56 protein-coding genes and 1 pseudogene (1 of these 57 cut by a window edge) are annotated in these 56,800 nt (G+C 61.8%); 31 read left to right on the top strand and 26 right to left on the bottom strand.

Features of this window, described 5'->3' with window-relative positions; genetic code table 11:
• The 5 genes from H147_RS0116740 to H147_RS0116720 all read left to right on the top strand — a co-directional run.
• Positions 1-727: the 3' portion of a LysR family transcriptional regulator gene (locus H147_RS0116740; RefSeq protein ID WP_019956548.1), read on the top strand. Its footprint begins 167 nt before the window's first position; only the last 727 of its 894 coding nucleotides appear in the window; its start codon lies beyond the left edge, outside the window; its stop codon occupies positions 725-727.
• A gap of 76 nt (positions 728-803) precedes the next feature.
• Entirely contained in the window at positions 804-2,879 is a 2,076-nt protein-coding gene (locus H147_RS0116735; RefSeq protein ID WP_019956547.1) for a hydantoinase/oxoprolinase family protein, read from the top strand.
• On the top strand, positions 2,876-4,558 hold the full coding sequence (locus H147_RS0116730; protein WP_019956546.1) for a hydantoinase B/oxoprolinase family protein: 1,683 nt from the start codon (positions 2,876-2,878) through the stop codon (positions 4,556-4,558). The genes H147_RS0116735 and H147_RS0116730 overlap by 4 nt, the downstream gene beginning before the upstream one ends.
• Positions 4,558-5,760 carry an NAD(P)/FAD-dependent oxidoreductase gene (locus H147_RS0116725; protein WP_019956545.1) on the top strand — a complete coding sequence of 401 codons (1,203 nt, stop codon included), beginning with the start codon at positions 4,558-4,560 and terminating at the stop codon, positions 5,758-5,760. Before H147_RS0116730 ends, H147_RS0116725 begins: the two co-directional genes overlap by 1 nt.
• Positions 5,761-5,781: 21 nt before the next feature.
• Positions 5,782-6,618 (top strand): NAD-dependent epimerase/dehydratase family protein, encoded by an 837-nt coding sequence (locus H147_RS0116720; protein WP_019956544.1) that lies wholly within the window; start codon positions 5,782-5,784, stop codon positions 6,616-6,618.
• A gap of 12 nt (positions 6,619-6,630) precedes the next feature.
• On the opposite strand, the gene H147_RS0116715 is transcribed toward H147_RS0116720, so the two are convergent.
• On the bottom strand, positions 6,631-7,056 hold the full coding sequence (locus tag H147_RS0116715; RefSeq protein WP_019956543.1) for a DMT family transporter: 426 nt from the start codon (positions 7,054-7,056) through the stop codon (positions 6,631-6,633).
• Entirely contained in the window at positions 7,053-7,520 is a 468-nt protein-coding gene (locus H147_RS0116710; protein WP_019956542.1) for a DMT family transporter, read from the bottom strand. Before H147_RS0116710 ends, H147_RS0116715 begins: the two co-directional genes overlap by 4 nt.
• 421 nt (positions 7,521-7,941) lie before the next feature.
• Between H147_RS0116710 and rpsD the strand changes: the two genes are divergently transcribed.
• From rpsD to ileS, 6 genes are all read left to right on the top strand, one after another.
• Positions 7,942-8,562 (top strand): 30S ribosomal protein S4, encoded by a 621-nt coding sequence (rpsD, locus tag H147_RS0116705; RefSeq protein ID WP_019956541.1) that lies wholly within the window; start codon positions 7,942-7,944, stop codon positions 8,560-8,562.
• Positions 8,563-8,686: 124 nt separating this feature from the next.
• Positions 8,687-10,108 carry a homospermidine synthase gene (locus H147_RS0116700; RefSeq protein ID WP_019956540.1) on the top strand — a complete coding sequence of 474 codons (1,422 nt, stop codon included), beginning with the start codon at positions 8,687-8,689 and terminating at the stop codon, positions 10,106-10,108.
• A gap of 134 nt (positions 10,109-10,242) precedes the next feature.
• Positions 10,243-11,328, top strand: a complete 1,086-nt coding sequence (hisC, locus tag H147_RS0116695) for a histidinol-phosphate transaminase (protein ID WP_026352632.1) — start codon at positions 10,243-10,245, stop codon at positions 11,326-11,328.
• Entirely contained in the window at positions 11,328-12,254 is a 927-nt protein-coding gene (locus H147_RS0116690; protein ID WP_019956538.1) for a prephenate/arogenate dehydrogenase family protein, read from the top strand. Before hisC ends, H147_RS0116690 begins: the two co-directional genes overlap by 1 nt.
• Positions 12,251-12,985 carry an extensin-like domain-containing protein gene (locus H147_RS0116685; RefSeq protein WP_019956537.1) on the top strand — a complete coding sequence of 245 codons (735 nt, stop codon included), beginning with the start codon at positions 12,251-12,253 and terminating at the stop codon, positions 12,983-12,985. Before H147_RS0116690 ends, H147_RS0116685 begins: the two co-directional genes overlap by 4 nt.
• A 231-nt stretch (positions 12,986-13,216) precedes the next feature.
• Positions 13,217-16,207, top strand: coding sequence for an isoleucine--tRNA ligase (ileS, locus tag H147_RS0116680; RefSeq protein WP_019956536.1), 2,991 nt, complete (start codon positions 13,217-13,219; stop codon positions 16,205-16,207).
• A gap of 79 nt (positions 16,208-16,286) precedes the next feature.
• Here ileS and H147_RS0116675 read toward each other — a convergent pair whose 3' ends face one another.
• The 4 genes from H147_RS0116675 to fsa all read right to left on the bottom strand — a co-directional run bounded on the left by H147_RS0116675 (position 16,287) and on the right by fsa (position 19,450).
• Positions 16,287-16,982: a CDP-alcohol phosphatidyltransferase family protein gene (locus tag H147_RS0116675; protein WP_019956535.1), complete on the bottom strand. Its 696-nt coding sequence runs from the start codon at positions 16,980-16,982 to the stop codon at positions 16,287-16,289.
• 54 nt (positions 16,983-17,036) lie between these two features.
• Entirely contained in the window at positions 17,037-17,957 is a 921-nt protein-coding gene (locus tag H147_RS0116670) for a tyrosine recombinase XerC (RefSeq protein ID WP_019956534.1), read from the bottom strand.
• The gene (locus tag H147_RS0116665; RefSeq protein ID WP_019956533.1) at positions 17,957-18,652 is read right to left on the bottom strand and encodes a DUF484 family protein; all 696 of its coding nucleotides are present in this window, start codon (positions 18,650-18,652) and stop codon (positions 17,957-17,959) included. Before H147_RS0116665 ends, H147_RS0116670 begins: the two co-directional genes overlap by 1 nt.
• A 144-nt stretch (positions 18,653-18,796) precedes the next feature.
• Positions 18,797-19,450, bottom strand: a complete 654-nt coding sequence (gene fsa / locus H147_RS0116660) for a fructose-6-phosphate aldolase (RefSeq protein WP_019956532.1) — start codon at positions 19,448-19,450, stop codon at positions 18,797-18,799.
• An 84-nt stretch (positions 19,451-19,534) separates the two neighbouring features.
• On the opposite strand from fsa, the gene H147_RS0116655 reads away from it, so the two are divergent.
• A complete protein-coding gene (locus H147_RS0116655; protein ID WP_019956531.1) occupies positions 19,535-21,727 on the top strand; it encodes a primosomal protein N' in 2,193 nt (730 codons plus the stop codon).
• Between the two features lie 36 nt (positions 21,728-21,763).
• Here H147_RS0116655 and H147_RS0116650 read toward each other — a convergent pair whose 3' ends face one another.
• A complete protein-coding gene (locus H147_RS0116650; protein ID WP_019956530.1) occupies positions 21,764-22,366 on the bottom strand; it encodes a thymidine kinase in 603 nt (200 codons plus the stop codon).
• 116 nt (positions 22,367-22,482) lie between these two features.
• On the opposite strand from H147_RS0116650, the gene H147_RS0116645 reads away from it, so the two are divergent.
• A complete protein-coding gene (locus H147_RS0116645) occupies positions 22,483-22,818 on the top strand; it encodes a VOC family protein (protein WP_026352630.1) in 336 nt (111 codons plus the stop codon).
• A 6-nt stretch (positions 22,819-22,824) separates the two neighbouring features.
• Here H147_RS0116645 and H147_RS0116640 read toward each other — a convergent pair whose 3' ends face one another.
• Both H147_RS0116640 and carB read right to left on the bottom strand, forming a co-directional pair.
• A complete protein-coding gene (locus H147_RS0116640) occupies positions 22,825-23,943 on the bottom strand; it encodes a beta-ketoacyl-ACP synthase III (RefSeq protein ID WP_019956528.1) in 1,119 nt (372 codons plus the stop codon).
• Between the two features lie 72 nt (positions 23,944-24,015).
• Positions 24,016-27,348, bottom strand: coding sequence for a carbamoyl-phosphate synthase large subunit (carB, locus tag H147_RS0116635; RefSeq protein ID WP_019956527.1), 3,333 nt, complete (start codon positions 27,346-27,348; stop codon positions 24,016-24,018).
• Between the two features lie 170 nt (positions 27,349-27,518).
• Between carB and H147_RS20410 the strand changes: the two genes are divergently transcribed.
• Positions 27,519-28,802, top strand: coding sequence for a DMP19 family protein (locus H147_RS20410; protein WP_019956526.1), 1,284 nt, complete (start codon positions 27,519-27,521; stop codon positions 28,800-28,802).
• A 132-nt stretch (positions 28,803-28,934) separates the two neighbouring features.
• Entirely contained in the window at positions 28,935-30,713 is a 1,779-nt protein-coding gene (gene aspS, locus H147_RS0116625; protein WP_019956525.1) for an aspartate--tRNA ligase, read from the top strand.
• Here aspS and H147_RS0116620 read toward each other — a convergent pair.
• Positions 30,710-31,426: a response regulator gene (locus H147_RS0116620; RefSeq protein ID WP_019956524.1), complete on the bottom strand. Its 717-nt coding sequence runs from the start codon at positions 31,424-31,426 to the stop codon at positions 30,710-30,712. The genes aspS and H147_RS0116620 overlap by 4 nt on opposite strands.
• Positions 31,427-31,554: 128 nt before the next feature.
• On the opposite strand from H147_RS0116620, the gene mce reads away from it, so the two are divergent.
• Complete coding sequence (gene mce / locus H147_RS0116615; RefSeq protein ID WP_019956523.1) at positions 31,555-31,959, top strand: methylmalonyl-CoA epimerase; 405 nt, start codon at positions 31,555-31,557, stop codon at positions 31,957-31,959.
• Positions 31,960-31,998: 39 nt separating this feature from the next.
• Positions 31,999-32,283 carry a DUF1467 family protein gene (locus H147_RS0116610; RefSeq protein ID WP_026352629.1) on the top strand — a complete coding sequence of 95 codons (285 nt, stop codon included), beginning with the start codon at positions 31,999-32,001 and terminating at the stop codon, positions 32,281-32,283.
• On the opposite strand, the gene H147_RS0116605 is transcribed toward H147_RS0116610, so the two are convergent.
• A complete protein-coding gene (locus H147_RS0116605) occupies positions 32,273-32,959 on the bottom strand; it encodes an EI24 domain-containing protein (protein WP_019956521.1) in 687 nt (228 codons plus the stop codon). The genes H147_RS0116610 and H147_RS0116605 overlap by 11 nt on opposite strands.
• Entirely contained in the window at positions 32,956-33,534 is a 579-nt protein-coding gene (locus tag H147_RS0116600) for a nitroreductase family protein (RefSeq protein WP_019956520.1), read from the bottom strand. Before H147_RS0116600 ends, H147_RS0116605 begins: the two co-directional genes overlap by 4 nt.
• A gap of 188 nt (positions 33,535-33,722) precedes the next feature.
• Between H147_RS0116600 and H147_RS0116595 the strand changes: the two genes are divergently transcribed.
• Both H147_RS0116595 and H147_RS0116590 read left to right on the top strand, forming a co-directional pair.
• Positions 33,723-34,190, top strand: coding sequence for an SRPBCC family protein (locus H147_RS0116595; RefSeq protein ID WP_019956519.1), 468 nt, complete (start codon positions 33,723-33,725; stop codon positions 34,188-34,190).
• Between the two features lie 123 nt (positions 34,191-34,313).
• Positions 34,314-34,583: a hypothetical protein gene (locus tag H147_RS0116590; protein WP_019956518.1), complete on the top strand. Its 270-nt coding sequence runs from the start codon at positions 34,314-34,316 to the stop codon at positions 34,581-34,583.
• Between the two features lie 59 nt (positions 34,584-34,642).
• Here H147_RS0116590 and H147_RS0116585 read toward each other — a convergent pair whose 3' ends face one another.
• A complete protein-coding gene (locus tag H147_RS0116585) occupies positions 34,643-35,746 on the bottom strand; it encodes a histone deacetylase-like amidohydrolase (protein ID WP_019956517.1) in 1,104 nt (367 codons plus the stop codon).
• On the bottom strand, positions 35,743-35,976 hold the full coding sequence (locus H147_RS0116580) for a DUF8831 family protein (protein WP_019956516.1): 234 nt from the start codon (positions 35,974-35,976) through the stop codon (positions 35,743-35,745). The genes H147_RS0116585 and H147_RS0116580 overlap by 4 nt, the downstream gene beginning before the upstream one ends.
• A gap of 102 nt (positions 35,977-36,078) precedes the next feature.
• On the opposite strand from H147_RS0116580, the gene H147_RS0116575 reads away from it, so the two are divergent.
• The gene (locus tag H147_RS0116575) at positions 36,079-36,798 is read left to right on the top strand and encodes a M48 family metallopeptidase (protein ID WP_019956515.1); all 720 of its coding nucleotides are present in this window, start codon (positions 36,079-36,081) and stop codon (positions 36,796-36,798) included.
• Here H147_RS0116575 and trhA read toward each other — a convergent pair.
• Positions 36,795-37,433 (bottom strand): PAQR family membrane homeostasis protein TrhA, encoded by a 639-nt coding sequence (gene trhA / locus H147_RS0116570; RefSeq protein ID WP_019956514.1) that lies wholly within the window; start codon positions 37,431-37,433, stop codon positions 36,795-36,797. The genes H147_RS0116575 and trhA overlap by 4 nt on opposite strands.
• Positions 37,434-37,568: 135 nt before the next feature.
• On the opposite strand from trhA, the gene H147_RS0116565 reads away from it, so the two are divergent.
• From H147_RS0116565 to H147_RS21080, 4 genes are all read left to right on the top strand, one after another.
• The gene (locus H147_RS0116565) at positions 37,569-37,928 is read left to right on the top strand and encodes a diacylglycerol kinase (RefSeq protein ID WP_019956513.1); all 360 of its coding nucleotides are present in this window, start codon (positions 37,569-37,571) and stop codon (positions 37,926-37,928) included.
• Positions 37,929-38,001: 73 nt separating this feature from the next.
• Positions 38,002-38,265, top strand: coding sequence for a DUF6455 family protein (locus H147_RS0116560; RefSeq protein ID WP_019956512.1), 264 nt, complete (start codon positions 38,002-38,004; stop codon positions 38,263-38,265).
• An 89-nt stretch (positions 38,266-38,354) separates the two neighbouring features.
• Positions 38,355-38,579 (top strand): hypothetical protein, encoded by a 225-nt coding sequence (locus H147_RS0116555; RefSeq protein WP_110571021.1) that lies wholly within the window; start codon positions 38,355-38,357, stop codon positions 38,577-38,579.
• Between the two features lie 292 nt (positions 38,580-38,871).
• Positions 38,872-39,405, top strand: coding sequence for a hypothetical protein (locus tag H147_RS21080; protein ID WP_162561701.1), 534 nt, complete (start codon positions 38,872-38,874; stop codon positions 39,403-39,405).
• Positions 39,406-39,412: 7 nt separating this feature from the next.
• On the opposite strand, the gene rimO is transcribed toward H147_RS21080, so the two are convergent.
• The 3 genes from rimO to H147_RS20405 form a co-directional block, all read right to left on the bottom strand.
• The gene (rimO, locus tag H147_RS0116550; protein ID WP_019956510.1) at positions 39,413-40,801 is read right to left on the bottom strand and encodes a 30S ribosomal protein S12 methylthiotransferase RimO; all 1,389 of its coding nucleotides are present in this window, start codon (positions 40,799-40,801) and stop codon (positions 39,413-39,415) included.
• Positions 40,802-40,864: 63 nt separating this feature from the next.
• Positions 40,865-41,473 (bottom strand): GcrA family cell cycle regulator, encoded by a 609-nt coding sequence (locus tag H147_RS0116545; RefSeq protein WP_019956509.1) that lies wholly within the window; start codon positions 41,471-41,473, stop codon positions 40,865-40,867.
• Positions 41,474-41,611: 138 nt separating this feature from the next.
• Positions 41,612-42,223: a hypothetical protein gene (locus H147_RS20405; RefSeq protein WP_019956508.1), complete on the bottom strand. Its 612-nt coding sequence runs from the start codon at positions 42,221-42,223 to the stop codon at positions 41,612-41,614.
• Between the two features lie 85 nt (positions 42,224-42,308).
• On the opposite strand from H147_RS20405, the gene H147_RS0116535 reads away from it, so the two are divergent.
• Positions 42,309-43,112: an ABC transporter permease gene (locus H147_RS0116535; RefSeq protein WP_019956507.1), complete on the top strand. Its 804-nt coding sequence runs from the start codon at positions 42,309-42,311 to the stop codon at positions 43,110-43,112.
• Between the two features lie 5 nt (positions 43,113-43,117).
• On the opposite strand, the gene H147_RS0116530 is transcribed toward H147_RS0116535, so the two are convergent.
• Both H147_RS0116530 and H147_RS19985 read right to left on the bottom strand, forming a co-directional pair.
• Positions 43,118-43,531 carry a hypothetical protein gene (locus H147_RS0116530; RefSeq protein WP_019956506.1) on the bottom strand — a complete coding sequence of 138 codons (414 nt, stop codon included), beginning with the start codon at positions 43,529-43,531 and terminating at the stop codon, positions 43,118-43,120.
• 53 nt (positions 43,532-43,584) lie between these two features.
• Positions 43,585-44,468 (bottom strand): annotated as a pseudogene (locus H147_RS19985) (DMT family transporter).
• 399 nt (positions 44,469-44,867) lie between these two features.
• On the opposite strand from H147_RS19985, the gene H147_RS0116515 reads away from it, so the two are divergent.
• The 3 genes from H147_RS0116515 to argF are packed head-to-tail and all read left to right on the top strand — an operon-like array spanning position 44,868 to position 47,469.
• Entirely contained in the window at positions 44,868-46,049 is a 1,182-nt protein-coding gene (locus H147_RS0116515) for an aspartate aminotransferase family protein (protein WP_019956504.1), read from the top strand.
• A complete protein-coding gene (locus H147_RS0116510; protein WP_019956503.1) occupies positions 46,042-46,524 on the top strand; it encodes a GNAT family N-acetyltransferase in 483 nt (160 codons plus the stop codon). Before H147_RS0116515 ends, H147_RS0116510 begins: the two co-directional genes overlap by 8 nt.
• A 39-nt stretch (positions 46,525-46,563) precedes the next feature.
• The gene (gene argF, locus H147_RS0116505) at positions 46,564-47,469 is read left to right on the top strand and encodes an ornithine carbamoyltransferase (RefSeq protein ID WP_019956502.1); all 906 of its coding nucleotides are present in this window, start codon (positions 46,564-46,566) and stop codon (positions 47,467-47,469) included.
• Between the two features lie 52 nt (positions 47,470-47,521).
• Here the strand turns inward: argF and hrpB are convergent, their stop codons facing one another.
• The 4 genes from hrpB to H147_RS0116485 form a co-directional block, all read right to left on the bottom strand.
• Positions 47,522-49,927: an ATP-dependent helicase HrpB gene (gene hrpB, locus H147_RS0116500; RefSeq protein ID WP_019956501.1), complete on the bottom strand. Its 2,406-nt coding sequence runs from the start codon at positions 49,925-49,927 to the stop codon at positions 47,522-47,524.
• 106 nt (positions 49,928-50,033) lie between these two features.
• Positions 50,034-50,318 carry a 50S ribosomal protein L28 gene (gene rpmB / locus H147_RS0116495; RefSeq protein ID WP_026352628.1) on the bottom strand — a complete coding sequence of 95 codons (285 nt, stop codon included), beginning with the start codon at positions 50,316-50,318 and terminating at the stop codon, positions 50,034-50,036.
• Between the two features lie 158 nt (positions 50,319-50,476).
• Positions 50,477-51,466 (bottom strand): methylmalonyl Co-A mutase-associated GTPase MeaB, encoded by a 990-nt coding sequence (gene meaB / locus H147_RS0116490; RefSeq protein ID WP_019956499.1) that lies wholly within the window; start codon positions 51,464-51,466, stop codon positions 50,477-50,479.
• Between the two features lie 45 nt (positions 51,467-51,511).
• Positions 51,512-51,829, bottom strand: a complete 318-nt coding sequence (locus H147_RS0116485; protein ID WP_019956498.1) for a hypothetical protein — start codon at positions 51,827-51,829, stop codon at positions 51,512-51,514.
• Positions 51,830-52,008: 179 nt separating this feature from the next.
• Here H147_RS0116485 and lepA point away from each other — a divergent pair, with 179 nt between their 5' ends.
• Positions 52,009-53,808 carry a translation elongation factor 4 gene (lepA, locus tag H147_RS0116480; protein ID WP_026352627.1) on the top strand — a complete coding sequence of 600 codons (1,800 nt, stop codon included), beginning with the start codon at positions 52,009-52,011 and terminating at the stop codon, positions 53,806-53,808.
• 41 nt (positions 53,809-53,849) lie between these two features.
• Here lepA and H147_RS19980 read toward each other — a convergent pair whose 3' ends face one another.
• Positions 53,850-54,890: a P-loop ATPase, Sll1717 family gene (locus H147_RS19980; protein WP_375342058.1), complete on the bottom strand. Its 1,041-nt coding sequence runs from the start codon at positions 54,888-54,890 to the stop codon at positions 53,850-53,852.
• Positions 54,891-55,018: 128 nt separating this feature from the next.
• Here H147_RS19980 and H147_RS0116470 point away from each other — a divergent pair, with 128 nt between their 5' ends.
• Positions 55,019-56,110, top strand: coding sequence for an IS630 family transposase (locus tag H147_RS0116470; RefSeq protein WP_019956495.1), 1,092 nt, complete (start codon positions 55,019-55,021; stop codon positions 56,108-56,110).
• 6 nt (positions 56,111-56,116) lie between these two features.
• Here H147_RS0116470 and H147_RS0116465 read toward each other — a convergent pair whose 3' ends face one another.
• On the bottom strand, positions 56,117-56,473 hold the full coding sequence (locus tag H147_RS0116465; protein ID WP_019956494.1) for an ORC-CDC6 family AAA ATPase: 357 nt from the start codon (positions 56,471-56,473) through the stop codon (positions 56,117-56,119).
• Positions 56,474-56,591: 118 nt separating this feature from the next.
• Between H147_RS0116465 and H147_RS0116460 the strand changes: the two genes are divergently transcribed.
• Positions 56,592-56,800, top strand: a 209-nt coding sequence (locus tag H147_RS0116460; protein WP_026352652.1) for a transposase, incomplete at its 3' end; no start/stop codon positions are given.

Raw genomic sequence — 56,800 nt, 5'->3', positions numbered from 1 at the left:
CGTGGTGCTGACGGCCAAGGGGCGCGACCTGCTGGCCCATGCCCGCCGTGTGCTCGATGCGACCGATGCGCTGATCGCGGCGGCGGATCAGAAAGCGCTGATCGACGGCACCCTCCGGCTGGGCGTGACCGAGATGATCGTCCACACTTGGCTGCGCGATTATCTGCGGCGGCTGAAGGACACCTATCCCAAGCTCAGCGTGGAACTGACCGTCGATCTGTCGGTCAATCTCGAACGGATGTTGGCCGACCGCCGCCTTGATCTGGCGATCCAGAACGGCCCGTTCACGCGGCTGACCAGCGGGCAAATCGATCTGGGCGCTTATGGCCTGATCTGGGTCGCGTCCCCTGCGCTGGGGCTGGCGGGGCAGGCGGACATGGCCGATCTGGTCGCGCATCCGATCCTGACCCATGCCCGCGACACCCATCTTTACGCGCAGGTCGCCGCGCATTTCGCGACCGCGAAACTGCCCGCGCGGCTGGTGCCGTCCAGCAATCTGGCCGCTTGCCTCCATATGACGATCGATGGCATGGGCGTCGCCACCATGCCCGCCGCGATGGTCGCGGACCCTTTGGTGCGGGGACAGCTGGTGCAGGTCGATTACGGTTGGACGCCCGCGCCTTTGCATTTCTTTGCCCGCTATGACGCCGAAAGATCGGCGCGGATCGTGGCGGATGCAGCCCAAGTCGCGGTCGGGGTTTCTGCGGTCTTCAATCAGAAATCCTGATCCTCGTGATCCGATAAAATAATTGGATGTGATGCTGTGACGCGCCTAGGCTGGCACCACAGCAAAAGGACAGATCATGCAGCACGCAATCCGGCTCGGCGTCGATATCGGCGGCACATTCACCGATGTGGTGCTGGAACTTGCGGGGGCCAGCCATTCGACCAAGGTGCTGACCACCTATGCCGCCCCCGAGGATGCGATCATCGACGGGATGCATCAGGTCTGCGCCAAAGCGGGGATCAGCCCCGCGCAGATCGGCCAGATCATCCACGGCACGACCTTGGCCACCAATGCCCTGATCGAACGGCGCGGCGCGCGCACGGCGTTGATCACGACGGAAGGTTTCCGCGATGCGATCGAGATGCGCACCGAAAGCCGGTTCGAGCAATATGACCTCAACCTGCAACTGCCCGAACCCCTGCTGCCGCGCCAGCATCGGTTCACGCTGACCGAACGTGTCGATGCGCAGGGGAACGTTCTGATCCCGCTGGACCGCGAAGACATCGTCGCACTGGCCGATCACATGGCCAGCTACAATTTCGACAGCATCGCCGTCGGGTTGATCCATGCCTATCTGAACCCTGCCCATGAACGCATGATCCGCGACGTGCTGGCCGAACGCCTGCCGGGTGTGATGGTGTCATTGTCGTCCGAGGTGTCGCCGCAGATGCGCGAATATGAGCGGTTCAACACGACCGTGGCCAATGCCTATATCAAGCCCCTGATGAAATCCTATCTGGGACGGCTGAAATCACGGCTGGCGGATGAGGGTGCGGATTGCCCCGTGTTCCTGATGCATTCGGGCGGCGGGATCATCAGCCTTGAAAACGCAGCCGAATTTCCGGTCCGTCTGGTGGAATCCGGGCCCGCTGGCGGGGCTGTTTTCGCGGCCCATATCGCCGCGCGTTACGGGTTGGACAAGATCCTGTCCTTTGACATGGGCGGCACCACGGCCAAGATCTGCCTGATCAAGAACCAGACCCCGAAAACCGCCCGTGTGTTCGAGGTGGCGCGCAGCTACCGGTTCAAGAAAGGCTCCGGCATGCCGATTTCGATCCCCGTGATCGACATGGTGGAAATCGGCGCAGGCGGCGGCAGTCTGGCCCATGTCGACAGCTTGCGGCAAATCCGCGTCGGCCCGGAAAGCGCGGGGTCCGAACCGGGGCCTGCCTGCTACGGGCGCGGCGGGTCAAGACCCGCCGTCACGGATGCCGATCTGGTGCTGGGCAAGCTCGACCCCGACAATTTCGCGGGCGGGTCGATCAAGCTGCACAAGGATGCGTCTGATGCGGCGCTGACCGCACTTGGTGCACCGCTGGACATGGACGCCCTTACCGCCGCCTACGGTCTGGCCGAGGTCGTGGATGAAAACATGGCCAATGCCGCGCGTGTCCATGCCGTGGAAAATGGCGAGGATCTGGCAGGCTACACGATGATCGCCTTTGGCGGTGCCGCCCCTCTGCATGCGGGACGCTTGTGCGAAAAACTGGGCGTCGCGCGCCTGCTGGTGCCAACAGGGGCGGGTGTCGGCTCTGCCATCGGCTTTCTGCGCGCGCCGTTCAGTTTCGAGGCGACACGCAGTGTGTATATGAAACTGTCGGCCTTTGACGCAGCAACGGTGCGCGACCTGCTCTCCGCCTTGGCCGAAGAGGCGACAGGTTTCGTGCGCAATTGCGACGCCACAGCCCCGATCGAAGCGCAATCCAAGGTCTATATGCGCTATTCCGGCCAAGGATGGGAAATCCCCGTCAGCTTGAGCGCGGCTCAGGCGGCCAACCCCGATGCTGCAACCTTTCAGGCGCTGTTCGAGGCGGATTATACCGCCCTCTTCGGCCGCACCGTCACCGGCATGGATATCGAAATCACCGTTTGGGCGGTCAATGCGACCACGGCCAGCGCCACAGCCACCCCGCTGCCCGCCACCCCTGCAGGGCGCAGGATCACGGGCCATGCTACCCGCGCCCTGTTCGACCCTGCGCTGGCAAGGACCGTGCAGGCGCAGGTCGTCCCGCGTTCGCAACTGGCCGCAGGTGACACCGTCAAAGGTCCCGCGCTGATCACCGAGGATGAAACCACCATCGTCGTCCCCTCCAGCCGCGTGGCCATCGCCCGTCCCGACGGCACCATCGACATCACGGAGGCTCATCCATGAGCAACGTCGCCAACCAAGTCATGTGGAACCGCCTCATTTCCATTGTCGAGGAACAGGCGCAGGCGCTGGTGCGCACAGCCTTTTCGACGTCCGTGCGTGAAGCAGGCGATCTGTCCGCAGGCGTCTATGACGCCGCGGGCCTGATGCTGGCGCAGGCGGTCACCGGCACGCCCGGCCATGTCAACGCCATGGCCGATGCCGTGCCGCATTTCATCCGCCGCGTCGGGCGGGACACGATGCGCGAAGGTGATGTCTATATCACCAACGACCCATGGGAAGGCACCGGCCATCTGCATGATTTCACCGTGGTCACGCCATCCTTCTACCAAGGCCGCCATGTCGGGTTTTTCGCCTGCACCGCCCATGTCGTCGATGTCGGCGGGCGCGGGTTCGGGGCGGATGCGGCGAGTGTCTACGAGGAAGGCATCCACATCCCGATCATGCGTTTCGCCCATGCAGGCCGAGTGGACGAGACCCTGATCGCGATCATTCGCGGCAATGTGCGTGAACCGGGTCAGGTGGTAGGCGATCTTTACGCGCTGGCGACCTGTAACGAGATTGGCCAGCGGCGGCTGGCGGAAATGCTGGCGGAATTCGGCCTTGCCGATCTGGACGGGATCAGTGATTTCATCCTGACCAATTCACGCCGCGCAACCTTGGAACGGATCGCCGCCTTGCCGCGCGACAGCGCCACGGGTGCCATGCGTATCGACGGGTTCGATGTGCCGATCGACCTTTGCGTCAGTCTGCAGATCGAAGCCGACCGGATCATCTGCGATTTCACCGGCACATCGGGCGTGGACAAGAAAGGCATCAACGTGCCCTTGGTCTATACCAAGGCTTACGCCTGCTATGCCCTGAAATGCGCGATTGCACCGGAAATTCCCAACAACGCCGCCTCGCTCGCCCCATTCGAGATCTCGGCTCCCGAAGGCAGCATCGTCAACGCGGTGCATCCTGCCCCCGTCGCCCTGCGCCATATCATCGGGCATATGATCCCCGATGTGGTGTTCGGCGCGCTGGACAAGATCTTGCCCGCCACTGTCCCTGCCGAAGGGGCGGGGTGCTTATGCAATTTTCAGGTCAGTCTGCGCCCTGCCACGGGCCAAGGGCGCAGGGCCGAGGTCCTGACCTTCAATTCCGGCGGTGCTGGCGCGCGGCCATCGGTGGACGGGCTGAACGCCACCGCCTTCCCGTCCGGCGTGATGACCATGCCGGTCGAGGCGACCGAACACACCGGCCCCGTCATCATCTGGCGCAAGGAATTGCGTCCCGACAGCGGTGGTGCCGGCCAATTCCGCGGCGGGCTTGGCCAATATATGGAGGTTGGCCCTGCCGCGGGGTTCGAGGCTGATTTTTCTGCCATGTTTGACCGCGTGCATCACCCTGCGCGCGGGCGGCAGGGGGGGGCTGATGGTGCGGCGACCACCATTGCGCTGGACGATGGCGGTGCGATGCAGGGCAAAGGCAAGCAATTCGTCCCCGCAGGGCGGCGCGTCATGTTAGGGCTGCCTGGGGGTGCGGGCTATGGCCCTGCGGCTGACCGCGACCCTGCGCTGATCAAGCGTGATCTTGCGCGCGGCTATATTTCTGCGAAAGCTGCAATGCGCGATTACGGCCTGACCGAGGCCGATGTCGCCGCCGTGCAAGCCCAAGTCATAAAGGGAGAAACCGCCTGATGCAGACCCCCGCCAAATCCAGCTACGACGTGGTCATCATCGGCGGCGCGATGTTGGGGTCGGCGGTGGCGTGGTTCCTGACCGACAACCCCGATTTCGATGGGTCTGTGCTGGTGGTGGAACGCGATCCCACTTATGCGCAGGCCGCAACGTCGCTGACCAATTCCTGCATCCGCCAGCAATTCAGCGCCGCGATCAATGTGCAGATCTCGCAATTCGGCGCGGATTTCGTCAAGAATTTCCCCCGCTACATGGGCAACGACTCGCGCGTGCCGCAGCCGCGTTTGCACAGTTTCGGCTATCTCTATCTGGCCGATACGCCCGCATTCGCCGCCGCCTTGCGCGATGCGCAGGCGGTGCAGGCGGCGTGCGGGGCTGGCACCCGCCACATGACGCGCGATGAAATCGCGGCCGCCTATCCGTTCTACCAGCTCGACGATATCATCGCGGGCAACCACAATCTGGTGGACGAAGGTTATTTCGACGGCAACACCCTGTTTGATTGGTGGCGGCGGTCCGCGCGCGAACGTGGCGTGGAGTACGTCACGAACGAAGTCATCGCGATCACCCGTGACCCCAGCGGCACCCGCGTGCAAAGCGTCACCTTGGCCACGGGCGACACCATCGCCTGCGGCCATGTCGTCAACGCCGCCGGCACGCGCGGCGCGCAGGTGGCGGCCATGGCGGGGATCAGCATTCCGGTGGAACCGCGCAAACGCTACACCTTCATCTTCGAAGCCGCCAAGCCGCTCGACCGGGATCTGCCGTTGACGATCGACCCGAGCGGCGTGCATGTCCGCACCGATGGCCAGTATTACATGGCAGGTTGTCCGCCAGAAAATGACGCCGCCGTCGATCACGGCGATTTCATCGAGGACCACGCGATCTGGGAAGACCACGTGTGGCCCACTATCGCCACCCGCATCCCGCAATTCGAGGCGGTCAAGCTGCGCAATTCGTGGGCGGGGCATTATGACTTCAACACGCTCGACCAAAACGCGATTGCGGGGCCGCATACGGAGGTCGGTAATTTCATCTTCGTGAACGGCTTTTCAGGGCATGGGTTCCAGCAATCGCCCGCGATGGGGCGAGGCATCGCGGAATGGATCACCTATGGTGCTTACCGCACGCTGGACTTGACCCCGTTCGGCTATACCCGCATCGCAAAGGGTGAAAAGTTCATCGAAAAAGCGGTGATCTGAACCGCGACGAAAGGAAGTGCCATGAAGAAACTTGTCTTGACAGGGGCCGCAGGCCGGCTTGGGTCTTACCTGCGCGAACCGCTGACGCGGATGTGCGATGAACTCGTCTCGACCGATATCGTGGCGGAGATCGGCAAGCTTTATGACGGAGAGTCCTATGTGCAGGCCGATCTGGCCGATCTGGCCGCGATGGAGGCAGTGCTGGAAGGCGCTGACATGGTCGTGCATTTCGGTGCCATCGGGGACGAGGCGCCGTGGGACGATATCCTGCAATCCAACATCATCGGGGCTTACAACGTCTGGGAAGCCGCCTATCGCCGCGGTGTGAAACGGGTGGTCTATGCCAGCTCTGTTCATGCCGTGGGGATGCATCTGAAAACCGACACCATCGGGCTGGACGCACCACATAAGCCTGACACCTATTACGGTCTGGCCAAGTGTTTCGCCGAGGATCTTGCAAGCCTCTACTGGGACAAGCGCGGCATTGAATCGGTCTGCATGCGCATCTTTTCCTGCGCGCAGGCCACCAACGCGCGCAGCATCGGCACATGGCTGTCCTATGGCGACCTGATCCATCTGGTGGAACGGTCCATCGACAGCCCTGTCGTGGGGTTCACCAAGGTCTGGGGCATTTCCAACAACGACCGGGCTGTTGTGGACAACAGCAAGGCGGGGCATCTGGGCTATCGGCCCAAGGACAATGCCGAACAATTCGCCAAGGATGTCTTCGCCAAGACACCGCCACTGGATAACAAGGACCTTGCCAATCTTTGCATCGGCGGCCCTTTCGCCACGGTGGAACTGGGCAATTCCGGCGTGGCCGCCCTCGGCGTGGTCAACGACAAGAAAACCACCTGAGGCCCAGCGCGGTCAGTCCTTGGCCGACCGCGCGACCCACATGCCCGCAAGGATCAGGGCGACGCCCACGACCCGCGCCAGCGCATTGCCCGCCGTGCCCATGACGATGTCGATCACGACACCCGAAATCATCTGCCCCGCGATGATCAAAAGCGCCGTCTGCGCCGCCCCGATCCGCGCGATCAGCCATGACCCTGCGGCGATGAACACAACGCCGACTGGCCCGCCGAGATAGGCCCACCACGGCGCATCCTGCGGTGCACCCGCGAACAAGCCGCCGAACACAACAGCCGCCAGCGTGATGAACCCCAGCCCCACGATGTGATTCCAGAACGACGATTCCCATGCCGATGTGGACAGTGCCAACCGTCCGTTGATCTGGCGTGACAGCGACACCAGCACGCCTGCGAGCAAGGCAAGAGCCGCAAAGCCGATCATGTCGCACCGCCGAGGAAGATCAGAACAAGGCTCCCCGCGATGATCAGCGCCAGCGCCAGATAGTCACGCGGTTTCGGCATCCTCTGCGGCAGGCCGAACAGACCGCGGATATCGGCGAAAAGGCTGAACAGCATCTGTCCCGCCAGCCCCAGCGCGATCGTGCCGGAAAGCGCGAGCGCGGTGTTGACCGTGGCCGAGGTCAGCATCACGGTGACGCCGCCGGACACGCCGCCCAGATAGGCCCAGAGCGGCGGGCGCACCATGCTCGCGCGGCGCGGGCGCAGTGCCAGCAGGATGATGATCGCGAGCAACGTGCCTGTCAGATGCGGCACCCATGACGCGAACAGCAGCGATCCGTAAACTGCCAGCGTGCCGTTGAAGAGCACCATCAGCGACAAAAGACCGCCCGCTCCGAAAGCGGCGGCGAAATGCAAAAGACGCGGGGCAGGGGCAAGATCGGCCATGCCGCGATCTATCGACCGATCCGCGGGGGAAGGCAATCGTCCTCTTGGGTGGGACAGCAATCGCAGACTGGCAAGCGGCGGGCTATCCAATGCGCAACGTGCGGGGCCGAAACCCCTTCACGACTGCAACACGGGCCACGCGGCTGCCAGACTGATCAAACAGAAAACTCACTAACAAAAGGCGCTTGGGTCATTGTTGCCGTCCCGTTGCCTATATGGCAGGCAGTTGTGGTGACAATTTGGCAAAACTTTTACATTCCTGCGTTCCCTGACCCGTCAGGGGCCGTTGACACCACGTGATTCCCGTCTATAAGCCGCGACTTCATTGGTGTTGGTGGACCGCGCAAGCGGAACCCTGTCGGCGTGGCAAAATCCGCGTAAAGGACAACGCCCTTCGTAACATACAGAAGGAGATCAGCGCGTGACCAAACGTACCGCTGCCAAGTACAAAATTGACCGCCGGATGGGTGAAAACATCTGGGGCCGCCCGAAATCCCCCGTCAACCGTCGTGAATACGGCCCCGGCCAGCACGGTCAGCGCCGCAAGGGCAAACTGTCCGACTTCGGCACCCAGCTGCGCGCCAAGCAGAAGCTGAAGGGTTACTACGGCGACCTGACCGAAAAGCAGTTCCGCCGCATCTATGCCGAAGCCGAACGCGTCAAGGGCGACACCGGCGAGAACTTGATCGGCCTGCTGGAGCGTCGTCTGGACGCTGTCGTCTACCGCGCCAAGTTCGTGCCGACCGTGTTCGCTGCCCGCCAGTTCGTGAACCACGGCCACGTGACCGTGAACGGCCAGCGCGTGAACATTCCGTCCTACCGCGTGAAAGAAGGCGACGTGATCGAAGTGCGCCAGAAATCCAAGCAGCTGGAAATCGTCCTTGTGGCCGCCCAACTGCCAGAGCGTGACGTGCCCGACTATATGGAAGTCGACCACAACAAGATGGTTGCGACCTTCGTGCGCACCCCGACGCTGGGCGATGTTCCTTATCCCGTGACGATGGAACCGAACCTCGTCGTCGAATTCTACGCCAAGAACTGATCCGGCACTTGTGCTGCGATCGCAAAGCCGCCCTTCGGGGCGGCTTTTTCGTTTTGGACGCGGGCCTGCCAAGGTTTCCTTTTGCGGGATGATCCGTTATCCACGGTCAACTTGAAACAGGGGGATGATGATGGCGCACCCAATCCATGGTCGTATCGACGGTCCGATCGTGATGATCGGCTATGGTTCAATCGGCAAAGGCACGCTTCCGCTGATCCAGCGCCATTTCGACCATGATCCGGCACTGTTGAGCGTGATTGAGCCCAATTCCGCCGCGGCCCCTCTGCTGGCCGAACAGGGGATCACGCATCACCAGCTTGCGCTGACGCAAGACAATTACCGCGAAGTGCTAGGCGAACTCTTTCCCGACGGGCGCGGCTTTTGCGTGAACCTGTCGGTGGATACCTCGTCGCTCGACCTGATGAAATTCTGCCGCGACCTAGGAGTGCTTTACATCGACACCGTGGTCGAACCTTGGGCAGGTTTCTATTTCGACACCACCGACAATGCGCAGCGCACGAATTATGCCTTGCGCCAGAAGGTGCGCGACGAAAAGGCCGCCAACCCCGGTGGCACGACGGCGGTGTCCTGCTGTGGTGCGAACCCCGGCATGGTCAGCTGGTTTGTAAAAGAAGGGCTGATGACCCTGTCGCGCGATCTGGGCCGCGATGATCCCGTGCCCGCAGACCGTTCGGGCTGGGCGCGCCTGATGCAGGACCTTGGCGTCAAGGGCGTGCATATCGCTGAACGCGACACGCAGGCCCGCGCAAAGCCGCGTCCGCGCGATGTGTTCGTCAACACATGGTCGGTCGAGGGTTTCATCGCCGAAGGCTTCCAGCCCGCCGAACTGGGCTGGGGCACGCACGAGACGTGGTTTCCCGACAACGGCCATCGTCACGCGACGGGCTGTCAGGCGGGGATCTGGATCGAACGGCCCGGTGCGATCACCCGCGTGCATACATGGTGCCCGACACCGGGGCCGCAATTCGGCTTTCTGGTCACCCATAACGAGGCGATCAGCATCTCGGATTACTATACCGTCGGCGATCCGGCTGCGCCCGCGTTTCGCCCGACCTGCCATTATGCCTATCACCCCTGCGACGATGCGGTGCTGTCGCTGCACGAGATGTTTGGCGCGGGGCGCCAGCAGGTGGTGCATGAAATCCTCGACGTGGACGAGATTGTCACCGGCATCGACGAATTGGGCGTGCTGATTTACGGGCATGCGAAAAACGCGCTCTGGTTCGGATCGCGCCTGTCGAACGAAGAGACCAAGACGCTTGCCCCCTACCAGAACGCGACGGGGATGCAGGTGACATCCGCCGTGCTGGCGGGGATGGTCTGGGCGCTGGAGAACCCGCAAGCCGGGATCGTCGAGACCGACGAGATGGACCATGTCCGGTGCCTTGACGTGCAGCGCCCCTACCTTGGCGCGGTCGAAGCGCATTATACCGACTGGACGCCTTTGCAGGACCGCTGGGAACATTTCCCCGAGGACATCGACGAAACCGACCCCTGGCAATTCCGCAACGTGCTGGCGACCTGATCCGGGTTTTGGCAAACCCGAAGGCGCTCCGCGCGGGGATATTTTTGCTCGGAAGATGATCGCGCTGTCTTGTCTCTGGTCACGGCGTGGTCGCGCGGGTAGAACGGGCGCGATTTAAAGTGGAAGACCCGATCATGGTAACTGGTATTGAACCGCAACCCGGCATTCTCGATATCGCGCTTTATGTTGGCGGGGCATCGCGGCTTGAAGGGCAGAGCAATGTGCTCAAACTCTCCTCGAATGAGAACCCGCTTGGGCCAAGCCCTGCGGCGATGCAGGCGTTTTCGCGTGCGGGCCATGATTTGCACCGCTATCCCTCGACCGATCATGCCGATCTGCGCGCGGCCATCGCCGATGTCTGGGGCGTCGATGCCGCGCGCGTGGTCTGCGGCGTGGGGTCAGGCGAGATCCTCAAACTGCTGGCCGAAGGCTATGCCGGACCGGGCACCGAGGTCGTGTTCACCGAACACGGCTTTTCGATGTATCCGATCTATGCCCATGCTTGCGGCGCCACGCCCGTCATCGTGCCCGAACGCGACCGCGTGGTCGATGTGGATGCGATCCTTGCCGCCTGCACCGACCGCACGCGGCTGATCTATCTGGCGAACCCTGCCAACCCCACCGGTACGATGATCCCCGAGGCCGAGGTCGCGCGCCTTGCCGCCGGTCTGCCGCCGCAGGCTTTGCTGGTGCTGGACGGCGCCTATGCCGAATATGTCGAGGGCTTCGATGCTGGCCGCGCGTTGGTCGAGGCGCGCGAGAATGTCATCATGACGCGCACCTTTTCCAAGATCTACGGTCTGGGCGGGATGCGCGTGGGCTGGGCTTACGGTCCGCAAACCGTGATCGACGTGCTGAACCGGCTGCGCGGGCCGTTCAACCTGTCCGCCGCCGCCCTTGCCGCCGCAGAAGCCGCGATGCGCGATACCGCCCACACCGAGCGCTGCCGCGTCGAGAACGCCCGCTGGCGCGACTGGCTGGCGGCGGGCCTTGCGGAATTGGGTGTGCCTTCAGATCCCTCCAGCGCCAATTTCATCCTTGCCCGTTTCGGCAGCCCCGCCGAGGCGCAGGCCTGCGATGCCTATCTGCGGTCGCAGGGGATCATCGTGCGGCAGGTGGCGGGCTATGGTTTGCCGCACTGCCTGCGGATCACCGTGGGCGACGAATCGGCCTGTCGCCGGGTCGTGCATGCCGTCGGGCAGTTCAAGGGCTCGCGCTGATGGCGGTGATCTATGACAAGGTCGCGCTGATCGGGCTGGGCCTGATCGCGTCGTCCATGTGCCATGCGATCAGGCGTGCTGGCCTTACGCGCGAGATTGCGGGTTACGCAAGATCCGCTGAAACCCGTGCCATCGCGCGCGAGATCGGGCTGTGCGATCAGGTGTCTGACACGGCGGCCGAGGCTGTGGCAGGGGCCGATCTGGTTGTCCTCTGCGTCCCCGTTGGCGCGATGGAGGATGTCGCGCGCGAGATTGCGCCGCATTTGAAGCCCGGTGCCACGCTCAGCGATGTGGGGTCGGTGAAATCCGCGGTGATTGATGCGGTCGCCCCTTTCGTGCCCGAAGGCGTGCATTTCATTCCCGCGCATCCGCTGGCGGGGACTGAACATTCCGGTCCGCGCTCGGGGTTTGCAGAGCTTTTCGACAACCGTTTCTGCATTCTGGTCCCTGCCGAAGGCACCGATCCCGCCGCTGTCGCGCGACTGGCCGATCTGTGGCGTGGCATGGGCAGCAATGTCGACGAGATGGACGCCGAGCACCATGATCTGGTGCTGGCCGTCACCAGTCACACGCCTCACTTGATCGCCTATACGATGGTCGGTGTCGCCGACGACCTGCGCCGTGTGACCGACAGCGAAGTCATCAAATATTCCGCCGCGGGCTTTCGTGATTTCACGCGGATCGCGGCGTCCGATCCGACGATGTGGCGCGATGTGTTCCTGAACAACAAGGATGCGACCTTGCAGATTCTGGGGCGGTTCACCGAGGAGCTCTTTGCCTTGCAGCGCGCGATCCGGCGTGGCGACGGCGATCATCTGCACGCCTATTTCACGCGCACACGGGCGATCCGCCGGTCGATTATAGACGCGGGGCAGGACACAGATGCCCCCAATTTCGGCCGCAAGCCCGCGGCAAAGCCGGAATGATGCGCGTGCTTGCCATTGGGCTTGCCCTTTGGGCCGGGCCTTTGGCGGCGCAGGAAGATGACGGCGGAACGGCAGCTTCGCCTGCCCTGCGCCCTGTTGCACGGCCCGAGGTTATCGTCCCGCCCGCCGTGGTCCAGCAATCCTTGCGCCCCAAGGCGCGTCCTGCCAGCATCGAAGCCGCCGCCGAGGAACAGCGCGTTGCGCGCCAGCGTGGCCAGATTTGCGGCGATGTCGCTATTCAAGGGTTGGTGCTGGGTACGGTCGACGGTCCGGGTGCCTGTGGTGTCACTGATGCCGTGCGCGTGCGCGCGGTCGCCGGTGTGACGCTGGTGCCGCAGGCAACGATGGATTGTCGCACGGCGACCGCCCTGAAAGATTGGGTGAAGGACGGTGCCACAGCGGCCGTCGGCGATTTTGGGGGTGGCATCTCCAGCCTGCGGATCGCGTCGCATTATGCCTGCCGGAACCGCAACAATGCATCGGGCGGGCGATTGTCCGAACATGCGCTGGGGCGTGCCGTGGACATTGCGGCGATTAATCTGCGCTACGGCTCTGACATCACCGTTCTGCGCGGATGGGACAGTGCGGCACACGGCCCCATCCTGCGCCGGATGTGGCGCGCGGCCTGCGGGCCGTTCGGGACAGTGCTTGGCCCTGACGCGAACCGTTTCCATCTGGATCATTTCCATTTCGACACGGCGCGGTATCGCAGCGGCACCTATTGCCGCTGACCTTTTCCGGCCGGTATGTGGTCTGGGCCATGCGCACCGCTCCGGATGGTGTTATCACGGCTTTACCCTGCGGGACTTGGGTTCTATAAGCTCGGCCATGACACGCATGATGATCCAACGCATTACTTGCCCGGCGGTTTAGGCGTCTGAACCGGCCGGGACCATGGTGCAAGCGATTGCGCACCGCGCCTCATCTTTCCAGAATTCATGATTGCCCAAAGGACGCGACACATGTGCGCCGAGACCACTGATTACAAAGACACGCTGAACCTGCCGCAGACCGATTTCCCGATGCGCGCTGGCCTGCCAAAACGCGAACCCGAATGGCTTGCACGCTGGGCGCAGATCGGTGTCTACGACAAACTCCGCGCCAAGGCGGAAGGGCGCAAGCCGTTTACCCTGCATGACGGCCCGCCTTATGCGAACGGCAACCTGCATATCGGCCACGCGCTGAACAAGATCCTGAAAGATATGGTCGTGCGCAGCCAGCAGATGATGGGCCGCGACGCGCGCTATGTGCCGGGCTGGGATTGCCACGGCCTGCCCATCGAATGGAAAATCGAGGAAAAATACCGCGCCAAGGGGCAGGACAAGGACGCCATCAATGTCGTCGATTTCCGGCAGGAATGCCGGAAGTTCGCCGAAGGCTGGGTCGATATCCAGCGCGAGGAATTCAAGCGCCTTGGCATCACCGGCAATTGGGACGACCCTTATCTGACGATGGCTTTTCACGCCGAACGCGTGATCGCTGAGGAATTCCAGAAATTCCTGATGAACGGAACGCTGTACCAAGGCTCCAAGCCCGTGATGTGGTCGCCCGTGGAAAAGACCGCGCTGGCCGAGGCCGAGGTCGAATACCACGACCGGCAGACCGATGCGATCTGGGTCAAGTTTCCCATCGTCTCCGCCGCTTCGGCTGAGCGCGACAACATGGCGGCGTTGGCCAATGAAGAGGAAACGCCCGAAGCCCGCCACGCGATCATGGCCGCAGGCATGACCCGCGAGGCGCAGCTGTTGGCCGCCAAGGTGGTGATCTGGACGACGACGCCCTGGACGATCCCGCAGAACCGCGCGATCTGTTTCGGGCCGAGCATCGCATATGGCCTTTACGAGGTCACAGGCGTACCTGACGAAAGCTGGGCAAAAGTCGGCGATACCTATCTATTGGCCGATGCGCTGGCCGCCGATGCGCTGGGCGCGGCACGTCTTGACGACACGATGTACCGCCGCATCCGCAGCGTGCAGGTCGACGAATTGGAAGCCTTGGTCTGCGCCCATCCGCTGCGCGGGGCCAAAGGTGGCGCGGGTGAATGGGACTTTAACGTGCCCTTGCTGCCCGGCGAACATGTGACCGACAGCGCCGGCACCGGCTTTGTCCATACCGCGCCCAGCCACGGCGATGACGATTATGCCATCGGGGTCAAACATGGCCTGCCGATGACCTATAACATCCTCGACGACAGTTCCTACCGCCCCGATCTGCCTTTCTTCGGCGGTGAGGCGATCCTGAAACCCAACGGCAAACCCGGTGGGGCCAACAAGGTCGTCATCGACAAGCTCAAAGAGGTCACAGCCCTCATCGCAACCAAGCGCATCACGATTTCCGACGCGCATAGCTGGCGCTCCAAGGCCCCCGTGATCCGCCTGAACCGCCCGCAATGGTTTGCCGCGATCGACAAGGCGGTGGGCGATGGTCTGGACCAATACGGCACCACGATCCGCGAACGCGCGCTGCGGTCCATCGACGAACTGGTCACTTGGACACCCAAGACTGGCCGCAACCGGCTTTATTCCATGATCGAGGCGCGGCCTGATTGGGTGCTGTCGCGCCAACGCGCCTGGGGCGTGCCGCTGACCTGTTTCACAAAGAAGGGTGCGCAACCCAGCGATCCTGATTTCCTGCTGCGCAACGTCGATGTGAACGCCCGCGTGCTGGCGGCGTTCGAGGCCGAAGGCGCTGACGCATGGTACAAGGACGGCGCGAAAGACCGGTTCTTGACGGGCATCGTCGACCCTGACGCCTATGATCAGGTGTTCGACATTCTGGACGTTTGGTTCGACAGCGGTTCGACCCACGCCTTCGTGCTGCGCGACCGCGCCGACGGGTCTACCGACGGCATGGCCGATCTGTATCTCGAAGGCACCGACCAGCATCGCGGCTGGTTCCATTCCTCGATGCTGCAGGCCTGCGGCACGATGGGTCACGCCCCTTATCGTGGGGTGCTGACGCATGGGTTCACGCTGGACCAGAAGGGCATGAAAATGTCCAAATCCATCGGCAACACCATCGCGCCCGAAAAGGTCGTGCAACAATATGGCGCCGATATCCTGCGGCTCTGGGTGGCGCAGTCGGATTATACCGCTGATTTGCGGATCGGGGATGAGATCCTGAAAGGTGTCGCCGACAGCTATCGCCGCCTGCGCAACACGATGCGCTATATGCTGGGGTCGCTGGCCGATTTTTCAGAGGCTGACCGTGTGGCCCCCGCCGACATGCCCGAACTGGAACGCTGGGTACTGCACCGTCTGGCCGAACTCGACGTGACCGTCCGCGACGGTTACGCAGCTTACGATTTCCAGGGTGTGTTCCAAGCGATCTTTACCTTCGCCACGGTGGACCTCTCGGCCTTCTATTTCGACGTGCGCAAGGACGCGCTTTACTGTGACGGCGACACCGCGCGCCGCCGGGCCGCGCGCACCGTGCTCGATATCCTGTTCCACCGGATCACCCGCTGGCTGGCCCCCATGCTGTGCTTCACGATGGAAGAAGTCTGGCTCGAACGCTTCCCCGGCGACGACAGCTCGGTCCATCTGGAAGACTTCGCCGAAACCCCCGCCGACTGGCGCGACGATGCGCTGGCCGCGAAATGGGCCACTGTCCGCCGCGCCCGCCGTGTCGTGACGGGCGCATTGGAGGTGGAACGCACCGCCAAGGTGATCGGCGCCTCGCTCGAGGCGGCACCGACCGTATATGTCAGCGCGGATGTGGCACGGGTGCTGGACACCACCAGCTTTGACGATCTCTGCATCACGTCGGGCATCACCATCAGCACCGATACCGCCCCCGAAGGCGCATTCCGGCTCGACGATGTGGCCGATATCGCCGTGGTCTTTGACCATGCGACAGGCGAGAAATGCGAACGTTGCTGGAAAATCCTGCCCGATGTCGGCACCCATGCCCATCCGGGGGTCTGCGGGCGCTGCAACGACGCCTTGGGCTGAAACGCAAAAGGGCGGCATCAAGTGCCGCCCTTTTCTCATCGTTCGAGTAAATATATCCCCGCCGGAGGCCAAAAAGTTTTCACCCGTCCTTGCCATACATGATCTGCTGCGCGATGCCTGCGAACAGCAGATAGACGGATGTGACGATCAACCCCCAATGGGCCAGCGTCTCGGGGTGGAAATCGACCCAAGCCGCCCAGCCCGCAAAGATCGTCCAGGCCAGCGCCATCGGCAGCGTCACCATCCGCCAGCGTTTCGTGCGCACGGGATGGACGAATTTCAGCGGCACGAACATCCCCACTGCCAGCGAGGATACCAGTACCAGCGAGACCCAGAAATTCGGCTCCAGAGCAAAGATCACCAAGACCAGCATGTTCCAGCAGCCGGGAAAGCCCGAAAAGGAATAATCCTTCGTCTTCATCCGCGTGTCCGCGAAATACAGCGCCGAGGTGAAGGTGATCACGATGATCGCAAGCCATCCCGTCCAACCCGGCAGCAGACCGGATTTGAACAGCGCATAGGCCGGTACGAACACATAGGTCAGATAGTCGATGATAAGGTCCAGCAGAACGCCGTCAAAGACCGGGGCGTTGCGCTTGACCTCGTATCGGCGCGCCAACGGCCCGTCGATCCCGTCGACGAAAAACGCCACGACCAGCCACAGGAACATCAGGTCCCATTTCTGATCCACCGCCGCCAGCATCGCCAGCATCGCGAAAACGGCACCCGAGGCTGTCAGCAGGTGAACAAAAAGGGCCTTGGCGCGTAAAGTCATTGAACCGTCATATCCAATTCTCATCACAGGGCAACGGCAATCTCTGGCTTTGGCTCAGGCTTTGGGATGGGCGCGGTCATAGACAGCCATCAGTTGTGCTGCATCGACCGCCGTATAGGCTTGCGTGGTGGACAGCGACGCATGTCCCAACAGTTCCTGAATACTGCGCAGATCACCGCCCGCCGCCATCAGATGCGTGGCAAAGGAATGGCGCAGGGCGTGGGGCGTTGCCGTCGCGGGCAGGCCCAGTTGCAGGCGCGTCTGTTCCACGACCTTCTGGATTGCGCGCGGGGCAAGCGGGCCACCCCGCACGGCGCGGAACAACGGTGCGTCAGATGCGGTTTCATAAGGGCACAGCCGCAGATAGCGCGCGACAGCCTCGCGTGCGATTTCCAGCACCGGGACGATCCGTTCCTTGCCGCCCTTGCCGGTGATCCGCAGCACCGGGGGCAGCGGTGCATCGCGGCCTTGCAGCGACAGCGCCTCCGATATCCGCAAGCCGCAGCCGTACAGCAGGGTGACGACAGCGGTATCGCGGGCCGCAACCCAAGGGTCGCGCGCCTGCAACCCGATATGGTCGATCATGTCGCTGGCAGCAGGGGCCGTCAGCGGACGAGGCAGCTTGGGCTGGAACTTGGGCGAGCGCGTGGACAAAACGGCTGTAGGCTCGAACCCTTCGCGCGCGGCGAGCCAGCGATAGAACGACTTGACCGCCGACAGCGACCGCGCGAGCGAGCGTGCCGCCACACCGCGCCCGCGTTCATGGGCCATCCAGGCGCGCATGTCCGCCAACGTGACGCGCGCAAGCGGCGCAAGCCCCTGCGCATCGCCGTTGTGCTGCGTCAGGAACGCCATGAAGCCCAGCACATCGGCCCTATACGCCTTGAGCGTGTTGGCGGCGACACCGGCCAGCGCGCGTTCGTGATCGAGCCAGCGATCCAGCATGGCCGTCAGCGCGGGCGAGATGAACGCCATCAGGCCAGCCAGCGGCGCAGCACACGTTCCAGAACGCCGGTAAAGAACGCCAGCAGGTCGGTGCCTTGCTGTTGGCTGAACTGCGCGGGGTTTTCGCTGCCCATGACCAGCATCGCGGGGCGGCGCCCTGCGCCAAGGTCGAGTTTCAGGCAGGCCTCGGATTGGATGAACGGTGCCCGGTCGCCGTAAAGGCTGGCACCGACGTTCTGGAACTTGCGCAAGGTGACCTGCCGGGCAGGCATGTTCCGACCAAGGGTGATGTAATCTTCGACGAAACCCGCAGCGACGACGACGATGGCAGGGTCCATTTCAGGATGGTCCGCGGGCGCATCCGCCTCAAGCGCGAGCCGGATCGCATCGACGCGCAATGTATCGGCGACATCGCCGGTCAGGTCCTGCAGAAAGCTTGCGAATGTATCGGCATCCATCATCCGCAGGATTGCGCGATGCACCTGATTGGTGCCCGCCAGATTGTCATAGGCGGCGGCGATGACATTGCGGTGCGTGTCTTCCAGCCGGTCGAAACGCGCCTCCAGCCGTTCCATCGCGATGGCGCGCAGATCGACGATATTGCCGCCGCGCGCATCGTCATTGGCGCCGACCAATGCGCGCATCACGTCATGGTCGTCCAAAAGGAAATCGGGATTCGCAATGATCTTCGCGCGAAGATCATCCGCCAGTGAGGTGTTGGTCATGGGACTGCTCTGCTTTTGTTTTGACACAAACTAGCAGGTCCGCCGACGGGATGCCGCAACTTTTTTTGGCACGGCGCCATGGCGTGGCGTTTTTGCCAAAGGCGGCAGGTAAGGTGGGGCCGGACCCACCTTACGCCTTTTGCATCAGAGGATCTTGATACCGGCCTTTTCCACATCAGCCATAAAGCCCGCCAGACCCTTGTCCGTCAGGATATGGTTCGCCATCGCCTTGATGACGGCAGGTGGTGCGGTGGCCACATCGGCCCCGATCTTGGCGCAATCGGACATGTGGTTGGCGGTGCGGATCGACGCGGCAAGGATCTGCGTCTTGAAGCCGTAATTGTCATAGATCGTGCGGATATCCTCGATCAGTTCCAGACCGTCGAGGTTGATGTCATCAAGCCGCCCGATGAAGGGGCTGATGAATGTCGCCCCCGCCTTGGCCGCCAGCAGCGCCTGATTGGCCGAAAAGCACAGGGTCACGTTGACCATGATGCCGTCGTCCGACAGCGTCTTGCAGGTCTTGAGACCCGCCCAAGTCAGCGGCACCTTGACGGCGATGTTGTCGGCGATTTTGGCCAGCTTGCGGCCTTCGGCCAGCATGGTTTCGGCATCGAGCGCCACGACTTCGGCGGACACCGGACCTTTGACGAGATCGCAGATTTCCTTGGTGACTTCGAGAATGTCGCGCCCCGATTTCGCGATCAGCGACGGGTTCGTGGTGACCCCGTCCACCATGCCGAGGTCGTGCAGTTCCCTGATCTGGTCAAGTTCGGCCGTGTCGACGAAAAACTTCATAACTTCCCTCCGGGGATGGGTTGGTGTTTGTTGGTCCAGCGTTTACCTGAGGACGCAGGCAGCGTGAACCCTCAAAAGGCGGTTATGATCCCAAGCTATTTCCCCCAAGGCGATCTGGTCGGCGTGCTGACGACCCAGCCGCTTGACCGGCTGCTTGACTACAGGGCCCCCGAAGGCGGCTGCCATCTGGGTGCCTTTGTCGAGGTGCCGCTTGGGCCGCGCAAGGTGCTGGGCGTCGTCTGGGGGCCGGGGCAGGGGGATTACGACCTTGCGAAAATCCGGTCGGTGATCCGCGTGCTCGACCTCGCACCCATGCGCGATGAAATGCGCGATTTTCTGACCCGTGCCGCCGATTACACGCTGACACCGATGCCCGCGATGCTGCGCCTTGGCACCCGCGCGCCGGGGTTGGGCGATGCGCCTTCCATGCGCAAGGTCTACCGCCTTGGCCCCCGCGACCCCGACCGCAGGACCGGCGCCCGCGACAAGGTGCTGGCCGTGCTGCGCGACTATGGCGGGCTGGCCTTTACCCTTGGCGAATTGGCCGAGGCCGCGGATGTCGGGTCCTCGGTGGTCAAGGGGCTGGTGGCCCAAGGTGCGGTTCTGGAAGAAGACGCGCCGCGCGACACGCCATACCCGCGGCTTGACCCAGACCACGGTGGCAAGACGCTGAACCCCGATCAGGCGGCAGGGGCCGCGGCGCTGCGCGCGGCTTTGCGCAAGGATTGCTATGGCACGACCCTGCTGAAAGGTGTCACGGGATCGGGCAAGACCGAGGTGTACCTCGAGGCCGTCGCCGAAGCCCTGCGTATGGGCAAACAGGCGTTGGTGCTGCTGCCCGAAATCGCACTTTCCGGCGAATTCATCGAACGGGTCGAGGCGCGTTTTGGGATGCGCCCCGCCGAATGGCATTCGGGCGTGACCATGACCGAACGCCGCCGCTGCTGGCGGATGGTCGGGCAGGGCGATGCGCAGCTGGTCGTGGGCGCACGGTCTGCGCTGTTCCTGCCGTTCCAGAGCCTTGGCCTGATCGTCGTCGATGAAGAACACGACACGTCCTACAAACAAGAGGACGGCGTGCTCTATAACGCCCGCGATATGGCGGTGCTGCGGGCCGCACTTTGCGGGGCGCATGTGGTGCTGGCTTCGGCCACGCCCAGTCTGGAAAGCTGGGCCAATGCGCAGGCGGGCAAATACGTGCGGCTGGACCTGACCGCGCGGTTTGGCGCGGCGGTCATGCCGGACATGGCCGCCATCGACATGCGGGTCGAGGATTTGCCGCATGGACGGTGGGTGTCACCTACCCTGCGCGACGCCATCGCCGACAGGTTGGAAAAAGGCGAACAATCGCTGATCTTTCTGAACCGGCGCGGCTATGCGCCGGTCACGCTGTGTCGGGCCTGCGGGCACCAGATCGGCTGCGACCATTGCGATGCGCGGATGGTGGAACATCGGTTTCAGAAACGGCTGATGTGCCACCAATGCGGTGAAACCAAACCGATCCCCGTGATCTGCCCGTCCTGCGGGGCTGCCGACAAACTCGCCGCTGTCGGCCCCGGCGTGGAACGCATGGGCGAGGAAGTCGCGGCGCTGTTCCCCGAGGCCCGTATCGCCGTGCTGTCATCGGACCTTTACGGCTCTGCCCGCGCGATGAAGGCCCATATCGCCGAAATCGCTGCGGGTGGCACCGATATCATCATCGGCACGCAGCTGGTTGCGAAAGGGCATAACTTTCCGCTGTTGACGCTGGTCGGCGTGATCGACGCCGATCTGGGCCTGCAAGGGTCCGACCTGCGTGCGGCTGAACGGACCTTCCAACTGATGCGGCAGGTCGCAGGCCGTGCGGGGCGGGCGGAAACGCCCGGTGTCGCCCTGTTGCAGACCTACCAGCCCGACCACCCCGTGATCCGCGCGATCCTGAACGGGGACGAGGAGAGCTTTTGGTCAGCCGAGGCGACTGAGCGCCGCGCGGCTGGCGTGCCACCCTACGGGCGGATGGCGGGTATTATCCTCAGCGGGCCGGACCTGAAAGCGGTGTTTGATCTCGGCAACGACATGGCCCGCCGCGACGCACCTCTGCGCCAGATTGGCGCGCAGGTGTTCGGCCCCGCCCCCGCCCCCATCGCCCGCGTGCGCGGGAAACACCGCGTGCGCCTGCTGGTCAAGGCCGACAAATCCGCGCCTTTGCAAACAGCACTCGCGCAATGGGTCGCGCAATTCAGGTTGCCCGCGAACCTGCGCCTTGCAATCGATATCGACCCGCAAAGCTTTTATTGACCTCATCTTCCGAGCCCAAATATCCCCGCCGGAGGCCTAAAAGTTTTCCTTCTCGGGCACGTCCTCGCCCATTTCCTGCCGCCAATGACGGCGACACAGCGACACATAGCGGTCATTGCCGCCGATCACGATCTGGTCGCCGGTGCTCAAGACACGACCATCGGCATCTTTGCGCACGACCATCGTCGCCTTCTTGCCGCAATGGCAGATCGTGCGGACCTCGCGCATCTCATCCGCCAGCGCCAGCAGCGCGGCAGACCCTGGAAACAACGCCCCCAGAAAATCGACGCGCAAGCCAAAGGTCATGATCGGCACGCCCAGATCATCGACCGCGCGCGCCAGTTGCCAGACCTGTGCGGGGTCCAGAAACTGCGCCTCGTCGATGAACACGCAGGCGCAGGGGCCAGCCTCCAGCCGCGCCTTTATCTTGGCGAAAAGGTCCTCGCCTGGGGCGAAAGTATCGGCATCCGCACCGATCCCGATCCGGCTGCCGATCCGGCCATGGCCTGCGCGGTTATCGAGCTGTGCGATCATCAGATAGGTCTGCATGCCGCGTTCGATATAATTGTGCGACGCCTGCAAAAGCACGGTCGATTTGCCCGCGTTCATGGTGGAATAGTTGAAATAGAGCTTTGCCATTCCGCTGATTTGCCCGCTGGCCGCCGCATTGGCAAGACCCTGTGTCCTGCCGTTTGATTGTTGACATGTCAGAACGTATCGCGAACATTGGGTGGGCAGAGAAGGTGGATGATACCATGACTCAGAGCTTGCAGATCGATTACGTTGAATTCTACAGCGACACGCTGGAGGCGACGCAGGCATTCTTTGCCACGGCCTTTGGCTGGGATTTTGTCGATTACGGTCCGGATTACCGCGACATTCAGGGGGCGGGCATCGGTGGCGGGCTTGAACGGGCCGCCGCGCAGCCCCCGCTTGTCGTGCTGCACGCTGACGATTTGCAGGCCGCCTATGACCGGATCAGCGCCGCAGGTGCAGAAATCACCAAAGAGATTTTCGATTTCCCCGGCGGGCGACGGTTCGAATTCCGCGAACCTGGTGGCACGGCGATGGCGGTCTGGACAAAGGCCTGACCCCGCTCAGGCCCGTTCAACGATCACCGACCCGACCGAATAGCCCGCGCCGAAGGAACAGATCAGCCCCTTGTCGCCAGGCACCAGATCGGCGGAATTTTTGGCAAAGGCGATGATCGACCCGGCGGATGACGTATTGGCATAATCCTGCAGGATGTTGGGCTGTTCGTCCGGCGCAGGCACGCGCCCCAGCACCTTGCGTCCAATGTAATCGTTCATTGTCTTGTTGGCCTGGTGCAGCCAGAGCCTGCGCAGGCTGTCGGCGCTGACGCCTTCCGCTTCCAGATGGTCGGCGATGTGCTGGCTGACCAAAGGCAGCACCTCTTTGAAGACCTTGCGCCCGTTCTGCATGAACTGCATGTCGCGGCGGTCCTCCATCGCGTCATGGGTGCGGCGCAGAAAGCCGTTGTTGTTGCGGATGTTGTTGCTGAACTGGGTGGCACAACGGGTGGACAGGACCTTGAAGCGTGGCTTGTCCAGCCCCTCGTCGCGTTCCAGCAGGGTCGCCGTCGCCACATCGCCGAAAATGAAATGGCAATCGCGGTCGCGCCATTCCAGATGGGCGCTGCAAATCTCGGGGTTCACGACCAGCGCGCGTCGGATCGACCCCGCACGGATCATGTCGGCGGCTGTCTGGATGCCGAAAGTGGCACTCGAACAGGCGACGTTCATGTCGAAAGCAAAGCCCCCCGCACCCAGAAGCTGCTGGATTTCCACGGCAATCGCCGGATAGGCGCGTTCCATGTTGGACGCGGCACAGATCACCAGATCGACATCCGCAGCATCCACGCCCGCTGCCGCCAGCGCCTTTTGCGCGGCATCAAGGCCGATTTCCGCCATGTAGCCGGGCGCGTCATCGGGGCGCTGCGGCAGGCGCGGGAACATGCGCGCAGGGTCCATCACGCCGGATTTATCCAACACATAGCGCTGTTCGATGCCAGAGGCGGCAAGGATGAACTCGGCCGAGGAATGCGGCTTGGCCTCGACCGCGCCCGCGCCGATGGCGTCGGCGTTCTGCGCGTTCCACAGGTCCGCATGGGCGTTGAAGGCCGCGACCAGTTCGTCATTGGTGATGACCTGGGACGGGGTGAACACGCCCGTCCCGGTGATGGCTGCCTTGTGCATGTCCGCTCCCGTAAATCGTGCGCTACCCTAGGGCAGCGGTGGCCGGATTGTCCATCGGGACGCGGCGTCCGGTCAGCCCTGCAACGCGCGCACGCCGATGTCGCCCTCTTCACGCGCCTGCATGGCAAGCACGGCGGCATGGCTGGCGGCGGCGGTGGTGAAATAGGGGATCTTGTCATAGAGCGCCACGGCGCGGATGTCGCGGCTGTCCTCGACGGCCTGCGCGCCTTCGGTGGTGTTGAACACCAGCGCGATATGGCCATCCTTGAGGCGGTCGACGATGGTCAGCCCGCCCTCATAGACCTTGTTGACGATTTCGCAATCAATCTGGTGTTCAGTCAGCCATGCGGCGGTGCCGCGCGTCGCCACGATCTGAAACCCGAGCGAGAGGAGGATTTTACCCGCTTCGACCATATCCGCCGTTTTGTCTTCATCGCGGATCGAAATGAATACGGTGCCTTCGGTGGGCAGGTTGGTGCCCGCGCCCATCTGCGCCTTGAGGAAGGCCCGGGGGAAGGACCTGTCCCAGCCCATCACCTCACCTGTCGACCGCATTTCGGGGCCAAGGATCGTATCCACACCGGGGAAACGGGCGAAGGGCAGCACGGCCTCTTTGACCGAGAACCAGGGCGTGTTGGGGTCCGCCAGCGTGAATGCATCGCCCAAAGGCAGCACGTCCATCGGGTTTTCCGTGACCGGATAGGGTGCGCGCAGTGGGAAGTTGGACAAAGGCTCACCCGCCATCAGCCTAGCTGCGATAGAGGCGATAGCTGAATCAGTCGCTTTGGCGACAAAAGGCACGGTGCGCGATGCGCGGGGGTTCACCTCGATCAGGTAAACCTCTTCGTTTTTCACCGCGAACTGGATGTTCATCAGGCCGACGACATTCAGCGCCTTGGCCAGTTTTTCGGTCTGCACGCGGATTTCCGCGATCATCGCGGGCGACAGCGAATAGGGCGGCAGCGAACAGGCGCTGTCACCGGAATGCACGCCCGCCTCTTCGATATGCTGCATGATGCCTGCGACATGTGTGGCAGTGCCGTCGGACAGGCAATCCACGTCCACCTCGACCGCGCCCGACAGATAGCTGTCAAGCAACACGGGGCTGTCGCCGGACACGACCACCGCGTCAGAGATATAGCGTTCCAGCTGCGCCTGATCGCGCACGATTTCCATCGCGCGCCCCCCCAGCACATAGGACGGGCGGATCACGAGGGGGAAACCGATGGTCTTGGCGATTTCGAAGGCTTCGGCGTCGGAATGGGCGATGCCGTTGACGGGCTGTTTCAGCCCCAGTTTCTGCACCAGTTGCTGGAACCGTTCACGGTCCTCGGCCAGATCGATGGCGTCGGGCGTGGTGCCAAGGATCGGGATACCCGCGTCATGCAGCGCATTGGCAAGTTTCAGCGGCGTCTGGCCGCCGAATTGCACGATGACACCGTGCAGCACCCCGTTTTCCTGTTCGACCCGCAGGATTTCCATCACATGCTCGAACGTCAGCGGTTCGAAATAGAGCCGGTCAGATGTATCGTAATCGGTCGACACGGTTTCGGGGTTGCAGTTGATCATGATGGTCTCATAGCCCTGATCGGTCAGGGCATAGCAGGCATGACAGCAGCAATAATCGAATTCGATCCCTTGGCCGATCCGGTTCGGACCACCACCAAGAATGACGACTTTCTTGCGGTTCGACGGGCGCGCCTCGCATTCGACATCGCCCATGACGGGGCTTTCGTAGGTCGAATACATATACGGCGTCTGCGCCTCGAATTCCGCGCCGCAGGTGTCGATCCGTTTGAACACGGCCGTCACGCCAAGGTTGTGGCGCGCGCGGCGGACGTTATCTTCGGTCCGGCCGGTCAGCTTGGCCAGACGGGCATCGGTGAAGCCCATCATCTTGATGCGGCGCAGGCCGGTTTCGGTTATGGGCAGGCCGTTTTTGCGGATCTCGGCCTCGGCGTCGATAATCTCGCGGATGCGGGCAAGGAACCACGGATCGAATTTGGTGACTGCGTTGATGTCGTCGTCCGACATGCCATAGCGCATGGCTTGGGCGATCACGCGGATACGGTCGGGGGTCTGTTGCGCCAGCGCCTTGGTGATGGCGGCAGCATCGGGCGCGCCGGCGATGGCGATTTCGTCAAAACCGGTCAGGCCGGTTTCCAAGGATGCCAGCGCCTTCTGCATCGATTCGTGGAAGGTGCGGCCGATCGCCATCGCCTCGCCCACGGATTTCATCGCAGTGGTCAGGTGCGGTTCGGAGCCTGCGAATTTCTCGAAGGCGAAGCGCGGGATTTTCGTGACGACATAGTCGATGGTCGGCTCGAAGGATGCGGGCGTGACGCCGGTGATGTCGTTGTCGAGCTCATCCAGCGTATAGCCCACCGCCAGTTTCGCCGCGATCTTGGCAATCGGGAAACCGGTGGCTTTGGAGGCGAGTGCGGACGAACGCGACACGCGCGGGTTCATTTCGATCACGACCATGCGTCCGTCGGCGGGGTTGATCGCCCATTGCACGTTCGACCCGCCGGTTTCGACCCCGATCTCGCGCAGCACGGCGATGCTGCCGTTGCGCATGATCTGGTATTCCTTGTCGGTCAGCGTCAGGGCAGGGGCGACGGTGATGCTGTCGCCGGTATGCACGCCCATCGGATCGACGTTTTCAATCGCGCAGACGATGATGGCGTTGTCGGCCTTGTCGCGCACGACCTCCATCTCGAATTCTTTCCAGCCCAGCAGGGATTCATCGACCAGAATCTGCCCGACGGGGGACGCTTCCATGCCCGTGCGGCAATAATATTCATATTGTTCGCGGTTGTAGGCGACACCGCCGCCCGTCCCGCCAAGGGTAAAGGCAGGGCGGATGATCGCGGGCAGGCCCACATATTCGATGGCGTCGATGGCCAGTTGCAGGCCCGCCTTGATATCACGCTTGCCATTCGCTCCCTTGGGCGCGGTGATGATCGTGGCCTTGGGGTTTTCGATCCCCAGACGGTCCATCGCCTCGCGGAAGAGTTTGCGGTCTTCGGCCATCTCGATGGCTTCGCGTTTCGCGCCGATCATCTCGACCCCGAATTTTTCCAGCACGCCCATGTCTGCCAGCGCCAGCGCGGTGTTCAGCCCCGTCTGCCCGCCCATCGTGGGCAGCAGCGCGTCGGGCCGTTCCTTTTCGATGATCTTGGCCACGATTTCGGGGGTGATGGGTTCGATATAGGTGGCGTCGGCCAGCCCCGGATCGGTCATGATCGTCGCGGGGTTCGAGTTGACGAGGATCACCCGATATCCTTCCTCGCGCAGCGCCTTGCAGGCTTGCGCGCCGGAATAGTCGAATTCGCAGGCTTGCCCGATGATGATGGGTCCCGCGCCGATGATCATGATCGACTTGATGTCGGTGCGTTTTGGCATCACGGGCCCCTTGTGAACATGCAAATTGTTCCGCGTTATAGGCATTGAATTGGGGGGTGCAAGGGGTTTGCCGGAACGGATTTTCCTGAATGGCCGGATTGCTGCGAAAGAAGCGGCATGCCAGAAAAAAACCGGCAAGGTAACGGCGTGAACGGAAAAGGGGATTGGCGATGTTTGGTTGGTTTCGGAAATCAAAGCCCGCGACGCAGCAAAAGATCACCAAGGCGGCAGTAGCGCCCGCCTCGGTCCTGCAAAAGGTTGTGGTGCGGCGGTCGGCCTTTGACAGGTCCGAACAGGAAAGCTGGTATCTCGTGTCCGCTGTCATCGACTTCGTGAATGCGATGAACAACATCGGTAAATATCGTGGGAACGAGGTGCCGGTTCAGGCGATCCGGTCCTATCACGCGGATTATTACCTCGCGCAGGTCAATAATGGCGGGCACAGCCAGTTCATCCATAATTGCGGCAAAAACTATGACAGCACCACGACCAATGCGCGCGCCGGGCTGGCCGGGATGGGGGCTGTGGCGCATCTGGGATTGCTGGACAAGATGATGGATTGGGTCGCCCAGAACCCGGATCAGGCGCTAGGTCAGACCGGTTTCGGAGGGGGACGTGCGGCTTTTCTGGATGAATTGGACACAGCGTTCTATGCCGCAGAAAAGACCGTGCCGATGGCGGATCTGAACGCTGCATGGATCCGCGGTTGGCCGGATTTGCATGTGGTCGCCGATGATACCTATGATGCAGAGATCGATGCACTGGCCCGGCTGAACCCCAAGCGGGCCGTGCGTGACGAGGCGCGGATCATCGCCGAGCTTGCAGCCCGGATGTCGGACCCGATGCGCGTTGCGATGGCGTTGGGTCTGGCGCGTTCCGCGAGCGGCACCCTGCTGACGCAATTGGGCGGAGGCAGCTATATGCAAGTCGATGGCGCGAGCAAAATGGTGTTCACGGTCGGTACGGTGGACGGTCCGCATTTCGTGGTGCCCGATGATGACGGCGTTGCGATATACAAGCGCATGATGACAGAGGGTGACCAGATGCCGGGCTGGGCTGAGCGCGACAAATTCACTGAAGCCCTGCGCAGTGGAACGGCTGGCAAGTTCGCGACACCCTATGTCGGCGCGAAACTGGCCGACGCGCGGTTTGCCGAGGCGCAGGAAATCGCAACGATCGCGGCGGATACACAGGCGGCGGTCGCTTTGTATCATTTGCTGTGGAATGCCTTTGGTATCGTCAACGTTGACGCCATGGCCCCACGTCCGACCGACATTTCACTGGCGGATCGCCAAATCTGCTGGGTTCTGGTCACAAATGGCGCGCTCTATCTTGCGATGTTCACGCCGGGCGGTGCCGCTTTGCTTGACGTGTCGGGCGAGAGCAAGGTCATCGAACGTGCAGGAATGGACGAAATCAAGGCCCGGATCGCGCGGCTGTCAGACGAATTGTGATCTGCGGACATGATTTTCCATGAAATATCCGGCCTCCGGCGGGGATATTTGGGCTCCAAAGAAGCAGATGGTTGACACTGGCAGGGCAAAGGGGTGTATCGGGCCGACATTATCCGACTGGGGACCTGATCCATGCATGCCTATCGCAGCCATACCTGTGCCGACCTGACCGCCGCCAACGTGGGTGAAACCGTGCGTCTGTCCGGCTGGGTCAATCGTGTGCGCGATCACGGCGGCATCCTGTTCATCGACCTGCGCGACCATTACGGGATCACGCAGGTGCTGTGCGACCCGGATTCCCCTGCCTTTGCCGATGTCGAAAAGGTGCGGTCCGAATATTGTATCCGTATCGATGGCGAGGTGAAGGCGCGCGATGCGGCACTTGTGAACCCCAAGCTGCCCACGGGCGAGATCGAGGTTTTCATCCGCGACATCGAAGTGCTGGGTGCCGCCAAGGAACTGCCGCTGATGGTGTTCGGCGATCAGGAATATCCCGAGGAAACGCGGCTGAAGTACCGCTATCTCGACCTGCGCCGCGAGGCGATGCAGACTAATATGAAATTGCGGTCCGATGTCGTCGCCTCCATGCGGCGGCGGATGTGGGACAAGGGGTTCCGCGAATACCAGACGCCGATCATCACCGCATCCAGCCCCGAAGGCGCGCGGGATTTTCTGGTGCCAAGCCGCCTGCATCCGGGCAAGTTCTATGCGCTGCCGCAGGCGCCGCAGCAGTTCAAGCAGCTGATCATGGTCAGCGGCTACGACAAATATTTCCAGATCGCGCCCTGTTTCCGCGACGAGGACCCTCGTGCGGACCGCTCGCCCACGGATTTCTACCAATTGGATTTGGAAATGTCCTTCGTCACCCAGCAGGATGTGTTCGACACGATCCAGCCGGTGATCGGCGGGATTTTCGAGGAATTCGGTGGCGGGCGCAAAGTCGACCAGACGTGGGAGCAGATTTCCTATAAAGATGCAGCCCTGTGGTACGGCACCGACAAGCCCGACCTGCGCAACCCGATCAAGATGCAGGTGGTTTCCGACCATTTCCGCGACAGTGGTTTCGCGATCTTCGCCAAGCTCTTGGAGCAGGACGGCACCGAAATCCGCGCCATTCCCGCACCCACCGGCGGGTCGCGCAAGTTCTGCGACCGCATGAACGCCTTTGCCCAGAAAGAAGGGCTACCCGGGATGGGGTATATCTTCTGGCGTGAAGGCGACGACGGGATGGAAGCCGCTGGTCCGCTTGCCAAGAACATCGGGCCAGAGCGGACCGAGGCGATCCGCCAGCAGCTGGGTTTGGGTCTGGGCGATGCGGCGTTTTTCCTTGGCGGCAAGCCCAAGACATTCGAGGCAGTGGCTGGCCGCGCGCGCACCGTCATCGGTGACGAACTGGGCCTGACCGACAAGGACCGGTTCGCCTTTGCCTGGATCGTGGATTTCCCGATCTACGAACAGGATGCGGAAACCGGCAAGATTGATTTCGAACACAACCCGTTTTCCATGCCGCAAGGCGGGATGGAGGCGTTGCAGGGCGACCCGCTTGCCGTGCGCGGCTTTCAGTATGATCTGGCCTGCAACGGCTATGAGCTGGTGTCGGGCGCGATCCGCAACCACAAGCCCGAGATCATGTTCAAGGCTTTCGAGATCGCGGGCTATGGCGAGGATGAGGTGCGCAAGCGGTTCGGCGGCATGGTCAACGCGTTCCAGTATGGTGCGCCGCCACACGGTGGCTGTGCGGCGGGCATCGACCGGATCGTCATGCTGCTGGCCGATGCGTCCAACATCCGCGAGGTCATCATGTTCCCGATGAACCAGCGCGCCGAAGACCTGATGATGGGCGCGCCGTCGGAACCGATGAACGAACAATTGCGCGAATTGCGCCTGCGCGTCGTCCCACCCGAAAGCTAAATCAGGCCGCCCGCCGCGATGCGCTGCTGCACCAGTTGCGACAGCGCCATGATATGGGCGCGGGGATTCTGTGACCTGTTCCGCGAGGTTTCGACCGCCCGGACGGCACGGGACAGGTCGGCGTCCTTTCCATTGCGTGCCACATCCCCAAGGAATTGCATCACATAGGGCAGCGTACGGGTTGGATCAGGCTGTCCAAGCAGTTGCGCGACCTGCGAAAGATCATCGCGCAACGCGATCCTGTCGGGTTCCACCCGTTCGTCCGGCAAGGTGCGCGGGCTTGGCGGCTGCCTGTCCGATGGCAGGTGTTGCAGGATCGCGGTCTGAAAGGCTGCCAGATTGTCGATCGGCTTGGCCAGAAATCCATCTGCCCCCGCCCTGATCACCGCATCACGGGCGGTTTCATCACCGCTTGTGCCGATGATCACCTGGATGCGCGGCGCCATGCGCGCAAGGGTGCCGATCAGATCCAGCCCTGACCCGTCTGGCAGCCCCAGATCGACCAGAGCGACCGACGGGCGATAGACCGCCAGATGCCGCTGCGCGGTATGCAGACTGTCGGCGCGCCGGATACGCGCGCCCGACCGCAGGCAGAGCAGGCGCACGGCTTCGCTGGCGAAACGGCTGTCTTCGACAAGTAGCACCGTCAGCCCCATCAGGGGCCGTTGGGCTGTCGGTGCGCGGGTGACCAAGAGGCTTTCGGTTCCGTCCATGGCGATTCGTCCTTTCATTGGCTACCAGACAGTTTGAGCAGGTCAGGGTGAACGCACCCTTAATGCGGACGTGCGTTGCACCGTCTGGCCTGCTCCGGCATAACGGGAACGCAACAAGGAGGATCGCAATGATCGGACGCCTGAACCATGTCGCCATCGCCGTGCCCGATCTGGCTGCGGCAAGTGCGCAATATCGCCAGATGCTCGGTGCCGATGTCGGAGCGCCGCAGGATGAACCGGACCACGGCGTGACCGTGGTTTTCATCGCGCTGCCCAACACCAAGATCGAATTGCTCTATCCTTTGGGCGATCAGTCGCCGATTCAGGGTTTTCTGGACAAGAACCCGTCCGGCGGCATCCACCATGTCTGCTACGAGGTCGACGACATCCTGACCGCGCGCGATCACCTGCTTGCGCAGGGCGCGCGTGTGCTGGGCGGGGGCGAGCCCAAGATCGGCGCGCATGGCAAACCCGTGCTGTTCCTGCACCCCAAGGATTTCAACGGTTGCCTGATCGAGCTTGAACAGGTCTGAAAACGGCGTATCTGACAGGCAACGACGAAAGGAAACATCGTGGGTATCACATCGGGAATCGTTCTGTTCATGGTTATCTGGTCGATGGTGTTCTTCATCGTCCTCCCGCTGCGCATGGTCAGTCAGGGCGACACGGGCGAGATCGTGCCGGGCACCCATGCCTCGGCCCCGGCGGATGCGCAGGTCGGCCGGAAGGCGAAAATCACAACCTATTGGGCCGTGCCGATCTGGTGCGTGATCGCGGCGATCATCCTGTCGGGGGTCATCTCGGTCCGTGACATCGACATGTTCGACCGGATGGGGCCTGCAACCCTCAGCGATTGAGCCTGTGAAACAGGTGGGTAAAGGTCGCTGCCCCCAACACGGGGATCAGCAGGTTGATGAACGGGAATGACAGCGGCACCGCCATCAGGCAACCGGCCAGCCAGATCGTGCCCTGGTGGCGTTTCCACAAATCTTTTGCATCCGCCCGGCCGATCCGGCGCATCGCGGCAAGCTGGAAATATTCGCGCCCCAGCAGGAACCCGTTGAGCGCATAAAAGATGAAAAACGCCGCATAGGGCAGAGCGGCGTAGAGTATGAAGGCCAGCAGGTTGGCCGCGATCAGCAGGCCGAGGAAACTGACCGTATCACGCAGCCCTTCGAAAAAACCCACGGAGGGCATCGCCGGCAAGTCTGGAAAATGTTTGTCCTCGACCGCCTGCGCCACCTCGTCCAGAAACAGCGACGTGATGGCCGAAGCCACCGGCACCATCAGGAACACCGAAAGCACGATCATCACGCCAAGCGATCCCCAGCTTAGCAGATCGCCCAGCCAAGTGATCTGACCGACGCCGGGCAGGATGATCGGTTCGGCGGTCAGTATCTGGATCAGCCAGAGCACGCCTGCATAGAGTCCGACGAGCAGCGCGATGGTCAGCCCGACACCCCGCCACAGCACACTGCGAAACCGGGGGTCGTTCATCTGTGAGATTGCCAGCAGGAAGGACGACAGGATCATGCAGTCATCCACGTCGTGATTGCTGCAAGGTCTGGCCTAGGCCGGTCCGGTGGCGCGCTGGTTTCCGTGCCAATGTGGATCAGCCCGGCGATGCTTTCATGATCGGACAGTCCCAGCCCGTCACGGATGAAATCGCGGTCGTGGCTTGGCCAGCCGGACAGCCAGTTCGCCCCCCAACCCGCCGCAAGGGCTGCGTTTACCAAGGCCAGACAGACAGCCCCCGCAGAATAGACCTGTTCGACCGGTGGAATCTTGTCGGACGCCTTGGGGCTGCTGACCACCGCAACGGCCAGATCGGCCATGGCATATTGGTCCTGCGCCTTGGCGATCCGGTCAGGCGCGATGCCCAAAGCCGCGCCGCGCGCAGGCACAAGGGCTGCAAGGCGGGTCAGCGCAGGCTTTGTCAGCACGACAAAGCGCCAGGGTTCCAGCTTGCCATGATCGGGCGTGCGCGCGGCGGCGGTCAGGAGCGTTTCCACCATGGCCTGATCCGGGACCGGCATGGCCAGCGTCTTTGCAGGGCGCGACCGGCGCGACAACAGAAAGGCAAGAGCTTCGGGGTTTGGCGTGGGCATGGCGGCTCCTGCGGTTGAGTGGAACAGAGATAAGGGGTCCAACCGTCAGAGGCAACGGCTGCACGCGCAAAGACGATGACGATTGGTCACGATCAATCCCAAGTGACGTGGGCCGCAATCCGTGTCACCCAAGGCCGTCGCCCCGCCGGTCGGGCGATCACATGATGGCTTTGAAAGGAACGCGACACATGATCCTCGATCCCGAAACCGATCTGAGCTTTACGCGCATACTTGCCGCGCCGCGGCGGCTGATCTGGGAATGCTGGACGACGCCTGATCACATCAAATACTTCTTCGTGCCAAAGCCGAATGCCGTGACCGCCTGCGAGATCGACCTGCGTGTCGGCGGCCGGTTCAACACGACCTTCGACGTCGATGGCACCATCATCCAGAATAAAGGCGTCTTTCTTGAAATCGTGGATGGCGAACGGCTGGTCTTTACCGACACCTATACCGAAGGGTGGAAACCTGCCGCCGACCCTTTCATGACCGCGATCCTGACGTTTTCGGATGATGGCGCAGGGGGCACGATCTATACCGCCACCGCGCGGCACAGGACGCCCGAGACATGCAAGTCTCACGCAGACATGGGCTTCTTCGACGGATGGGGCACCGCGACGACGCAGCTAGAAACCTATGCGACGTCGCTGCGGTGAGAAAAATCGTCGATCACTATTCCTTGTGATTTTCGTGATCATGAAACGTGGAAAGGATTGGTGCGACGTCCGTTGACTAGACAGCTGCGCATGACGCAGACCTAATTGAGACGGAGAAAAAACATGAATAAGATTTTCGCAACAACCGCCTTCGCCCTGACCTTTGTAGCAGGCGTTGTTTCTGCACAAACGATGACAGACATGAATGAAACAACCTGCGCCGAGTTTCTGGCCATGGAACAGTTGGATCAAGAGTCCATGCTGAGTGAGCTGGTTGCCGCATCAGAGGGTGGTTCGTTGCAAGAAACGACAATCTCCGATGTCGAGATCGTCTGCACCGGTAACGACATGACGCCAGTCGTCGAAGTGCTTGAAACATCTAGCGACGACTGATCGCGCAAGTTTGAGAGACTGACCTGATCGAAGGCGCGCCCGTACCGGGCGCGCCTTTTTCATGTCTGCAAGCGTCCGGTCATCTGGTCGAACACGGTGTCTAGATAAGCATCGAACCGGGCGTCTGGCTGTCTCAGTGGAAACACCCCGGAAAACGGGTCGGGAGCGTCGACATCGCTGCCGGACATCCTTTGCAGCACCGCATGTCCGCAAAACGGCACATAGGTTTCCGAATACCCACCTTCGTGAACCATCACCAACCGCCCATCGCAGATGTCGCGCGCAAGGTCCATCACCTGTCCGGTCATCTGGGCAAAGGTTTCCGCCGTGGCCAGCATCCGCCCCAACGGATCGTTCGCCGCCGCGTCATAACCGCAGGCGATGATCAGCACATCAGGCGCAAAAGCGCGGATCGCGGGCAGGGCAAGGCGGTCCATCGCCGCCAGATACCCCTTGTGTCCGGTGCCGGGCGGCAGCGGGATGTTGAGGTTGAAACCCATACCCGCCCCGGCACCGCGGTCGGCAAAAGCTCCGGTATCCATAGGATAATTGCGGTCCTGATGGATCGACACGGTCAGCACATCGGCGCGGTCATAGAAAACGGCTTCGGTCCCGTTGCCGTGATGCACATCCCAGTCGAGCACGGCGAACCGCTGGGCAAGGCCCGCCGTGCGCGCAGCCTCGATCGCGATGCCGATATTGTTGAGCAGGCAGAACCCGTTGGGAAAATCCGGCAGGCAGTGATGGCCGGGCGGGCGCGACAAAGCATAGGCATTGTCCATCTCGCCTTTGAGCACGGCGAAAAGCGCGGCTTTGGCCAGCCCCGCCGACAGCGCCGCAATCTCGTATCCGCCGGGACCGAAGGGCGTGCGGCGGCCCAATTCGCCGCCACCGGCATCCGACAGCGCCTTGAACCGGTCCAGATACTGCGCGGGATGCACGCGCAGCAGATCGTCGGTGCTGGCAGGTGCGGCCCCGTGCATGGCCAGATCGCGGGCCAAACCCGTCACCTCGATCAGGTTCTTCAACCGGCGCTTGGTTTCCGGGCTTTCCGGCAAGCCGCCATCCAGCGGCTGCACCAGCCCACCCACCGGCAGCATGCCCGCATAATTGCCACCGCCATGCCAGAAACAGCGTTCGTCCCAGAAAAAGCCCGTCGTCATGCCTTGCGCAGCCTGTAGATGCCTTCGGGCAGGTCGAGGGCGGCTTGCAGGTCGCGCAACTGGGTCATCGACATGGTGATCTGCACGTCGCTGTCGCTGCGCGGATCATATTGGGTCAGTGTCACGCAATCATCAAAGGCGTTGATGATCACATCCTCGCGCAACGGCGATTTGCCCTCGTCGACAAGGGTCACCACGGTCGCGTCATAATCGTGTTCGATGCTAAACATGAAATCAGCCTAGCGGGTCATCGCAAGCCAAGCAATCGTGACTGGCAGGGCAGCGGCAACATGCTATTGTTTGTTTTACCCTGCCATTTGCCGGAGCAACATATGCGTCTTGTCGCGGTTCTTTTCGCCTTGGTTCTGGCCGCTTGTGCGCCGCTTGACACGGCACCTCCTCCGTCGCGCGCGACGCCAGTGGTACAGCCGCCAATCGACAGCGGTGCGCGCCTGCCTGCGGGGCAGACAATGGCGAATTTCCGCACCGCCGTGACCCGGATCGAACCTGTGGCCGAGCAGATCTGCCGCCAGCGTGGCAACAACAGCAACTGCGATTTCCTGATCCTTGTGGACGACCGGCCCGGCGCGCCGATGAACGCCTATCAGACGCTTGACCGCTCTGGCCGCCCTGTCATCGTGTTCACCGAACGGTTGATCTCGGATGCGCGCAATGTCGATGAAATCGCCTTTGTGCTGGCCCATGAGACAGCGCATCACATCGAAGGCCATATCGCGCGCCAGCAGCAGAATGCCGTTTTGGGGGCGACGCTGATCGGCGGCTTGGCGGGGGCCTTGGGGGGCAATTCGCCCGATGCGATTCAGTCCGCCCAGCAATTGGGGGCGACCGTCGCCGCGCGCGCCTATTCCCGCAATTTCGAGTTGGAGGCCGATGCCACGGGCACCCGTATCGCCCATGCGGCGGGGTTCAACCCGTTGCGCGGGTCCGAATTCTTTTTCCGCATCCCTGATCCGGGCAACCGTTTCCTTGGCACGCATCCGGCCAATGCCGACCGGCTGCGCGTGGTGCGCGAGGTTGCGGCGACGCTTTAGCCCTGTGCCGCCACACCTGTCGCGATGGCGATGAAGAAACAGGCCGAGGCGACCAAGACGAATCCGTGCCAGATCGCCGTGGAATAGCGCAACCGCTCGGCTGCGTAGAACGGCACGCCTGCAGTATAAAGCAACCCGCCGACCGCGATCAGGATCATGGTGGATAGCGGCACGATGGGCCAAAGCGACCAGACAAGTGCAACGCTGAGCCAGCCCATCACCAGATAGAGCGCGGGGCCGAACCGCCCCGGCGCACGCCAGAAAAACAGCTTGAGCACCACGCCGATCAGCGCCAGCGCCCAGACGATCCCCAGCACCAGATAGGCAAAACCGCTGCCGATCATCACCACCAGCGGCGTATAGGTCCCCGCGATTTTCAGATAGATCGCGGCATGATCGAACCGGCGCAGGACGGGGCGGATGTCGTGCCATGGCACCAGATGATAGGCCGCCGAGGCGACGAAGGTCGCGATCAGCGTGGCACCATAGACAGCAAGCGCGGTGATCTGTGCGGCGCTTGCGGTACCCGCCGCCCAGACCAGCAACACCACCGCGCCCGCCACCGCGCCAATCACGCCAAGCGCATGCACAGTGCCGTCGGCGATGCGTTCGGATCGGGCGGGGGTGGGATACATGGCGAACTCCAAGCTCTTTCATGATGTGGATGACTCTGTCCGCGCGTCAAATGTTCCGTAGGGTCACGCGGAGGTCTTGGCAGGCCGCGCACATTGCAGCATTTTGCGCTCGGGGTAACGGGAAAGGGAGATGCCATGTGGCGACAGGTGATGCGGGTGCGGCAAAGGGCGATCTGGTCGTGGGACGGGTTCGTCCATGTCTGCCGCACCGAAGGGTCGATGGCGCAATGGCTGGTGCTGAACGCGGTCTTTGGCGTACTGGCCTTCGTGCTGCCGCTCTCGGGGGCGGAACGGGGGATGCTGCTGATGGGGGGCCTTTTCGTGCTGGCGGCGGAATGCGTGAACACAGCGATCGAACGGGTCGTCGACGACATCGGGCTGACGCGGCGGGATGCGGCCAAATACGCCAAGGATTGCGGGTCGGCGGCTGTTGCGGTCACCGGGATCGCGGTCGGCGTGGCCTGGGTCTGCGTCATCGCGGGGCTCGTCTTGTGACGCCCATTTGATCCAGCGCAAGGACCACGGGAATCACCCGTGCCAATCTGGGTGCATCAAATGGAGGTCCAAGATGCAAACATTGGGTGACATGCGCGAACATTTCCTGCGAGTGGTGAAGATGTCCAAGGCCTGCGGGGTCAACCTGTCGACCGCGCTGGACGAACGCCAGATCGACGCGCCCGACTATGCCGATATGGTTACGCGCTGCCGTGGCTGCAGCCAAGTCGGCAAATGCGACAAGCTGCTGGCGGCGATGCCGGTCCTGCCGCAAGCGCCCGCATATTGCGAAAACCGCGACGAATTTGCCCATTTGCGCGGCTTGCAGGCGGTCTGACGCGCGATTTCAGGGTGCGACGTTCTGGAACGTTTGTGATTTCCGCGTTCCGGCCTATGCTTGACCTAGTGTCAACACAGGAGGACGACATGCGTTTGATCGTACTTGCCTTGGCCATGCTGCCCGCCGCGGCATTCGCCCAGGAAACGACCCTGCCTACCCCCGCCGAACCCGTGGCCCAAAGCTGCCCCGTGGGCATGACCTTCAACGCAGCCACGCAAAGCTGCGGCCTGACCCCCGCACAAACCCCGACGCCCGCGGCCAGCGACGGCTATGGCTGCAGCTTCTCTGCCGCAAGGGAAGTGACGTCGTAAGCCAAGCCAGCCGGAAGGGAACCAGAGAGCGCATCGCGAGAGCGGTGTGTTTTTTTATTGGGTTGGGGGGTGTCGAGCTTAGGACCTAGGGTAGTGCAAGCAAGAAAGCCTCTCAAAGTACATCCACAATGATTGATTTGATTTATTTTAAGTTGTAAATTAAGCGGGATACGATGCTCTAGGAAGAAAATATATGAGGGCCACGATTTTTGCCACAAGCGGAAAAACTCTATTTTTCTAGTGCATAGTTTTGGGATGGAGAATTAATGTGTCAGATCAACCAAAACATAAGTTGGACGAAACACTTGTCACTGTCCCAGCTACACATTTTTATCGCTGGATAATCGCAGCGACACTAACCGTTTTAGGTGGCAGCTTCACACTGTTTTCAGTTATTGAGGGACGCGTCACGTCCTTGGACGACGATGTAAAAGAGCTTCTAAGAAGTTACTCCCACATGGATGGACGTCTTCAATCTTTAATACCACTACTTGATCGCGCAGTGCTTGAACGAGCGAGCGTTGAGCCTTCCGCGTTTGGCATTGCACCTATTGAAAACGCCAATTTTGGTTCAATCCCATCAGGTTGGAGTGTTATCAATCGAGATGTGGTGATGGACCTTGAGAACTCGGGGAAGATCACACTGTCTAGTGATACAGTGGATATGACTAGTCCGTATCTTTTTGTCGACTGCAATTCTGAAATCGGTGCTAACTCGGGGCCAGTATCCTGTCAGTCGTTAGACTGGAGAGATCCGAGCTTCGAGAGTTCGGATGCCGAAGAATTTCTTCAACAGTTTGAATCTTTGCGCCTGTTGCTAGAATAAAGAAGGTTCAAACTACCCCACCCCACAAATCATACTCCCCTGCCTCATCCACCACAACCTGCACGATATCGCCCACGGACAGCGTGTCTGTCCCTTTGTCGATGAACAGGTTGCCGTCGATCTCTGGCGCGTCGGCCCATGTGCGGCAGGTCGCGATGCCGTCGGTGTCGATGTCGTCCACGATGACCTCCAGCCGCTTGCCGACCTTGGCGGCCAGTTTGGCGGCGGAAATGGCCTGCGCCTTTTCCATGAAACGGTCCCAGCGGTCCTGTTTGACCTCGGCCGGCACATGGTCGGGCAGGGCATTGGACCGGGCGCCCGCGACGTTTTCATACTGAAAACATCCCACGCGGTCGAGTTGCGCCTCGTCCAGCCAGTCGAGCAGGTGCTGGAATTCCGCCTCAGTCTCGCCCGGATAGCCTACGATAAAGGTGCTGCGCAGGGTGATATCGGGGCAGATGCTGCGCCATGCGGCGATTTCATCCAGCGTTTTCGCCCCCGCCGCAGGCCGCGCCATGCGCCGAAGCACATCGGGGTGGGCATGCTGGAACGGAATGTCGAGATAGGGCAACACGCCGTTGGCAGGGTCCGCCATCAGCGGGATGAGGTCGCGCACATGCGGATAGGGATAGACGTAATGCAGCCGCACCCAAGCGCCGAGCTGTCCCAGTTCGCGCGTCAGGTCGGTGATATGGCTGCGCACCTGCCCGTCTTTCCACGGGTTCAGGTCGTATTTGCGGTCAAGCCCGTAAGCTGAGGTGTCCTGCGAAATGACCAGCAATTCGCGCACGCCTGCCTGCACCAGCTTTTCCGCCTCGCGCAGCACCGCATGGGCGGGGCGGCTGGCCAGTTTGCCGCGCATGTCGGGGATGATGCAGAATTTGCACTTGTGATTGCAGCCTTCGGAAATCTTCAGATAACTGTAATGGCGCGGTGTCAGGCTGACACCCGTCGCAGGCAAAAGGTCGATGAACGGGTCGGGGCTGGGCGGCACCGCCAGATGCACGGCGTCGAGCACCTGTTCGTATTGATGTGGTCCGGTGACGGCCAGAATTCGCGGATGATGTTCGCGGATGTAATCGGGTTCGGCCCCCAGACAGCCCGTCACGATGACCTTGCCGTTTTCGCGCAGGGCTTCACCGATGGCATCAAGGCTTTCGGCCTTGGCACTGTCAAGGAACCCGCAGGTGTTGACGATGACCGCCTCGGCGCCTGCGTAATCGGCGCTGATCGCGTAGCCTTCGGCGCGTAGGCGGGTCAGGATACGTTCGCTGTCGACCAGCGCCTTGGGGCAGCCAAGGCTGACCATGCCGATGGTCGGCTGGCCATCGCGGCGGGTATCGGTGACTTGCGCGCGGGCAAGATCGGGACGGAGTGAGGGCGGATTCTGTGTCATAGCCCCCTATAGACGGTCCAAAGCGCGCTGGTAAGGTGGGACTTGACCCACCCTACAGGGATTTTAACGCCGCCGGTCGCGCCGTGCCGACATCGGCTGGAACGCCACACCCACATGCGCCTCGCAATAGGGTTTGCCTTGCTGGACGGGCAGACCGCAGAACCAGAAATCTTCGGTAGCGGGATCGCCCACGGGCCATTTGCAGGTTTTTTCGGTCAATTCCATCAGCGTCAGCCGCTTGGCGGTCTTTTCGACCTCGTTCACCTTGGCCAGCGCCTCGGGGCTGATCTCGTTGGCCGATGGTTGCGGCGGCAGCGGTTGTCCTGCGGGAATGATCGCGCGGCGGGCGGCGGAAATCGGGATGCCGTTCTCGTCGAGTTCGATGTCTTCCTTGATGGCGACGGCGACACTCGGCTTAGCCTTTGGCGCGGGCTTGCTGGCAGGCTTTGCGCTCGGAATCTCGACCGCTTCGGCCAGTTTTTCCTTGGGCGCGGGTTTTGCAACAGGCGTTGCAGCCCCGCTGCCGGCGCGATTGGACAGGCCCAGCCTGTGGACCTTGCCGATCACGGCGTTGCGGGTCACACCGCCCAGTTCCTTGGCGATCTGGCTGGCGGACTGGCCGTCGCCCCACATCTTCTTGAGCGTCTCGACGCGCTCGTCTGTCCAGGACATATGACTTCCTTCGGTTTGCTGGCCGGATACCCCGTCAGGGTCGCGCCACGCCTTGTCTAGCCACCCATACTAGTCACTGCTGCGGGTGATGTGAAGGCGGTCCGGCGCCTTTTGCACAAGTTCCGGCAGGCTGTGGCCTCAGGACAGGCTGCAACAGCCCCGATGCCCGAAGGCATCGTCGATATAATGCAATCCGAAGGCCAGATCGCTCATCCCGTCGCCGCATATGCCGGGCAGGATATGTGACCGTACAGGCACACCATCGGCCGACCAGTCGAAAAAGACAGTGTTCGCGCCAGGAGATGCCTCCGAGCCACTGCCGTAGACCGCGGTGACCGGATGCTGCGCGATACCTTCGGGGGTAGACAGCGCCACGCGACCGTCGGTGATCTGCATCGACCAGAAAGGTTCCGTGCCAAAGCAGGACAGATTGCGTGCCGAAAAGCCCAAAGGCCCATCGACAGGCGCGCTGCGTTGCAGGAACCGCGCGGCGACCCAACCCGCACGTTCCTGATGGTTGACCAGGGCACAGCCCCCTGCGGTGCTGAACATGATGACTTGGACCGCCGTGCGGTCAAAGGCCAGCGCGCCGATGATGTCAGAGCCTGCATTCGGCTCTGCCCTGATGTTGAGCTGATCGTCGGACGCGACACCTACCACCTCGTAAAGGGCCGGCAGAACCGGAGGCACGGTATCGGCGATGGCCGCCAAGGGCCAAAGCGCGCAGGTCAAAAACAGGATCAGTCGCATTGTTTTGTCCTCTTGCCCGGCCAGATCGGGCTGGCCACGCGGGCAGGATAGGGTATGTCTCGACCCAAGACAAAGGACCGAATGAATGACAAGCAAGATTGACATGGGTGTGCGCCGCTTCGGGCGGGTGAACTGGCTGGGCGCCTGGACCCTGACCATCCGCGAGATCCGGCGCTTTCTGAATGTCTGGGCGCAGACGGTGATGGCGCCCCTGATCAATGCGGGGCTCTTCCTGATGATCTTTACCATCGCCATCGGATCGCAACGCGGCGATGTCATGGGTGTGGATTTCATGACCTTTCTTGTGCCGGGCATCCTGACGATGACGGTGATCCAGAACGCATTCGCTAATACATCCTCCAGCCTGGCCTCGGCCAAGGTGCAGGGCAATATCGTCGACACGCTGATGCCGCCTTTGTCGGCGTCGGAACTGGTGGCAGGCTATATCGGCGGGGCCGTCGCGCGCGGTGCGCTGGTGGGCGTTGTTATCGCGGCGGGGTCGTTCGTCTTTTTGAATGTGGGGCTGGCGCATCCAGGCTGGGCCGTGACTTTCGTGGTGCTGGGGTCGGTCCTGATGGGCGCGCTTGGCATGATCGCGGGGATCTATGCCAACAAGTTCGACCAATTGTCCGCGATCACCAACTTTCTTGTCACACCTCTCGCGTTCCTGTCGGGGACGTTCTATTCCATCGACGCCTTGCCGCCTTTGCTGCAGACGCTGAGCCATGCGAACCCGTTTTTCTATATCATCGATGGCGTCCGTTTCGGTATGATCGGCGTCAGTGACAGCAGTCCTTGGACGGGCCTTTGGGTCGTGGCGGGCAGTTGTGTCGTCGTGCTTGCGATCTGTCACCGCTGGATGAAGACGGGTTACCGCCTCAAGGCGTGATCCGCCTAATAGATATTACGCACCGGAATGCCGCGCGCCGCCATGACATAGACAAGCGTTTCGAGGTCCGGCATGTCGCGGCTGAACGTCTTTTCTTCGGTGCCGTCCTTGTAGACGATGACGATGTTGGTTTCGGGGTCGGCCTGCGTCGCCCGCAGATAAGCGATGTCGTCCAGCGCGATCGACCGCGGGCGGTGCCAGGCAGACAAGACCAGATAGGTGTAATCGACGCGGATACCCGACACCGGGCGAGGTACAAGCATCAGCGCCAGTGTCAGCGCCGCCAGCACCCACACAAGCCAGATCAGGTCTGTTGCATCCGCAACAGAGATGGCGACGAGCAAGAGTACGACACCCATGCCGCTGAGCCAAATCACACCTTTGCCGCGCGCATGGCGATACTCATAAACCTCGTTCATGCGGGGCTACCTACCACGGCATCGTGGCTGCAATTTGTCGTAATAAAAATCAGTTAGTTGACAGTTTGCCTTATTTTCTCGCGCCAGGCGAGCAATGTTGCGCCACTGAGGATAATTGCCGCACCCAGCAGGCTGATCCCGTCGGGGACTACATCAAAGAAAATGCCGTCGTAAAGCGCGGCGAACACAAGCGTCAAGTAACTGAACGGCGTGACGAAACTGGCGTCCGCCCGCGCCATCGCGTTGATGAAACAGGTTTGCGCCGCAGCCATCAGCACGCCGATCCCGGCCAGTGCCGCCCATTGCCCCGGTGTCGGCATGGCCCAGACCGGTACGACCGCCATGGTTGCAATGCAAAGCCCGATCGCGTTGTTCACCAGCAGGATCTGGAACGGCGGTTCGCGATTGGCCAGCTTCTTGATAAAGATCAGCTCCATCCCCATCAGGACCGCGGCCCCCAGCGCCAGAAGCCCCGCGATTTGGAACGTCTCCGGCCCTGGTCGCAGCAGGACCAGCGCCCCGATCAGCGCGGTCGCCGCGGCGACCCAACGCCATGGGCCGACTTTTTCGCCCAGAAGCGGGATCGCCAGCAGCATGCCAAAGACAGGGTTCAGGAAACTGATCGCGGTCGCGTCCGACAGCGGGATGAACGCGACAGCCGCAAACATCAACGTCACACCCCCCACCCAAAGGCCGTACGTCCGACGTGCAGCCGCAGGTCGGGTTGCCTGATCTTGGGTTTCACCACGGCGGCGACCATCGCCAGTGCCAGAAACGCGAACAGGAACCGCCCGTGACTGACCTGCAATGGGTGGAACGGTTCACCCAGCGTGCCCGTGCCCAACAGCTTCGCAAGGATCATCGTGCCTGCGATGAACGCGGTCGCGGTCAGCATGAAGGCGATGGCAAGCGGTGGGTTGGGCGCGCGCAGGGTCATGCGCAGCCTTGTGATCCGAGGGCCTGACAATGGCAATCGGCAAACGTCTCGGGCGCGGTTCAGAACAGCACCCGCAAGGATCCTGGGCAGGTGGCGGGGCATCTTCCGCCGCGTGCCGACTTGGTTTTTGTTGATAAACACCGACCCGACGGAGGGACCTAAAAAACCCTCCGCCTGTTCGGCGCCCGCAAAATGAAATTTATCTCGGTGCCGATTTCTGACTTCTCTTGGCGCAGCCGACGCGCTATCAATACTATATGACGGATAGCTTTCATCAAAGCCTTCGACGCCGACGCGATTTCGCGCGCGGCTGATTTCCGTCTGCCACCAACACCCCAAATAAATTGACTCTGCTGCATTGGTCCTGCACCAATCTGGCGTATTGAAAAGGATGATCCCATGATCGCATCTGTTCTGCCGACCTATTCGCGCGCGCCCCTGACATTCACGTCAGGGGCGGGGTCGTGGCTGACCGAGGCAGACGGGCGCCGCTTTCTGGACCTTGGGGCAGGCATCGCGGTCAATGCGCTGGGCCACGCCAATCCTTCGCTGGTCGAGGCGCTGACGACGCAGGCGCAATCGCTGTGGCATGTGTCCAATCTCTATCACATTCCTGCCCAGCAAAAGCTGGCTGATCTGCTGGTGGAACATACTTTCGCGGATACGGTTTTCTTTACCAATTCCGGCACCGAAGCCTGTGAACTCGCGGTCAAGATGGCGCGCAAATACTGGTATGACAAAGGCCAGCCCGAGCGGACCGAGATCATCACCTTTACCGGATCGTTTCATGGCCGCTCGAGCGCGGGGATTTCGGCGGCGGGGTCCGAAAAGATGACCAAAGGCTTTGGCCCCCTGCTGCCCGGTTTCACGCATCTGGAATTCGGCGACCATGACGCGCTGAACGCCACCGCCACCGACAAGATCGCCGCGATCATGGTCGAACCCGTGCAGGGCGAAGGTGGCATCCGCCCGCTACCCGATGCCTGCCTGAAGGGTCTGCGTGATCTGTGCGACCAGCACGGCATTCTGATGATTTTGGACGAGGTGCAATGCGGCATGGGCCGGACCGGAAAGCTCTTTGCGCATGAATGGGCAGGGATCACGCCTGACATCATGATGGTCGCCAAGGGCATCGGCGGGGGCTTTCCCTTGGGGGCGGTGCTTGCCACGGAAAACGCGGCCTCTGGCATGACGGCGGGCACGCATGGGTCGACCTATGGCGGCAACCCGCTGGCCTGCGCCGTCGGTGTGCGGGTGATGGAGATCATCGCCACCCCCGCATTTCTGGCCGAGGTGAACCGCAAGGCCGGCCTGATGCGCCAAAAGCTGGAAGGGCTCGTTGCCGCCCATCCCGATGTGTTCGAGAAAGTGCGCGGGTCGGGGCTGATGCTGGGGCTGAAATGCAGGGCCACCAACACCGATGTGGTCAAGGCGGGGTACGACCAAGGCGTGCTGACGGTGCCTGCGGCGGATAACGTCATCCGGCTCCTGCCCCCCTTGACCATCACGGACGAGGAGATCGGGCTGGCCGCCGTAAGGCTGGACGCGGCGGCTGTCCAGATGCAAAGGGAACATGCGTAATTATGAGTTCCCCAAACTGACCGCGGCGCAGATGCCGCTGCTGGAACGCTGGTTCCGGTTGGCGCATGTCAGGGTCTGGTGGCCGGATACTGTAAAGCAGTTGATGATGATGGAAAAAGACCTCGACAACCCGCAGATCGACATGCGGCTCGTGACGCTGAACGGCCATCCGTTCGCCTATATCCACGACCATGACGCGCGTGCCTTCACCATGCCGCAATATGGCGATCTGCCTGCAGGGGCACGGGTCATGGCGACCTTTGTGGGCGACAGCGATTTTATCGGGCAGGACCATCCTGCATCCTATATCACCGCCCGCCTGCGGCATTTGCGGCTGCAATATCCGATGGTCGCGGTCGGGCCGAACACCACCGACACCCGCGCCATCGCAACCTATGCCAAGGCCGGGTTTCTCAAGCGACGATTGGCGCCGACCAAAGACGGCAAACTGGTGCAGGTCATGACCCACCTCTGAACATCGGCCGTTTGGACCGGCCCAATAAAAGCGAATAGTATGAATCATTTTCTCGATATCCATGTCACCCCCGCGGACGATCTGTCCGCGATCATTTCCAACGCGCGCCGGATGAAAGACGCCCGCGACGGGCTGCCCAAAGGCACGCCTGACGCCGAACAGCCGCTGGCGGGCCATATGGTCGCGCTGATCTTTGAAAAACCATCGACGCGGACGCGTGTGTCATTCGACGTGGGCGTGCGGCAGATGGGCGGGCAGACGATGGTGCTGTCGGGCACCGACATGCAGCTTGGCCATGGCGAGACCATCGCTGACACCGCGCGCGTGCTGTCGCGCTATGTCGATCTGATCATGATCCGCACGTTCGAGGAACAGACCCTGCTCGATATGGCGGAATATGCCTCTGTGCCGGTGATCAACGGTCTGACCAACCGCACGCATCCTTGCCAGATCATGGCCGATATCATGACCTTCGAGGAACATAACGGCCCGATCAAAGGCAAAAAGGTCGTCTGGTCCGGCGACGGCAACAACGTCTTTGCCAGCTTCGCCCATGCCGCCAAGCAGTTCGATTTCGATCTGGTGTTTACGGGACCGCCACCGCTTGACCCCGACCCGGCGCTGGACGGGCTTTACACCATCGTGCGCGACCCGAATGAGGCGGTGCAGGGTGCCGATCTGGTGGTCACGGATACCTGGGTGTCGATGCACGACCCGCAATCCGCCCGCGAACGCCGCCACAACCAGCTGCGCGGCTATCAGGTCAACGACGCGCTGATGGCCAAGGCGAAACCGGATGCCTTGTTCATGCACTGCCTGCCCGCCCACCGCGAGGACGAGGCGACCAGCAGCGTCATGGACGGCCCCAATTCTGTGATCTTCGACGAGGCGGAAAACCGTCTGCATGCGCAAAAGGCGATCATGCGCTATTGCCTGGGGCGTTGAGCCGAAAAGATTTTATGCCTCCGGCGGGGATATTTGTGCTCGGAAGATGAGATCACGTGCCGCGCGGTTTGGCGCGCAGCGTGGGGTCCGCCTCGGTCGGATCCTCCGGCCAGGGGTGGCGCGGGTAACGACCGCGCATGTCGCGGCGCACATCCGCATAGGATGTGGCCCAAAAGCCCACGATGTCCTGTGTGACTTGCACGGGTTTCTGCCCCGGCGACAAGAGCGTGATCCGCAAGGGCACGCGGCCCACCATCGGGTGGCGCGTGGTGCCGAACATTTCCTGCAGGCGCAGGGTGATCGCGGGTGTCGCATCGTCATAGTCGATGGGGATTTTGCGGCCCAAGGGAGTCTCAAAGCTTGCGGGGGCCGCGGTATCGAGCCTTTGCATCTGGTCCCAGTCCAGCATGGCGCGCAGCGCGGGCAGCGCGTCAAACCGTTTCCAGTCCTCTGCGCTGCGCGCGCCCGCAAGATAGGGCAGCAGCCAGTCGTCGAGGGTGTCCATCAGCGTTGCATCATCCATGGCAGGCAGACCATCCACCAAGGCGACCCGCGCCTGAAACCGCCGTGCGGCGGGCGAGAATTGCAGCCCGAGCTGGCGCACACCGTCCAGCATGGCCCGCGCCACCGCGTCGTCGGGCGCATCGGACCAGACGCGGTCATCCAGCACCAGCGCGCCAAACCGTTCCTGTCTGCGCGCCAGCACCTTGCCGTCGCGCCGTGACCATTGGCAGAGGTCGTGCCACACGATGCGGTCGGCAAAGAGCCCGCGCAATTCGGCATCCGTGATCGCTGTCGCCTGCCTGACGCGCGCTTCAAGCTTGTCGCCGTCCAGATCGGTTGCCACGATCAGCCGTTGCCCGGCCAGCGGATCGGCGCTGTCGATCACCGCCCCTTTGCCGCCCGACAGCAGATAGCGTGGCGCATCGCCCTTGCGCCGCAGCCCGATCCGGTCGGGATAGGCGAGTGCGGCCTGTTCAGCGAGCGTCATCGGCGCAGCTTTGGGCAAGCCTCTGGCAAGGCGGGGGATTTCGGGCTTGATCTGGGCAAGGGCCGCAGGATTGACCTGTCCCGGCCCGTCGTAGCGGCCTTGCAGCGCCTGTATCCGCAGCGCCAGATCGACGGGTGCGCCGCGCAAAGGGTCGCGCGCGGCCAGCAGCGCGGCAAGCGGGGCAGCCTGTGCGCCTGCCTTTTGCAGCATATGCCCAAGGCGCGGATGCAACGGCAGCGCCGCCAGCGCGCGCCCATGCGCCGTGATCCGCAGATTGCCATCCAGCGCGCCAAGGCTGTGCAGCAGGGCGCGCGCCTCGACCAGGGCGGCGGCGGGTGGCGGGGTCAGAAAGGCCAGATCATCGCTGCCCCAGACGGCGAGTTCCAGCGCAAGGCTTGCCAGATCGGCGGCCTCGATTTCCGCAGGCGCGAAGGCGGGCAGGGCGCCATCCTCGCCTTTGGTCCAAAGCTTGTAGGCGTCACCGGGGGCGACACGGCCCGCGCGACCGGCACGTTGGGTGGCCTCGGCGCGGCTGACCCGTTCGGTAACCAAGCGCGACATGCCGGAGCCGGGATCGAACCGCGCGCGGCGGGCGCGGCCCGCATCCACGACAACGCGGATATCGGGGATCGTCAGCGAGGTTTCGGCGATAGACGTGGACAGCACGACCTTGCGCCCTGACGTGACGGGGGAGAGCGCTGCGCGCTGGTCCTTGAACGGCAGCGCGCCATAGAGCGGGCGGATCACGCAATCGTCCGGCAGGCGGCCTGACAGGGCGGCCATGGTCGCCCTGATCTCGCCTTCGCCGGGCAGAAAGACCAGAACGCCGCCAGTGGTTTCCTGCACCGCGCGGACCACCAGATCGGCGGTGGCCTGCGGCAGGCGGGTGGTTTTGGGCAGGGCGTTGTCCAGAAAATGCGCGGTGACGGGATAGGATTGCCCCTGCGACGTGACGACCGGCGCGTCATCCAGCATGGCGGCGACAGGGGCCGCGTCCAGTGTGGCCGACATCACCAGCAGGATCAGATCTGGGCGCAGCACGCCGCGCGCTTCCCAGGCCAGCGCCAGCCCCAGATCGGCGTTCAGGGACCGTTCGTGGAATTCGTCGAAGATCACGGCACCGACGCCGGTCAGCGCGGGGTCGGACTGGATCATGCGGGTCAGGATGCCTTCGGTCACGACCTCGATGCGGGTGCCGGGCTGGCTTTCGCCGCGCATCCGGTAGCCGACGGTCTGGCCGGGCAATTCGCCCAGCGATTCTGCCAGCCGTTCGGCGGCGGCGCGCGCGGCAAGGCGGCGGGGTTCCAGCATGACGATCTTGCCCGTGGTCAGCCCGGCCTCCAGCATGGCCAGCGGGACGCGCGTGGTCTTGCCCGCACCGGGCGGCGCTTGCAGTACGGCGCGGCCGTGCTGGCCAAGGGCTGTGACCAGATCGGGCAGGATTGTGTCAATGGGCAGGTCGGTCATGGTAACGGTCTGACGCGGGCGGCAGGCGCGGTCAAGCTCGGCTGCACAACGCAAAACGCGGCCGTTTGCACGACCGCGTTCAAGACTTCAGCCTTGCGTCGCTGGCTTAGGCAGCGGTCGCCTTGGCGATCTCTTTCTTGATCTTCAGCGCATCAGCCGAAAGCTCCGCGTCTTTCGCTTTGGCCATGAACGCATCCAGACCACCGCGGTGATCGACGGTGCGCAGCGCCGCGTTCGAGATTTTCAGCTTGAACGAACGGCCCAGCACGTCGGACTGCAGCGTCACGTCCTGAAGGTTCGGCAGGAACCGGCGGCGGGTGTGGTTCTTGGCGTGGCTGACGTTGTTGCCAGACATCGGGCCTTTTCCAGTCAATTCGCAACGGCGCGACATGGGCGTTTTCCTTGTTCTGAGGGATATCGCCGGCCAGATTGGCGGGACATCCTGCATACGGGTTGGAACCCCGCAATGCAGGGTCGGTATAAGATCAGCGCGAAATAGGCGGATTCCCGGACAGCGTCAACCCGCTTTGCCATTGCGGATGTATCAATTCAGTCGCCGCGCAGCGGGCCAAGCACTTGGGCGGCGGCGGCAGTTGGCGACAAAGCCCCCGAGGCCACGGCATCCTGCGCCGCCTTGATCCGTGCGCGGGTTGCGGGATCTTCGAGTTGCAATTGCAGCAGACCTTGGCGCAGATCCTCGGTGAACCAATGGTTGGCCTGATCCTTGCGGATCTGGTCCCAAAGCCCCTGCGCGCGCCGCCAACCGGCAAGATGCTGCATATCATCCCATGCGGCAGCGATCCCGTGCTGTTCCAGCGCGGACACCGTCATGGCCTTGGGGAAACCTTCGGGGTCTTGCGGGCGTTTGCGCAGCAGGCGCAAGGCACCGGCATAATCAGCACAGGTGCGCGTGGCCTGCGATTTCAGATCGCCGTCGGCCTTGTTCACCAGAATCAGGTCGGCCATTTCCATGATGCCGCGCTTGACGCCCTGCAATTCATCGCCCCCCGCAGGGGCGAGCAGCAGGACGAACAGATCAGCCATTTGCGCGACCATGGTTTCGGACTGGCCCACACCCACGGTTTCGATCAGCACGATGTCGAACCCCGCTGCTTCGCACAGGGCCACAGCCTCGCGCGTGCGGCGGGCGACACCGCCTAGCTGCGTCTGGCTGGGGGACGGGCGGATGAACGCCATCGGATCGCGCGCCAGATGGTCCATCCGGGTCTTGTCGCCCAGGATTGACCCGCCGGTGCGCCCTGAGGACGGATCGACCGCCAGCACGGCGACGCGTTTGCCCTGTTCTGTCAGCATCAAACCAAAGCTTTCGATGAAGGTCGATTTGCCCACACCGGGTGTCCCCGACAGCCCGATGCGCAGCGCCTGCCGGTCGGTGCCAAGCGCGCTGAGCAAGGCGACGGCCGCGGCACGGTCATCCGCCCGCCCGCTTTCAACCAGCGTGATCCCCTTTGCCAGCGCACGCCTGTCGCCCGCACGGATGCGCTGGGCCAGATCATCGGGGGAAGGGTGCCGTGTCATGCCGTCTTCATATCGGGCAGGGCGGCGCTGTCCAGTGTGTTGGCCTTATACGGCGACAGGACGGCACACCTGCGAGGCGAGATCGGCAAATGCGCGGTAGCGCTGCCAGAACGCTTCGTCACCGCGGTTGTCCGACTGGCGTGTGTCCTGCGCGCGCTGCGGATCGGCGAAAAACGTGGCCGCGCGGGCCTGATCACGGCCGGACAGCGATTGATTGGCGACCTGCTGGATACAGGAGCACAGTTGTGGCGATGCCGCGACGCGGCCTGCGCTGTTGCAGGCCTCGCTGATATCGCCGGACACGCGCCCGCCACCACAGGCGGCCAGTGTCGCGACCGCACCCATCACCAGAAAAATCCGCATTCTGCCTGCCCTCTGCCCGCTTTTGCCCTTGCGACAGGTTCGCCCTGCCTTGCTGGATGACAATATGCAGGGTCAGGCGCGGCAATGCAATTCACGAAGCCGAAGGAACCCCGCGCGGCGCTTTGACCTGCGGCAACATCGAGATTGACGGGAACCGAAATCCGCACCATATCCCAGCCATGACAGACCTTTCGCATATCCGCAATTTCTCGATCGTGGCGCATATCGACCACGGTAAATCGACGCTGGCCGACCGGCTGATCCAGTCGACCAACACCGTGTCCGCGCGCGAGATGAAAGAACAGATGCTCGACAGCATGGATATCGAGCGTGAGCGTGGTATCACGATCAAGGCCAACACCGTGCGGATCGACTATATTGCCGACAACGGCAAGAAATACATACTCAACCTGATCGACACCCCCGGCCACGTCGATTTCGCCTACGAGGTGTCGCGGTCCATGCGTGCGGTCGAAGGATCGCTGCTGGTCGTGGACAGCACCCAAGGGGTCGAGGCGCAGACGCTGGCCAACGTCTATCACGCGCTGGACGCGGACCACGAAATCGTGCCTGTCCTGAACAAGATCGACCTGCCCGCGTCCGAATGCGATCAGGTCGCGGCCCAGATCGAGGATGTGATCGGGCTGGACGCATCCGGCGCGATCCGCGTGTCGGCAAAAACCGGCGTCGGCATCCATGAGACGCTCGAAGCCATCGTCCACAAACTGCCCGCCCCGCAGGGTGAACGTGACGCCCCGCTCAAGGCGATGCTGGTCGATAGCTGGTACGACAGCTATCTCGGCGTCATCGTGCTGGTGCGGATCATCGACGGCACGATGAAGAAAAACGACCGCGTGCGGTTCATGTCGAACGGCACCATCCACCAGATCGACAAGATCGGCGTGTTCCGGCCCAAGATGCAGGATGTCGACATCCTTGGCCCCGGTGAAATCGGGTTCATCACGGCGTCCATCAAACAGGTCCGCGACACCCGCGTCGGCGATACGATCACGTCCGAGAAAAAGGGGTGCGATGTCGCGCTCCCCGGCTTCAAACCCGCGCAGCCCGTGGTGTTCTGCGGCCTCTTCCCCGTCGATTCCTCGCAGTTCGAGGATCTGCGCGACGCGATCGAGAAACTGGCGCTGAACGACGCGAGCTTCAGTTTCGAGATGGAAACCTCCGCCGCCCTTGGCTTTGGCTTCCGCTGCGGGTTCCTTGGGCTGCTGCACCTCGAGGTCATCCGCGACCGGATCGAGCGGGAATATGACATCGACCTGATCACGACCGCCCCATCGGTGGTTTACCACCTTTACATGCGCGACGGCGAGATGCGCGAATTGCACAACCCCGCCGACATGCCCGACCTGACCCATGTCGACCATCTGGAAGAACCGCGCATCAAGGCGACGATTCTGGTGCCCGACGAATATCTGGGCGATGTGCTGAAACTCTGTCAGGACCGCCGCGGTGTGCAGCTGGACCTGACCTATGCGGGCAGCCGCGCGATGGTGGTGTACGATCTGCCGCTGAACGAGGTGGTGTTCGACTTCTACGACCGCCTGAAATCCGTGACCAAGGGCTATGCGTCCTTCGACTATGTCCTGACGGGATACCAAGAGGATTATCTGGTCAAGATGAGCGTGCTGGTCAACGACGAACCCGTCGACGCGCTGTCGATGATGGTGCACCGCGACCGGGCCGAAATGCGCGGCCGCGCGATGGTGGAAAAGCTCAAGGACCTGATCCCCCGCCACATGTTCAAGATCCCGATCCAGGCGGCCATCGGCGGCAAGGTCATCGCCCGCGAAACGCTGTCGGCGCTGCGCAAGGACGTGACCGCGAAATGCTATGGCGGCGACGCCACGCGCAAGCGCAAGCTGTTGGACAAGCAGAAGGCCGGGAAAAAGAAGATGCGGCAGTTCGGGAAAGTGGACATCCCGCAGGAGGCGTTTATCTCGGCGCTGAAGATGGATAGTTGAAGCGGCGGCTATAGTGGCGTTCGTGTTGCAAAAGAGTTGTCTTAGTCCATGAGTGCATCAATTTGCTCCAAGACGCTTTTTGCATCATACGGTTGCAATGCCCATCGATATGCCGGATGGATTTCCCAAGAATAGCCAAAGTCCACGAATTGGCTTTGTAGCATCCTATTCTGGTCAAAATATTTTCGATCAATCTTACCATCACTACCTTCTTTTCTTGCGATGATGAAATCTATTTTATAGAGAAAATTGGCTAAGCTTTGTGGCGTTACAGGGTCACGGTTGGTGAATGAAAAATTTTTACTTTGCTGTATATTCTTAATCTTTGATAGTAGCTCACCCTTGTCATAAACTGACTTCAGACCCGGTTTCCCCATCTCCTTTTTCGTGGGTCTCATATTTGTCAGCAAGGCTTCGACCTGTTCTAGTTCCGCGCTAAACTCAATTACTAAATCACTAATACAGCTCTCAGAGTAGCTAGGGAGAATTTCCTGTATATCTGGTGTGAGTATTTTTTGGTGTTTATTCTTTCTCGCCTGCACAGCAGATGTCTTTAGTAGGGTTATCATATCACGAGGACGGCGGCGGACGAAAGAGAGTAGTACATTGTGTATTGGTTTGTTAGACCACTTCCCGACTGCCTCAAAACGCTCTGTCAAAACTGGATACAGATGTCGGGAGATTTCTAGCTGTGGCTGTCTTACTAGTTCATCGATGTCGACATTGTCTCCCATATAGTTAGCAACGCGCTTGGCCATAACTGCTAGGATCTGGTGATTGTCCCAGTCCAATCGTATCACGCTGCCTGCTACTTTGTCGCCAGAAGCATCAGTGGTCCGAAAGAGATAATATGCATCTGCACGCAGCCCGATCCGAAATTTCAGGCGCCTATCTTCGTTTGCTAAATCACGGCAGGCATTAAGGAGTGCACTTATGTTCTCGATGTCAACCTTAGTACCGGTCCAACCTCGATCTATATCATCTATATATACTCTAATCTCGCCATCATTGACAAAATTTCGCGCCATTTCTAGCAGTGCGTCTGATTTCATTTCATGAATTTTCGATTGAGTAAAATTTATCAGCTCTGATATTGCTCGTGTAGCGCCGGCCCGAAAGTTTTCAAGAAATCCTTCTTTTACTCCATACCCTAGTGTTCCACACCTGACATAGGATTCCCATTGAAGGCCTGATGTGCCATATTTGGCGCATGAGACGCGATGACATTTGCCTTTACCTTGGCCCTGCCAACCGTGCTGAGCTTCAAGCTCTGATCACCAACCGCAACACTGCGCGCAAGCTCGTCTGGCGGGCCGAGATCGTGCTGGCGACGGCAGACGGCTGCGGCACCGTCGAGATCATGCGGCGCGCGAAGACGTCCAAGCCCACCGTTTGGCGCTGGCAGGCGCGTTACCTTGACGAAGGCGTGGACGGCCTCCGGCGCGACAAGACGCGGCCGTCGCGCGTGCCGCCGCTGCCGCGGGAAACGCGCCTCAAGGTGATTGCAAAAACTGCGCAGGAGACCCCGCCGAATGCCACCCACTGGAGCCGCTCGAGCATGGCCGAGGCGGTCGGCATTTCGCCGTCGAGTGTCGGGCGCATATGGGCGCAAGCCGGTCTCAAACCGCATATCACGAAGGGGTTCAAGGTCTCGAACGATCCGATGTTCGAGGAGAAGGTCACCGATATCGTCGGGCTTTACCTCGACCCGCCGGACCGGGCGGTCGTGCTCTGCGTCGACGAGAAGTCGCAGATCCAGGCGCTTGACCGCACCCAGCCGGGCCTCCCGCTCAAAAAAGGTCGTGCGGCCACCATGACCCACGATTACAAGCGCAACGGGACCACCACACTGTTCGCAGCCCTCGACGTCAAGTCGGGCATGGTCATCGGTGAATGCCTGCCCCGTCACAGAGCCAAGGAGTTCTTGCGCTTTTTGCGCCGCATTGACCGGGCCGTCCTCAAGCCGCGCGACGTGCATCTGGTGCTCGACAACTACGCTACCCACAAGACGCCCGAGGTCAAAGCATGGCTGGAGAAACACCCCCGCTTCAAGTTACATTTCACGCCCACCAGCGCGTCCTGGCTGAACCTCGTCGAACGCTTCTTTGCGGAAATCACATCAAGGCGCATCCGTCGTGGCAGCTATTGCAGCGTCGACGATCTCGAGGACGCGATCCACGACTACCTCCTGCAGCACAACACCAAGCCGAAGCCCTTCGTCTGGAGCAAGACCGCTGAAGACATCATCGCCCGAGAACGCCGAGCGCTAGATGCCCTCGATGAAATCAGGGGAAATCGGTAACATGCGTCAGACTCGGAACACTAGTCGATTTATTGATTTCTCAAAAACCAACTTCGCGATCCCAATCTTGAGTTCTTCAATCCGTTGTATGATAGGTAACTCAACTCTCAATGCGTTGTGGACATCGTTTGGTTGAATGCGTAGTGACATGACCTTCTTTTCATTGTCTCTGTAATGAGACATTGAGAGGAGTGCGCTCTTTCCACTCCCCTTGTTACCTACTAGAACGCGTAGGGGGAGGTCAGAGCGAATGCTCTCGTATGCATCACTTTTAAAGAAGAACGACTTGAGTTTTTCTGGTGTTTCATCTTCTGCAGCTTCTGCTCCGAAAAGGTTGAGGATCTCCGGGTCACTAAAGTTCATCGTAAAGTCCTTAGTCTAACACGCGCAAAAAATAGAGGTGGCTGCGCAAATTTGAACAACTGGGATAAGTGGATTTTCCGCGCAACAGCAGCATGATGCTGCAAGCGAGGAGATGATGATGACAAAACGACCGCGCCGGAATCACAGCCCGGCATTCAAGGCGAAAGTGGCCGTGGCCGCGATCAAGGGCGAGAAGACGCTGATCGAGCTGGCACAGGATTTCGACGTTCACCCGAACCAGATCAAACAGTGGCGGGACCAGCTGCTTGAGGGTGCGACTGGTGTTTTTGGGGACGCCGCGAAGGCCGAACCAGAACCGGTGATCGA

It is taken from the genome of Yoonia vestfoldensis DSM 16212 (genome assembly GCF_000382265.1).
Classification (GTDB): Bacteria; Pseudomonadota; Alphaproteobacteria; order Rhodobacterales; family Rhodobacteraceae; genus Yoonia; species Yoonia vestfoldensis.
The sequence above is the reverse complement of the archived record's forward strand: the minus strand, read 5'-3'. Positions and strand labels throughout refer to the sequence as shown.

Bases quoted from the DNA above. Each gene is read 5' to 3' on its own strand.
- H147_RS0116595 (WP_019956519.1), top strand. From the start codon at position 33,723: ATGATCCTCGATCCCGAAACCGATCTGAGCTTTACGCGCATACTTGCC.
- rpmB (WP_026352628.1), bottom strand. From the start codon at position 50,318: ATGTCGCGCCGTTGCGAATTGACTGGAAAAGGCCCGATGTCTGGCAAC.
- H147_RS0116580 (WP_019956516.1), bottom strand. From the start codon at position 35,976: ATGTTTAGCATCGAACACGATTATGACGCGACCGTGGTGACCCTTGTC.
- H147_RS0116700 (WP_019956540.1), top strand. From the start codon at position 8,687: ATGATGATGGCGCACCCAATCCATGGTCGTATCGACGGTCCGATCGTG.
- H147_RS0116545 (WP_019956509.1), bottom strand. From the start codon at position 41,473: ATGTCCTGGACAGACGAGCGCGTCGAGACGCTCAAGAAGATGTGGGGC.
- H147_RS0116510 (WP_019956503.1), top strand. From the start codon at position 46,042: ATGCGTAATTATGAGTTCCCCAAACTGACCGCGGCGCAGATGCCGCTG.
- H147_RS0116645 (WP_026352630.1), top strand. From the start codon at position 22,483: ATGACTCAGAGCTTGCAGATCGATTACGTTGAATTCTACAGCGACACG.
- H147_RS0116600 (WP_019956520.1), bottom strand. From the start codon at position 33,534: ATGCCCACGCCAAACCCCGAAGCTCTTGCCTTTCTGTTGTCGCGCCGG.
- H147_RS0116470 (WP_019956495.1), top strand. From the start codon at position 55,019: ATGAGACGCGATGACATTTGCCTTTACCTTGGCCCTGCCAACCGTGCT.
- trhA (WP_019956514.1), bottom strand. From the start codon at position 37,433: ATGTATCCCACCCCCGCCCGATCCGAACGCATCGCCGACGGCACTGTG.
- H147_RS0116730 (WP_019956546.1), top strand. From the start codon at position 2,876: ATGAGCAACGTCGCCAACCAAGTCATGTGGAACCGCCTCATTTCCATT.
- H147_RS0116515 (WP_019956504.1), top strand. From the start codon at position 44,868: ATGATCGCATCTGTTCTGCCGACCTATTCGCGCGCGCCCCTGACATTC.
- H147_RS0116555 (WP_110571021.1), top strand. From the start codon at position 38,355: ATGCGTTTGATCGTACTTGCCTTGGCCATGCTGCCCGCCGCGGCATTC.
- H147_RS0116690 (WP_019956538.1), top strand. From the start codon at position 11,328: ATGGCGGTGATCTATGACAAGGTCGCGCTGATCGGGCTGGGCCTGATC.
- H147_RS0116620 (WP_019956524.1), bottom strand. From the start codon at position 31,426: ATGGACGGAACCGAAAGCCTCTTGGTCACCCGCGCACCGACAGCCCAA.
- H147_RS0116725 (WP_019956545.1), top strand. From the start codon at position 4,558: ATGCAGACCCCCGCCAAATCCAGCTACGACGTGGTCATCATCGGCGGC.
- H147_RS0116575 (WP_019956515.1), top strand. From the start codon at position 36,079: ATGCGTCTTGTCGCGGTTCTTTTCGCCTTGGTTCTGGCCGCTTGTGCG.
- H147_RS0116535 (WP_019956507.1), top strand. From the start codon at position 42,309: ATGACAAGCAAGATTGACATGGGTGTGCGCCGCTTCGGGCGGGTGAAC.
- fsa (WP_019956532.1), bottom strand. From the start codon at position 19,450: ATGAAGTTTTTCGTCGACACGGCCGAACTTGACCAGATCAGGGAACTG.
- H147_RS0116710 (WP_019956542.1), bottom strand. From the start codon at position 7,520: ATGGCCGATCTTGCCCCTGCCCCGCGTCTTTTGCATTTCGCCGCCGCT.
- H147_RS0116720 (WP_019956544.1), top strand. From the start codon at position 5,782: ATGAAGAAACTTGTCTTGACAGGGGCCGCAGGCCGGCTTGGGTCTTAC.
- argF (WP_019956502.1), top strand. From the start codon at position 46,564: ATGAATCATTTTCTCGATATCCATGTCACCCCCGCGGACGATCTGTCC.
- H147_RS0116650 (WP_019956530.1), bottom strand. From the start codon at position 22,366: ATGGCAAAGCTCTATTTCAACTATTCCACCATGAACGCGGGCAAATCG.
- meaB (WP_019956499.1), bottom strand. From the start codon at position 51,466: ATGACACGGCACCCTTCCCCCGATGATCTGGCCCAGCGCATCCGTGCG.
- hrpB (WP_019956501.1), bottom strand. From the start codon at position 49,927: ATGACCGACCTGCCCATTGACACAATCCTGCCCGATCTGGTCACAGCC.
- H147_RS0116585 (WP_019956517.1), bottom strand. From the start codon at position 35,746: ATGACGACGGGCTTTTTCTGGGACGAACGCTGTTTCTGGCATGGCGGT.
- H147_RS0116530 (WP_019956506.1), bottom strand. From the start codon at position 43,531: ATGAACGAGGTTTATGAGTATCGCCATGCGCGCGGCAAAGGTGTGATT.
- H147_RS0116565 (WP_019956513.1), top strand. From the start codon at position 37,569: ATGTGGCGACAGGTGATGCGGGTGCGGCAAAGGGCGATCTGGTCGTGG.
- lepA (WP_026352627.1), top strand. From the start codon at position 52,009: ATGACAGACCTTTCGCATATCCGCAATTTCTCGATCGTGGCGCATATC.
- H147_RS0116465 (WP_019956494.1), bottom strand. From the start codon at position 56,473: ATGAACTTTAGTGACCCGGAGATCCTCAACCTTTTCGGAGCAGAAGCT.
- ileS (WP_019956536.1), top strand. From the start codon at position 13,217: ATGTGCGCCGAGACCACTGATTACAAAGACACGCTGAACCTGCCGCAG.
- H147_RS0116640 (WP_019956528.1), bottom strand. From the start codon at position 23,943: ATGCACAAGGCAGCCATCACCGGGACGGGCGTGTTCACCCCGTCCCAG.
- aspS (WP_019956525.1), top strand. From the start codon at position 28,935: ATGCATGCCTATCGCAGCCATACCTGTGCCGACCTGACCGCCGCCAAC.
- H147_RS0116485 (WP_019956498.1), bottom strand. From the start codon at position 51,829: ATGCGGATTTTTCTGGTGATGGGTGCGGTCGCGACACTGGCCGCCTGT.
- H147_RS0116605 (WP_019956521.1), bottom strand. From the start codon at position 32,959: ATGATCCTGTCGTCCTTCCTGCTGGCAATCTCACAGATGAACGACCCC.
- H147_RS0116735 (WP_019956547.1), top strand. From the start codon at position 804: ATGCAGCACGCAATCCGGCTCGGCGTCGATATCGGCGGCACATTCACC.
- H147_RS20410 (WP_019956526.1), top strand. From the start codon at position 27,519: ATGTTTGGTTGGTTTCGGAAATCAAAGCCCGCGACGCAGCAAAAGATC.
- H147_RS0116670 (WP_019956534.1), bottom strand. From the start codon at position 17,957: ATGGCGTTCATCTCGCCCGCGCTGACGGCCATGCTGGATCGCTGGCTC.
- mce (WP_019956523.1), top strand. From the start codon at position 31,555: ATGATCGGACGCCTGAACCATGTCGCCATCGCCGTGCCCGATCTGGCT.
- H147_RS0116685 (WP_019956537.1), top strand. From the start codon at position 12,251: ATGATGCGCGTGCTTGCCATTGGGCTTGCCCTTTGGGCCGGGCCTTTG.
- H147_RS0116715 (WP_019956543.1), bottom strand. From the start codon at position 7,056: ATGATCGGCTTTGCGGCTCTTGCCTTGCTCGCAGGCGTGCTGGTGTCG.
- H147_RS20405 (WP_019956508.1), bottom strand. From the start codon at position 42,223: ATGCGACTGATCCTGTTTTTGACCTGCGCGCTTTGGCCCTTGGCGGCC.
- carB (WP_019956527.1), bottom strand. From the start codon at position 27,348: ATGCCAAAACGCACCGACATCAAGTCGATCATGATCATCGGCGCGGGA.
- rimO (WP_019956510.1), bottom strand. From the start codon at position 40,801: ATGACACAGAATCCGCCCTCACTCCGTCCCGATCTTGCCCGCGCGCAA.
- H147_RS0116665 (WP_019956533.1), bottom strand. From the start codon at position 18,652: ATGACCAACACCTCACTGGCGGATGATCTTCGCGCGAAGATCATTGCG.
- H147_RS0116675 (WP_019956535.1), bottom strand. From the start codon at position 16,982: ATGACTTTACGCGCCAAGGCCCTTTTTGTTCACCTGCTGACAGCCTCG.
- H147_RS0116655 (WP_019956531.1), top strand. From the start codon at position 19,535: ATGATCCCAAGCTATTTCCCCCAAGGCGATCTGGTCGGCGTGCTGACG.
- H147_RS0116560 (WP_019956512.1), top strand. From the start codon at position 38,002: ATGCAAACATTGGGTGACATGCGCGAACATTTCCTGCGAGTGGTGAAG.
- hisC (WP_026352632.1), top strand. From the start codon at position 10,243: ATGGTAACTGGTATTGAACCGCAACCCGGCATTCTCGATATCGCGCTT.
- H147_RS0116590 (WP_019956518.1), top strand. From the start codon at position 34,314: ATGAATAAGATTTTCGCAACAACCGCCTTCGCCCTGACCTTTGTAGCA.